The following is a 43,093-nucleotide window of genomic DNA, read 5'->3' on the forward strand; positions in this document are numbered from 1 at the left end:
TGAGGTCGGTAGTAGTTACGTGCCGAGGTCGGTAGAAGTGGCGGCGTCGTCCTCCCGGAGGTGAGTACGGTTCTCGGCAAGTTCACAATGCGGGTTCGCCTCCGGTGAAGGGGCTGACGGGAGGCCGGTGCAGGGGTCACCATTGGACTGAGCCCACATGACGTTCGTTTCCATGCTCCGGGAGGCACCCATGGCCATCGCCCACTCGCACCGTTTCACTGAAGGGGACCTGCCGGTCGAGGCCGGCCGCTATCGCCTTGTCGCCTCCGGGTCCTGCCCCTGGTGCCGTCGTGTACTCATCGCCCGTCGGCTGCTGGGACTGACGGAGGCGATCCCTGTCTCCTGGTGCTATGGGCGTGGGGCCGACGGCTTCTGGGAGCTGACCGGTCCCGACGGCGAGCCGGGGTCAGACCCCGCCCTGGGGGGCGCCACCTCTATCGCAGAGGTCTACGCCGACACCCCCGGATACACCCAGCCCCCCACTATTCCCGCGCTTGTGGACACCACTACCGGGCACGTCGTCGTCGACGACTCCGGAGACCTACTGTTCGATCTGGCGACCGCCTGGAAGCCGCTGCATCGCGCCGGCGCCCCCGACCTGTACCCCATGGACCGGCGCAACTCCACCGACGCCTGGGACAAGTGGATCGGCGAGCACATCAACCAGGGACATGGCACCGCCACTCACTCCAAGAAGGCCGAGGAGGCAGCGGCGGCCGCTAATGGCGTGTTGGTCGCCTTCGACGTCGTCGACACGCTGCTGGCCCGAGCCACCAAGATGGAGGCCTCCCGTGAGGCGGCCCTGACCGTGCAGGACGTGCCGCCGCTGTCCGCCGTGGTGTCCGTGGAGCAGTTCCTGTGTGGTGCCGCCCCCACCGGCAGCGATATCCGCCTGTTCACCACCGTGCAGGCATACGAGTACGGCTGCCGCGCCTACTACCCCGGCGGTGAGGCGCCGTCGATCGCCTTCTGGCCGGCGCTGGCCCGCTGGTTCCGCGCCCTGGAGGGACGCGTCGGCTGGGTCGGTACCGAGGAGCGCAGCGCGCTGGGGCTGTAAAACGGGCGTTCCTGTAGTCATCTGTGCCGAGGCTTGGGCTTCAGAGGGAAGAATTACTAATCGGCTCGCAGACCTGTGATGGCTTTCATGGATAGCAGCAACTGCATGTCATCAACCGGTGAGACTATGAAGTCGCCATTGGCCAGGTAGAAGGACTTGGCTGTCTTGTCCCGGCAATGGATGAGCAAGGCACGAACTCCCGCGATCTCGCTGACCTCGAGGGTTCTCAGCATGGCGTCCTTCAGAAGTGCGGCGCCGATGCCCAGGCCTTGCGCGCGTCGGTCGACGGCGAGTCGCGCGAGCAGGACGCAGGGAATCTCGTGCGGCGCATGCTTGGCGATGCTCACCGGAGCGGCTGTCTTTACGATGCAGGCCGTGGCAAGCGCGTAATATCCGAGCACGTGACCGTCCTGGACGGTCACGTACGTGACCGCGTTATCCGCCTTCTGGTTCTGCCATGCGAAACGATGCAGCCAGTCATCCAGCTCCTCGGCGCCGCTGCGGAAGCTGTTGCGAATGTCGCTGCGGGCCAGGCGCCGAGGAGCCTCCAGGATGCCAGTGTCCATCCCTATTCCGGATCCTCTGAAAGTACGATGCGGGTTCCGAAGGGAGACGGGCGGTTCCAGAGCCGTTCGAAGCGTGAGGTGTCGGTCAGCGGCGCGTCGAGCACCTGCATGACTCGCTCGAATGTGGCGTTATCAACGGTGAACCAACGACGGTTCGTCATGACTCGCTCGGCTTCCATGGTTGCGGACGAGAGTATGAACTCGCTGACGGTGCGGTCCGTTTGGGCCGCGGCTTGTTGGATCAGGGCCTCTTGGCGCGGCGTGGCGCGCAGATCGATCCGCCGGGTCTTGACGGGTGACATGGTGGTTCCTCCTCGTACGGATAATGTACGTACGACGTCGCCGGAACGCAAGTGCCGTGCCTCACCGCCCCAGCACCGGGTTGTACAGCAGCCGGTTCGGCGTCGTCGGGCACTCCTCGCCCACCGCCATGGGCGCGATCAGCCGGTCCGCCCGCAGATCCTCCAGGCGCGCCACCACCCGGTCGCGCAGCGTCCACGGGTCGATGGTGTTGAGGTAGATCTTGGTGCCGCCCTCAAAGCCCGCCAGGGTGGACACCCGCCACTTCAGGGTGATGTGCCAGGGCATCGGCTGATCGACGTCGAGCGGCTTGTGGTGCCACTCCTCATTGCTGGGCACATCCGCGCCCGTGGCCGCATGCAGGGCATGCACCAGGTCGGAGACGGCGTCCACCTCAACCCGACTCATCAGCCACGGCTCGCAGATGGCCGACGTCGAGTACACCTCCAGCGTGGGGTAGCGGTGCCCGAAGCCGGCGAAGGCGACCGCGTGCTCATTGGAGGCCACCAGCAGACCCCGGTAGGCGGCGTAGTCCACGCCCATCTCGTTGTACAGGTTCGGATTGGCGCGCACCCGCTGCAGCTCCAGCTCTGAGGACACGCCCCGCTCATCAATCCCCACCAGCTGCTTGTGCAGGTGGTCGAAGGAGGCTCCGGCTGGGCGCAACCAGTTCTGGAAGACCGCCACATAACGCACCCAGCGGTTGGCCTGATAGAGGTCATGCGCGGACTGCACCGCCAGGCGGATGTAGGCGCGGTGCTCGGCCGGAGTGAGCGTGCCCGAACCGGCCAGGCCGGAGGAGTCGACGGCGTCGTCGGTGTAATGCCGCCGCGCCACGATCACATCGTGACCGCCGGCGAAGAATGCGGCCAGGTAATCGCGGCGGGCGTCGGCGTCCCAAGCCTCCCATGCCTGCGGATTCTGGCCGGAGGCGCGCAGCTTGGTGCGAGCCACCCGGGCCACGTGGGCGGCGCCGGCCGGATCGGCCAGGTAGGCCTCCATGCGCTCCCGGGCGGCGTCGGGCACCTCATAGCCGTGGTTGGCGTGCCAGTAGTCGTAGGAGAGGATCTCGAACAGATTCGGGATGCGACGGAATTCGGCGACCGTATCGAACAGCTCGGCGGCGGGCAGGGCGTCGATCCGCTCGAAGCCGCCGTCGGACGTGGCCACTACCCGGGACTTCTCCGGCGGAGTCTCGGTGTAATGCGCCGGACAGAAGGTGCAGGCACGGATACGTTCGGCTGAGGTGAGTTCATGCACCTCGGCTACGGGGTGGGAGATGGGGCGGTTGCCGCGCCCGGGCACGGTCCACACCTCGGTGCCGGTGAAGGGACTGATCTGCTTGACGGTCCCGTCCGCCATGCGGGTCAGCGGCTCGGCGGAGGGGGAGTATGGCTGCAGCATGCCTTTAAGTATTGCGCCGACAGGGCCCGACCGGGCCGATATCGACCGCGCGGGCCGACGACGTGGGTTTCGTGATGGGCGGTCCGTGGGCGTGGGCCGGGGCCGCAGCGGCCGCCCGAACCGCTGTCCGGTGCGACCAGTACGGTCACTGTGCCCGGGTGATCGACGCCGGCAGGTCGGCCTGCCTGGCGAGGAGCACGACGTCGTAGTCGGTGTGCCCGATCACGTACAGGCCCGGCCAGGAGCCGACGGCCGTGTAGTACAGGACGAGCACCTTGCCGGGCTCGTACCAGCCGATGTCACCCGGCTGCGGGGCGGCGGCGGTCATGCCGGTGGTGTCCAGGTCTTGCGGCAGGGAGGCGGTCAGTTCCTGCCCGCCGTAGTCGGAGAAGCTGACATCCAGGGGCAGCTGAGCGAGTAGGGAGCGGGCGGCGGCGCTGTCGTCGAGTGTCGCCTCTATGACGGTGTCGTCGAAGGCGTTGCCGAGGCTGATGTGGATCGGGGTTGTTCCTGCTTGGGACACGGTGGCCTCCGGGGCGGGTTGGGGATTGCTGGTGGAGGTGCCCTGGGGCGACGCCGTCTCAAGGCTGGTTGGTGGCGACGACGCCGTTACTCCGGTCTGGGAGGTGCACGCCGCCAGAGCCAGACCGGTCAGGGCGACGGGCAGAGCTTGTAGCAGGCGGCGCCGGGACGCCTTGTGGGCGGACAATGCCACGGTGATCCTTCCTGTTGCGTGCGGGGCCAGACGGTGGAGGAAGCCTGGCCGGAGCGCTAAACCAGTATGAGTCCGACGGCGCCGCCTCTGGAAGGCACGGACAGTGCCACTCGGGGAGAGATGACGCGCGGGCGCTGCACCGTCGGAGCCCTGCCTCTTCATGTTTGGGAGTGTGGCGGCTGGCGTGTTGCGGAATTAGGGACGTGGTGAGCCGTGCCGGTTCGCCGTGCCGGAATTGTCTGCACTTGGCCGTCGGCAGCCCCGGTGCCTGGAAGCGGGACCCTCTACTACGCCACTTCGGGGTTAACAACGCCGGTTAACCGTCTGCCGAAGGCCCCCGAGGTATACAGCAGAACGTTAAGTGGCGTTGTTAACGCCCAACCGGCGCAGCAGACACCCCGACCCAGAGTCCTGACCGGCCTCATGCACACCCGAACGGCATTCCATTGCCCTGGCCCGTGAGCGCCACACCGCTCGAACCGAAAAGGGCAGTGCGGTCGGTCCGACCGCTCCGCTACTCGCAGGCAATTCCGTCATTGTCGCGGTCAAGTGCACTGCGGTATCCGGGTTCGCCCTCATATATGGGTGCGGCGCCCGCAGCTCGGGCCTCGCTGCAGTTCTTGTAGTACACCGACCTGTCCTGCTGAGGCATCAGCGGTACCGGTGCGGGGGCGGCCTGCTCTGCCTGTCTGGCGGCCTCCTCCTGTGCCGCCCGCTCCGCCTGCCGCGCGGCTTCTTCCTGTGCCGCTCGCTCGGCCGCTGCGGCGGCTTCTTCCTGTGCCGCCCGCTCGGCCGCTGCGGCAGCCGACGCCGATGCCGCGGCCGACGCGGATGCCTCGACTCGTGCCGCTGCCGCCGATGCGGAAGCAGCCGCGGAGGCGGCCGCGTCAGCCGCATCATGGTTGACCGTGAGGGTGATGACCCGGTCTGCCGGTGCCGTCGTCCCGGCGGCCGGATCCTGCCTCCTCACTGACCAGTTCGCGGGGATGATCACGGTCTCTTCACCGTCAATATCGGTGAAGGCGGGACGGGCGGTGAATCCGGCCTGCTCGATGGCCTCCGTCGCTGCTTCACCGTCCATTCCGACCAGATCCGGGACGGTCAGGGCGGCCGCCGTGGTCGGTGTCGACTGCACCTCGGAATCGGAGGAGACGCCGCACCCCACCAGTGCCTGACAGGCGATGTTCAAGACGGCAATGGCGGCGAAGAAAGCGGATCTGCTGTGCGGGCGAAGAGGGAGACGCGGGAAAAGGGTGGCTGGGGAGTGGGCGGACGCTGTCGACATAGAGACTTCCTGGAGATGGGATCCACGGGGAACTGAGGCGATCTCAGACAGTCGGCACCGTAACGCTCTGTGCGACGGCCGCTGCGGGAAGCTACGTAAACGCAATCACTCATCAACCCGACCTTGAGAATCGTGATCGATACGCAGTGTCGTGTGGTGGAGGCTGGTGCCGCTTGGGTGGTGCTTGGTAGTGCCACCACCATCCACAGGCATGGTTCGTGCACCCCTAATCCACAGAGCTCGAAGGGCCCGGATGCGCGGGCGAGGCGGTTGTCCGACGCTGGTGGTGCGGACACGGCGTTCGCGGGGTGCGGCCAAAGCCGGCCGCACCCAGACTCTTCAAGGAGGAGATCATGAAGCACACCTTGCTGACCTTGCACAATGCGTGGGCCCTCGCTCACGGAACCCCGCCCGTCCTGCGCGGGCCGGATGGCGTGCCCGACCGGGACGGAGAGGCCGGCATGGCCACCGCCGAGTACGCCATCGGTACGCTCGCGGCCGCGGCCTTCGCCGGCCTGCTGCTGGCCATCATGCGCTCGGGCAGTCTGAGCAACGCTCTGCGGGGCATCATCGAGTCCGCGCTGTCGGTGGGCTGAGGCGGTCATGTGGACACCACCAAACCGCCGGGAGGTCGCGCCCGCGAACCGCCGGGCCGATCCGACCGCCCCTGCCCCGCGGCCCCGGTCGTATCCGAACCGGAGTGGGAGGCAGGCCCCGGTGGACGGGGACACGCGATCATGCCTGCGTTGTGGCTTCGACGGCGGCGAATGCGGCATGGTGACGGCGGAACTCGCCGTCACCATGCCCGCCGTCGTCCTGGTTCTACTGCTGGTGCTGGCCACCATCAGTGCCGGTGTCACCCAGCTGCGGGTCACCGACGCCGCCCGCGTCGCCGCCCGCCAGGCCGCGATCGGTTCCAACGACGTCTCCGGCGCCGCCCAGCGCGCGGGCGGGCCGGTGACGGTAAGTGTCGAGACCGGCGACCTCACCTGCGTGACGGCCAGCCGTCGGGTCCCAGGACCGCTGGGCGGCCTGGGACTCACGGCCCGGTCCCGCGCCTGCGCTTACACCGAGCCCACCTGGGACGAGGCGGGTGCGCCGTGAGCCGGCCGCCAACCCCGCCGCCCCGGCCGGACGCGCCGGACCTAGGCGCCGGGGCGGGTGGCGCCGTCCATGAGGGCCCGCCGCCGGGCACCGAGCGCGGCTCCGGTACGGTCATGGTCCTGGGCATCATCGCCGTCGTCCTATCCCTGGCCCTCGGGGCTACCGGGCTGATCCAGGCCCAGGCCGCCGCCGGGCGGGCCCGCTCGGCCGCCGACCTGGCCGCGCTCGCCGGGGCGACGGCGTTGACCTCCGTATTCGCCCCGGCAGACCCGTGCGCCACCGCCCAGCAGGTGGCCCGGGCCAACGGCGCCGAGTTGGCGGACTGCACCGTCGACGGCGAGGACGTCACGGTGACGGTTGCGGTGCCCACCCGGATCCTCGGGATTCCGCGTCGGGCCGGCGCCGCCGCCCGCGCCGGACCGGTCAACCCGCTGTGACCGGCGGACCTGCCCCGCCTCACCGTCGCGTCGGTGGTGGCGTACCGCGGATGCCGCCACCGACGCGCCTGCGGCCTCGGGGCGAATGCCCCAGGTGATTGGGGCGCCGCAGGGCAGGGCCGGGGTGTCGCGATATGAGAAGGTGAGATCGTGAACGTGATAACCGTGTTCCTCGTGCTGGTGGTCTTGGCCGCAGCCGTCGGCGCCGTCGCCCTGGCCGCCGGTCCTGCCTCCGGTTTCGCCCGCGGCTACGTCGACCGCCTGGAACAGGCCACAAAAGAGGACCCCGGTGCGGCCGGGGCGACGGCTGCGACCACCGCCGTGCGAGTTCGCTCCCGGGGTCTGCTGGAACGCCGCCCCCAGGGGGTGCTGGCGGCGCTCCTGTGTGCGGCGACCTTGGCGTGGGGGCTGAGCCGGGGCGTGCCGGCGGACACGGTGATCGCGTTGCCGGTGGTGGCGCTGCTGGGTGTGGCGGGCAGCGTCGACGCCGTCTGTCACCGCCTGCCCGACCGCCTGCTCGGCTCCGCCGCCCTCTGGCTGATCGTGGCCCTGGCGGGCCGCAGCCTGGTGCGCCTGGTGACCATGGAATCGGCGCAGGCGGCATTGTGGCCCGCGGGCCGGGCCGTACTTTGCGCACTGGGCGCCGGGGCGGTGGTCTTCGTGATGTGGCTCATTCCCTTTTCCGGCATGGGGTTGGGAGACGTGAAACTGTGCGCCCTGCTGGGTCTGTGGCTGGGTTACACCGCGGTGGAGTACGTGGTCACCGGTCTGTTCCTGGGCTTCATGCTGGCCGGATTCGCGGCGATCGGATTGTTGATCACCCGTCGGGCCGGTCGCAAGGACATGATCGCCTTCGGCCCCTACCTGGCGGTGGGCGGCTGGTTGACCTGGCTGTTGGCTGTGGCCTGAGGCCGCACCGGGCGCGGGAACTGGCCGAGGCGGCCGCGCCGTCGTCCGCATTCGCAGGTGCGTCGTGCCCGGCGACGGAGGCGGGCCACCAGGCCGGGTCGCCATTGCAGCGGCCTGTCAGGCAGCAAGCGGTTACGCCACCGGCATCACCGAGTCGCAACGCCGTCGGGGATCGCATCCAGCAGCAGGCGCAGCACTGCGATCGCGCCCGCCTTGTCCAGCGGCTCGTTGTTGTTGCCGCACTTGGGCGACTGCACGCAGCTCGGGCAACCGGCGGCACACGCGCACTCGGAGACCACCGTGAGTGTCGCCGCCAGCCATTCCCGCCCGGCCCTGAAGCCGCGCTCGGCGAAGCCGGCGCCGCCGGCCTGAGCGTCGTGCACGAACACCGTGGGAGTCAGCGTCTGTGGGTGCAGCGCCGTCGACAATCCGCCGATGTCCCACCGGTCGCAGGTAGCCAGCAGCGGCAGCATTCCGATCAGGGCGTGCTCGGCCGCATGCAGGGCTCCCGGCAGCTGCGCGGCCTCCAGGCCCGCCCGGGCCGTTACCTCAATCGGCACCGTCCACCACACCGCGGCGGTCGGCAGCACATGCTCGGGCATGGACAGCGGATGCTGGGAGACAACCTCCATGCCCGGCATGGCGAGCCGGTGGTAGCCGACCACCTGGCTGGTGACCTCCACCGAGCCGAAGGCCCACACCACGCCGTCGGCCCACTGCTGCCGCTCCCGCTCGGCGACGACGCGCACCGAACTCTGCTCGCGTGCCCGCGTGCGGTAGCCGACCGCCGCCCTCCGGCTGACGACGGCCGCCTCCTGGGTCAGCTCCTCCACCAGGTAGGTCCGCCCCTGATGGATGTAGACCGCTCCCGGGTGGACGGTGGAATCCGCGGAGGCCCCGGACACGGTGCCGACGACGGCGCCCGTGGCCGTCTCAACCACCGGCACATCCGGTGGGCCATCCCCGCGCAGGGAGGTCAGATCCTGCGCCCGCCCCGGAAGACTGGTGTTCCAGAACCAGCCGGACGGGCGGCGACGCAGCGCCCCGCGGGAGACCAGCTGGGCCAGTAGGGACTCGTCCGGCAGGCCGAACAGCGGCAGGTCCTCCTGGCGCAGCGGCGACTCGGACGCGGCCGCGCACAGGTGCGGGGCCAGCACGTAGGGGTTGGCCGGGTCGAATACGGTGGCCTCCGGGGCGGCGAATACGGCCTCGGGGTGATGCACCAGGTAGGCGTCCAGTGGATTGTCGGAGGCGATCAGCACCGCCACTCCCCGCCCGCCCGCACGCCCGGCCCGACCCGCCTGCTGCCACAGGCTCACCCGGGTGCCCGGCCAGCCGGCGATGATGACGGCGTCCAGGCCGGTGACGTCGATGCCCAGTTCGAGGGCGTTGGTGGTGGCCAGTGCCCGCAGGCGGCCGCGGCGCAGTTCCCGCTCCAGGGTGCGCCGCTCCTCGGGCAGGTAGCCGCCCCGGTAGGCGGCTACCGTGTCGGCCAGTTCCGGCTGGGACATGCCGAGGGTGTGCCGGGCCCGTTCGGCCACGATCTCCGCACTGCGACGTGAGCGCACGAACACCAGGGCGTGGGCGCCCACGGAGATCAGGTCGACGAGCAGCTCGGCGGCCTCAACCACGGCGCTGCGGCGTGCCGCCGGATCCTCCGTCGGATCGGCCGTGTCCGGGACGGCCGGTTCCGGCCGGTTCAAATGCGGGTCGGCGGCGGGGAATTCGCGCGCCTGCGCCAGGGCCGCCACCGAGTTCTCCCATACCGCCCAGGGGTCCAGCAGGGCAGGCTGCCACAGGGCGAGCGTGTGCTCCCCGGTGGGGGCGGCATCGTCGGTGACGGCGGTGACGGCGTCGGGGGAGACCCCGATCAGGCGGGCTGCCGTGAGGGCCGGTTCGGCCGCCGTCGCCGACGCGCACAACACCACCGGTTCGGGGCCGTTCGGCCGCAGGCGACGCACCAGTCGCAGCAGGCGACGGATCACCAGGGCCACATGGGCGCCCAGGATGCCGCGGTAGGCGTGGCACTCGTCAACCACCACATAACGCAGCGAACGCAGAAAACGGGTCCAGCGCTCATGCCCGGGCAGGAGCGAGAAGTGCAGGAAGTCGGGGTTGGTCAGCACCACGTCGGCGTGGGCGCGGGCCCAGTCGCGCTCGGGCAGGGGCGTGTCGCCGTCGCAGGCGGCCGGGTGCACGGTGCGCAGTGATCCGCCCGGAATACCCGCCTCGCGTTGAACGGACTCCAGCTCGGCGACCAGCCGGTCCAGGGTGGCGGCCTGATCAGCGGTCAGGGCCTTGGTGGGGGACAGGTACAGGGCGGTGGGGCGGCGGCCATAGGCGGAGATACGGGTGTCGGTGCCGGTGCGCTGGGCAGCCAGTACCGCCGACAGGGCGGGAAGCCAGGCGGCCAGGGACTTGCCCGAGCCGGTGCCGGTGGCCAGCACCGTGTGACGGCCCGCATGGGCGGCCGCGGCCGCCGCGACCTGATGCGCCCAAGGCCGTCTCACTCCCAGGCGGCCGTAGGCGGCCACCAGGTCGGGGTCGGCCCAGGCGGGCCACTCGCCGTGCCGGGCCGGGCGCGCCGGGGTGCGGCGGAGGTGGATCAATCGGCCGTCGTGCGCACCGATGCCCTCAAGCACCTCGTTGAGGTCGCGGGTGGGCGCGTGCGGTCGGGTGGTCACGGGCCAAGTGTGCCGCAGGAGGATGGCGGGAACCGACAGCCGGGTGGAGGTGCGGTGAGGTGGACGGAGCCGGGCTTGGTGGAGATGCGGGGAGTTGAGCGAGACCGGGGCGCGACACGCTCGCCAACTTCCTCCATAAGGGGCGGACTCGGGGTATGGCGAGATTCTGGCCGACTAGCGTGTGCCGATCCTCCAGTATTGGTGGATGCTGGAGATGTTCGCTCCCCAACCGGTCCCCAAACTAACCGGGCGCTCGCAGCGCCCACCGAAACGTCAGGTCATCGAATGGCACCCCGGTGACCCGCTGCCCTGGCAGACGCTGCCCACACCGGCGCCGCGGTGCAGGTCGACGAGCACGGGAGACTGGTTCAGGGCTCGGCGGTCCTCTCCTCGGCGCTGTGGGCGGTTGCCCGGATCAGCGGCACTGGCGCCGCGCCGAGCGTGCAGTGGGCGGACAGCTTCGCCAGCGCCAACAAAGCCTTCGGCGAACAGGTGGACGTGGCCGAGGGGCTTCGTCGTGACAAGATCGGAGCGGATACGCCACTGCCTCAGGACGCCGAGTCCCTGCAGAGGTTGCTGGGAATCGCTTATGGCGCCGCAGAGATCAGTGGAGATAATCCGCTTTCCAGCAACCGAATCATGATTTCATCAACGCTTGCCCCTGAAGGACGTGAGGACGCCGCTGCGGATACCGACTTCCTCAACAGCTTCTTCCTCACGGAACTGGCGACGGTGCAGAGGGAAGTGGACGAGGACTACTGTCCCCTGACACTGGCCGTTTACCTGAAGTCGGACAAGTCGCTCCCGATTGCGGAACGGATCGACGTCATGCAGCAGGACAGGGTGGTTGACGCGGCCGTGGGCATCAATCGCTTGCTGCCGGGGCGTTGGCCCTCGGAGCCCGCGCATCCACTGTCTCTGCGCCAGCAGTTCGCAGTCAATCGGGCTCTGAACGATCTGGCGGCCAATGACGGCGTCATGGGGTTCAACGGCCCTCCCGGCACCGGGAAGACCACGATGCTGCGCGACATCCTGGCGGGGAACGTGGTTGAACGTGCGCGCCGACTGGCCTCACTGGAGCGGCCCAAGCAGGCATTCACCGACATCGTTCACCGTTGGAACTCCTCAGACGGGTATCCGCGCAGAGTCCGCCAACTGCGGTCGGAACTGACCGGGTTCGAGATGATCGTCGTCTCCGCCAACAATGCAGCCGTTGAGAACATCAGCGTTGAGATCCCCGCACGGGAGGCGATCGCGCCCAGATGGCGGGAAGAGGCCGATTACTTCGCGGACATCGCCACAGCGGTAATGGCTGACGGCGGCGAGGTGGATGCGCAGCGGCAGGAGGCCTGGGGGCTGGTGGCCGCACGGCTGGGGAACAAACGCAACCGGGCGGCCTTCCGCAGTGCCTTCTGGTTCGAGCAACAGGCCTGGATTCCGCCGGAGACCTCCGTGCAGACTCTTGTCGATCGGGCGGCGTGGTACGGCACCATGGTGGGGCGGGATGAGGGCCGGGTCTGGGTCAGTGCACCGCTCACGGTGCATAGGCGCTGCGATGATCCGATGTTCAGCCTGTGCAATCGCATCGCCTACGACGGCATCATGATCAGCGGGGTGCAGCGCCGTCTGGATGATCCCGAACATCAGGACCTGTTCGACGTCCCGGAAGGTCCGCGGATCGCCTCCAGTCGCTGGTTCGACGTGCCGGCCACGCAGCGGGGGACCCACTTGCAGGAACAGCAGATCGATTGCCTTGATGAACAGCTCGATGCGCTCATCGGCCGGGGCGTTGATCCGGCGCAGATCATTGCGCTCTCCCCGTTCCGTGAGGTCGCCGACCGGCTAAGCGAACTGGCGGTGCGGCGAGGACTCATGTCGGGCGGCACGATCCACACTGCGCAGGGGCGTGAGGCGGACGTGGTGTTCCTGGTTCTGGGCGGCGATCCGGGCTCACCCGGGGCCAAGGCGTGGGCGGCATCGTCCGTTAACCTCGTCAACGTCGCCACGAGCCGGGCTAAACGTCGCTTGTATGTGATAGGTGACCGTCAGGCGTGGATTCGGTACCCCTACTTCAGCGACCTCGGTGCCGCCCTCGAGTCCCAGCCGGGCGCGGGCCCAAACTCGTGAGCGCGCCGCCCACACCCCTGACACCGCGAACTCGGGGAAACCGCTCACTTGCTACGGTCGCCCGCTAATGCTGCACGCCTGCTTCACTCTTTACCACACGCCGATCAGGTTCCACCACAGCGGCCCAGCCACCAGCCAGATGAGCAGGTGGACCACGCCCACCACGAGCCCGGTGCGCCACCAGGCGCCCAGTTCCACGAAGCCGCTGCTCCCAGGTCAGCGCCCCGCTCAACAACAGCGCCCCCAGCCCCAGCAGCGCCACCGTCGTCGCACTCATGAAGGAGTCGCCGATCACCCACAGGACGATCATCCCGATGAACACCCCGAGCGTCACCCACTCGTGGCGGGTAACCGGCCCGAGCCGACGTAGCTCGCGCGCGGTCATCTCGGCGGCGTCCGGGGTGCGGCGGATCTCCGGCCGGTTGAGCGCGTAGATCACCAACGGCACCGCGATCACGCCGATCAGGCCGGGCACCACTGCCGCCGTGAACCAGCCCGGCCAGTTCACGGTAACGCCCGCGGACTCAGCCAGCCGGGAGGACATGGCGTTGGGCGCGGCGCCGGTGAAGAAGATCACCGAGACGGCCAGGTTCAGGTTGTAGGTGGTCAGCGCCAGGTAGGAGCCCAGCCGCCGGTGTGTGGTCTTGTCATCTGGATCCGATCCGAAGTCCCGCACCACACTCATCATCACCGGGTACACGTACCCAGACCGGGCCGTGTTGGAGGGAATGGCGGGTGAGGTCACCAGATCGGCCAGCCCCAGCCCATAGGTCAAACCCATTGTGGAGCGCCCGAAAACCCGCACGAACAGGTACGCCAGGCGCTCGCCCGGGCCCGGGGCGATCGCTGCGCGGGCGGCGGGCGGCCGACGTCGTCGGGGGCGCTCATTTGATGTACCGCACCTTCTGACAAAGCTCGGCCAAGGCCTGCTCCTTGCGGTCGTTGTAGGTGAGCTTCTGCTGCTCGAACAGGTTGTTGCCGTGGGCGTCTATGGAGACGATCAGCGGGCCGAAGTGCTTGACGCGGAAGGTCCACAGGGTCTCGGGCATACCCAGATCCCGCCATTGCGCGTCCTCGACCTCCTCCATGGAGGTGGCCGCAATGACCGCGTTGCCGGCGGGGAAGACGCAGTGCAGGGCCCCGTGCCTCCGGCAGCCCGCCTCGGTGCCCGGCCCCATGCAGCCCTTGCCGACGATCAGACGCACCCCGGTTCGCCTGATGAACTCCTCCTCGAACTTCTCCATGCGCATGGAGGTGGTGGGGCCGACGGAGACCACCTCGAACTCCTCGCGCTCCTCGTTGACGACTCGAATGATTGGACCGGCTTGAAGGATGGCGCCATCACGGATATCGAGCGGCAACTCGCGCCCGTACTCGATCAGGCGACGGTGCGCCACATCCCGGCAGGTGGTGATGTGGCCGTCGAGGAAGACGACATCGCCGACGCGAATGCCCTCAATGCCCACGCCCAAAAGCAGCGGCGGGCAGGCGTTGACGCCATATGAGGTCATCACGTCCAGAACGAACTTCATCGCCGCCTCGTAACCCTCGCCGGGCATCAGCGTCCTGCCCTGGCCGGGAAGCTAGCAGCCATCGCCTGCCAGGTAGACGTGCAGGGTCAAGTCATCGCGTCCCTCGGCGATCTGCCAGTAGATCCACGGCCACTGGCTGCCGACGTCCGTGCCGGTGTTGTACTCGTCGAAGGTCTCCACCGTGTTGTGGCACAGCGGGGTGATCCGGGTGGCCTTGGCGATGGCGGTCTTGAGCGTCTCGGACAGGCCGTCGACGTAGGGGAAGTGGCTGCCGACACTGGCGAAGATCTGCACCAGGCCCGTGTCCTGGCAGGAGGGGCGTTTGAGTTCCTCCGCCAGCGCCTGATTGCGCTCCATGGTCTGATAGATCATCGTCGCCATCGGGTTGGTCTCCTCCTGCGCCAGCCGTTTGAGTGCGGCCGTGACGTCATCGGGCAGGCGCCGGGAGACGACGGCGGTGAAGCGGGCGACGACGTCGGCCAGCTCGGCCAGACGATCCGCGCTCCCGCCGGGCGGGGTATCGGGTTCCGGTGGGGTGGTGGCGTCGGTATGAATGCCGACGATGTCAAGGGTGGTCACGGTGACTCCTTCGTCAGTCCGAGTTGGTGCCGTATACAAGGATTCGCCACGGGAAGCCGGCATTCCTTCCGATCCCTCAGGGATTCGACTAGGTCCCAAGTCCCGCGGCGGCTTGTGCCGGTGGCGCGGAGCGGGCCTATGGGCCTGAAGAAACACCCTGGCGCCTGAGCAGTCGAAATCGTTGTCACGGCGCGGGTTCGGGGAGTGGAGGCGGGTCGGGGAGCGCCGTGGTGGTGCCAGACGAACCTGAAGATTCACCCGACTCGGGTGGTGCGGGGCCTTAACTCACAGTGACCGATCGCGGGTGGCAGATCAGGGCGTGGCCCGCTCACCGCTCCGCGCCGTCGGCGAGCTGTTGGAGTCGTGCCGTCAAGGCGCGGCTGAGCTCGAGGGCCTCATCAACCGGGGATGAGCGCGCCAGCCGAGCCACCGTCTGGCAGGGGGCGTCGTCGTCGACGAGCTCCTGGGTGGATACCGACCAGCCGCGCAGCACCCGCATGACCGCCTCATTGGTGCGGGGCACGCAGGTCCTGTGGAAGACGGAGTCCGCCGCCGTGTCTGCGGTGAGCAGCTGTCGGTAGGCCGAGGGTGTGCGCTCGAAGGTGCGGCGGAAGGCGGTGTTGAAGGCCTTGACGTCGGGGAAGCCGACGTCGGCGGCCACGTGTGCGATCAGGTGCTCCGTTTCGCTGAGGTCGCGGACGGCCTGCCGCAGGCGCACCCAGGTCAGGTACTCGCTGAAGGTCATGCCCACCTGCTGGGGGAAGACCTGGGAAAGATATCCGGGGGAGTAACCGACGTGCCGTGCCAGCCGGGCCAGGGTGATGCGCTCGCGGAAGGAGCCGTCGATGTAGTCCACCGCCCGCTTGAGGGCATGGCGGTCCGTACTGGCGGGGTCGGGGGTGTTCGGTTCGCTGCGAGTGGGAGGGAAGTGGTTGAACAGGACTGCGATCACGTCCAGCAGGCGTGACTCCCAGGCCGCCTCGGCGCCCGGACCGGTTCTATGGGCGTCGAGCATCATGCGGGCCAGCAGGGTGCGTAGCCGGGCGAAGCCGGGCCGGTCGCGCGTGGCCGGGGTGGAGCGGCAGTCGAAGTGGGGTACGGCGCCGTCTGCGGTGAAGGAGGACAGATAGTCGGACTCCACGTGCAGACACAGGACCGTGGAATGCGGCTGCGTGGCGAGGGTGGCATGACCCGCGTTGACGTTGATGACTACGACATCTCCGGGCTCGTAGTTCTCCACGCCGCCCGCCACGCACACTTCTATGCGGCCGGTGACTACAACCAGTATCTGCAGGGCGGTGTGCCAGTTGTAGTGGTAGGAGCCGATGCTGTAGACGTACTGCTCGGCGCTCACGCCGTGGACGGGCGAGACGTGCTCGTGGCGCAGCTCGCCCCGCAGCCCGGGGGCGGGGTCGACGGTGACCATGACACCATCGTAGGTGGGGCGAAGAGTGTCCATCGGTGACCACATTGAGCGATGGCCTACGTGTCGCGCCGTGAGCAGATGGTGTCAGGACGGGGAAAACTCGATGCGGCCGAGCAGCTTCTGGGCGCTCGCTGGATGAAAGTGGTCACGGATGGACACTTTTGGGCTCGGTGGGTGACTTCGGCGCCGGTTCGGTTGGCGGCCAGGGCCTGATGGACGCGGTCGGCGAACTCAGGATCGCCGACCGCGAGGCCACCGCCACGGTGAGCGGCACCTTCCCCTATTCGGCTCGGCTGACTTGGCAGCAGGATGAGGATGCTGCTGGAGCTTGCCGATTACGACGGCGACGTCGAGCGGGCCTGGGCCGCCGCCGACCGCTGGGGCGTCGGCTACGCCTGGTGGCAACTCGCCGACGTCAGCCCGCAGCCGCGTCCGGACGACGCCATCGTCCTGTACCGCCAGGCCATTGAGGAGACGCTTATTCCGGTCGAGCGGAAGGCGGCCCGTGAGGCGGCGGTGCTCGCCACCGGCATGATGGCGCCGCCACACCGTCCGCGAGGAACTCGACCGGGTCGGGCTGTGAGGGTGGGGCGTTAAGACGCAGTGTGTGGGCGATCGTTAGCGGGTCGGGTCGCGTTCCTGGCAGCATCAGATCTTCTGATGCCTGCCGGGCGAGTTCGTCCTGCTTGTGTCCCGGAGAGCCAATCCCTGAGAGGAAGAACGTGCCACACATCGTCACGCAAGACGGAACTCGCCTCTACTACGAGGACTTGCCAGCTAAGGAATCAGATGCGGTGGAGGAGACACTCCTGGTGATCCACGGCCTGGGCTCCTCCCATTACGACCTGGCCGAGTTCATCGACGACCTGAATCGGGACTACCGCGTGGTCTTCTACGACCAGCGCGGGCACGCCGATTCCGATTGCGCCCGCATGCACTTGAACGTGCGTACCCTCGGGCAGGACCTGAATGACGTTGTCGAGCAGCTCGGTCTGGACGGTGTAACGGCGATCGGTCACTCAATGGGGGCGGCGGCCATATTCAGTTACGTGGGCCAGTACGGGACCCGCCGCCTGCGGCGCATCGTAACGGCAGACATGTCGCCGTACCTGCGCAACGACGGCTGGAGTGGCGGCATCGGCAAGGGGGAGTGGACCGATGAGGACTTCCATCGCGATCTGGACCGTCTGTTCGACGACGGCGGATACGGCTCTTGGTACATCGCCAAGATGCTCATGAACCCGAAGCTGCAGAACCTGCCGGCCGACCAGGAGGCTGCCGCCATCGAGGCAATGCGCGAGGCGGTCGACCCGCTGGCTTTTGCCGCCCTGTGGTACTCGCTGTTCCGCACCGATCAGCGCCCCGTGATGGACCGGATTGATGTGCCCTTCTTGTATCTGATGCCCGAGATTCCGCTGTACTCGACGGTGAACACCGACTACATACGTGCGCACGTCACTGGCGGCTTCACACTGGCTGATGACTTCCCCGACACCACGCACCTGATCCTGTCGGAGGCGCCTCACGAGGCGGCCGGTCGCGTGCGGGCCTTCGTGGCGGGCGACTAGCAGGCGCTACAGGGAAGGCCCCAGCCAGGCGGCTTGGAACGTTGCGTGCAGCTGGCCGCGCCGACGTTGCTCGGCCGAAGCGAGCTGGTAGACGTTCGCCTTGCCGGGACTATGCCGCGGTGGAGATGGTGATGCGACCGCCCAGGGCGCGTACCACTCTGACGACCGTTTGGAAGGACGGGTTGCCTGCGCCCGACAGGGATTTGTACAGGGACTCGCGTCCGACGCCGACCTGCTCCGCTATGCCGCTCATTCCTTTAGCGCGGGCGATATCGCCGAGGGCTACTTGAAGCAGCTTGGGATCGTCCTGCGCGGCGGCCTCGTTCAGGTAGGCGATGATCGCGGCGTCATCGTCCAGGTAGTCGGCCGCGTCCCAGCGTATGAGGCTCATGTCCAGCCTCTGGGAAACGGTCTGTCGTGTGGTCGCCTCCTTGCGATTCGCATCGCGGCCACAGTAGGCCTCGCCTCTGACATGAACTAGACCGGGATCGCCGTTGCGCTCGTGCCGAGCCGCCGGGAGGGCGCATTCGTCGGCGTGGCTCTGAGGGACCAGAGGCCTGGCTGGGCGATCGACGGCGATGGAAACGTTGGCGCCTGGTATTCAGGCCACTGACCAGAGGGACGCGCTAGTTATTTCGTTTTTTTCGAACTGCTGCCATGATTGCTGCATGGCTGCCACAGCTGCGCAGATGCAAACGACCCTGCCGCCCGAGGACCATGAGGCGATGCTGGATCTGTCCCGCTTTCTGGGGCAGGTTGCGGAGCCGGCTGCGCTCGTCGGGCCGGACGGCCAGACCGTGGGTCTCCCTGCGGAGGTACATCGAGTGCTTATGGACGTCGTGCGCGCCATGTCGCAGGGCAGGGCGATCACGGTGGCGCCGGTGGATCAGGTACTGACGACCCAGGAGGCTGCGGACTTCCTCGGTATCAGTCGCCCCACCTTGGTCAAGCTTCTGGAGTCCGGCCGGATCCCTTACGAGCGTCCCGCGGCGGGTAGGCACCGCCGGGTCCGGCTCGCAGACATCGTCGCGTACCAGCAGCAGTCCGCTCAGGAACGCAGCGGCACTCTGGATGCCATGACTCGTGAGGCCGTCGACCTCGGCCTGTACGAGGACACCGCCGCTGACTACACGGCTGCTCTGCGTCGCGCGCGCAAAGGATGAAGCTGCCGTGACGCCCGGAGGGCGTCCTCTCACCGGGACTGAAGTGTCCTGACATGGTGTACTCGGGGTGTTTCGGATGTTGAACGTGCGTGCTAGGTGACAGTCAAGTCCATCTGCCCGTACTTGCTTGGTGCCAGGAGTCCTCTGGCGGTAAGTGGGTTGTTTTCAAGGTGGGGCCAGATGTCTCCGCTCAGCCATGTGGCGGAGATTCCGGATGCGGTGAGAAGTTTATCCAGTATTACGAGAATGGTGAATATCGAGCGCGGCTCGAAATTGCCGTAGTTTTGCTTGGCCCTCCGCTTAATGTTCATGGGAAGCGGTGGCGCGTCGAGAACTGAGTGATTCCAGATGCGCGCGTGGTGCGCGATGCGGTTGCGCAGGTATACTAGAGAGCGTATTTGGCTTGCGAGTGGGGCTCGCGCAACTCCTAGGGAAGAGGCGATACTGCCAAGAATCGGTGTTCCGCTGCATGCCTGAATGCATCGCGAGAGCGTTCCGAATGATAGTGTTTCGGATATTGCCCACGCGGGCATGTGGTCGTATGCGTCCGCCAGGTACTCGCCTTGCGGGCCCTTCTTCGATTCGTCGCGGTAGTGAGATACGTAGGCTTCCTTACTTCGGTCAAGATCGCGAAGTACGTGCTCTTCGATCGGCTCCTCGTTTGGCCTGTGGGATTGGGTGAGTCCCTTGCCGTGAGTCAGGGCGCCCTGTGGTGAAGCGTGCTGGGCGTAGTGATGTGCGAATGTTGTTCGTAGCAGTATCTCAAGTCTTTGCAGAGCCTCGAAGGTGAGCGCGGCTATAGTCTGCTCGGTGTCGTAGACCTCGCGGATTGTGGAGAAGCTGGCGCCTTCTATGAATCGGTTATCGTCGCAATCGGGAGACCTCTGCCAGTAGCGGAAGTAGCCGGAGAAGCGGTAGTAGCTAACTTGCGATAAGAACCTGAGGCAAGCGTCGTCGTCATCAATGATGAGGCCGCGGCGGCGAAGCCGTGCCACCTGGTCTTCTAAGCTGAGCCAGGTCTTCGACATTGAACCTGCTCCGTCCAGAGTAGAAAAGGCCCCAGCCATTTGGGCGTGGCTGCGACGAGTCATAGGCCTGGCTGGGGGGCGATTGACTCTAGTGTAGGCACCAACGTGCCGGCGGCGCACGCGTTTGCGGGTGTGAGTTGTGTACCTTCACGCCCACGGTCTCGCCTGGCGCACGGTCGCCGAGCAGGTGGTTCCCGCTGGCGGCGCGAACCACCCGGAACCAGGATTCGCTCACGCCGCCCCGCGCACGCCTTCCAGCAGGGGGCTGGCCTGGCCGGACCAGGAGATGGCCAGTTGGTCGCGGGCGCGCGTGGCGGCCACGTACAGCAGCGAGCGCTCGCGCAGCAGGGCGTCGTCGTGATCGGCCTCGGAGTACTCCTGCTCCCGCAGGGACCGGGGGATCGCCTCCACGGACACGTCGAAGAGCAGTACCTTGCGGAACTCAAGCCCCTTGGCGCGGTGCATGGTCATGACCACCGGCCGGCCCCGGCCGACCGCCTCCCGTCCCACCGGGCGCACCTCCACGCCCCGGTGTGCCAGGCCGGTGACCACGTTGTCCCGCTGGTAGCGGTCGCGCACCAGGATGGCGATGGACTCGGGGGCGCCCGCCCCCGCGGCATGGTCCTCCTCAAGCCACAGGTTCAGCAGCTCCGCGGCGTCGTCGAGTTCGGCGGCGTGGTCCTTGGCGTGCAGCAGCAGCGGCTCGGGACCGGAGCGTGGAGACACGTAGTGGTGCTGTTCCGCCTGGCCCTCCAGGTCCTCGAAGGTGCCGCGCTCCAGGATCTCGAAGGCCAGGTTGAGGTTCTGCCGGGTGGTGCGGTAGTTGCGCGTCAGTCGCCGCGAACGCCCCCGCACCTGAATGCCGTAGTGGCTCAGCGTGATCTTCTTACCGTAGATCCGCTGGTGGGAGTCCTCCGCCAGGAACAGGTCGTCGGGCCCGGGCTCTACCAGTGCGCGCAGCAGTTGCAGGTGCGCGGGCGTGAGGTCCTGGGCCTCATCCACCAGCACATGCCGGTACGGCCGCGGCACTCCGTGCGCCGCCTGCGTATCCAGCCAGGCGGCGGCCAGCGCCAGCATCTCTGCGAAGGAGGCGACGCCGAGTTCGGCACTGCGGTCCCGGTACTTCTCGATCACGTTCCACACGGACGCCCGCTTGTGCCGGTCCAGCGCCACACCACGGCCCGGTCGCCGGATGCGCAGGTACTGCTGGAGCGTGGTCACGCGGTGCGGCAGCACCACCAGTTCGTACTCCGACTCCAGGAAGTCCGTGGAGCGCAGGTTCTCCGGCAGGTCATCACCGGTGAGGGTCAGGGCGTCGTCCCAGAGGTTCTTCCGGGTCACGGTCAGCACATTCGTGCGCCGCCTGCCGAGCACCTGCGCGGCGGTGTCGGCAATGGCGTCCCCTGCCCGCTGAAGAATCGCCCGGGCCACCTTGTCCAGGCCACTGACCATCAGGCCGGGCTGCCCGACCCGTTCGGTGAAGTTGAGTGACGGATCGAGTTCCGCCACCTGCCGGCGCAGGTCGTCGGCCAGGTTGCGCGTGTAGGTGGTCAGCAGGATGCGCGGCTCCTGCCCGGCTGCGGCGTCACGCCTGGCCAGCTCGACGGTACGGTGCACGGCGACGACGGTCTTGCCCGTCCCGGCACCGCCGGAGATACGCATCGGTCCGTTCGGGCGACTGTCCACCAGCGCCCGCTGCTGGGGGTGGAGGAACACCTGCCACTGGGCGAAGGTGAGGCCGTCGATGGCGCGGCGCAGGTCCTCATCGTTCTCGATCCAGGTGAAGGAGGAGCGGGCGGCGCGCGTGCGCAGTCCCTTAATGAGCTCCGAGTCGGAGGAGCCGGCGGCCACCTGCTCCGGGCGGCGCAACTGGAAGTCGTCGCGGACGTCCTCGATTGTGGAGCCCGTGGCCAGGGCGAGCATCGCCTCCCCCTGCCAGGGCACCTCCGCGGTGGTGGCCAGGTCCAGCAGCTGGGATTCGCGGGTGGCGGCCAGCGCCGCGGCGGCGAGTGTGACGTCGATGCCGAGCTCGTCACGCAGCACCTCGATGCTGAGGCCGTCCGGCCAGGTGGGGGCGGCATCTCGGCTGGCGACGACGACGGCGTCCGGCAGGGGCTTCGGTGCGACATCCGGGGCGAGCGCAGTGGTGCCCCCCGTTCCGGTGGCGGCCCCGGCCCCCGTTTCCTGACCGCCCTGCACCGCCCCCGCGGTCGGCTGCACTGGCGATCCCGACGTCGCGGCGGAAGCGGCTTCCTGACGCGCCTGCGCGTTGGCGGCCTGGAGGCGGGCGGCCTCACGCGCGATCTCGGCCGCCTCACGCTGAGCTGCATCCAGCTTGGCCTGGGCCTCCCGCCGGGCCTGCTCGACGGCGTCGGCGCCCTGTGCGATGGCGTCCTGAATCCGGGTCACCTCGGTGGTGCCATTGGCGGGGTTGATGCGGACGGTGACGGACTCGGCGATCTTGATCGCGTCGTCGTGCGGCCAGATGCCGTGGAATACGTATACGGGCTCGGCGTCCGCATTCAGCTCGAACAGCACCGCCCGGTAGAAGCCGGTCACCCGGGCGGTGCGTACGCGCTTGTCTCGGGCGTTCCGGATCGGCTCCACATGCAGCCCGGAACTGGTGGCGTCACTGGCGAGCTTGTTCAAGAACGAGCCGACCTTCGCCTGCAGGGACGGATCTTTCGCGGTCGCGTCCTTGACCTTGCTGCTGGGCCAGACGATTGCGGGCATATCAGTGTCCCTTCAGGAGCGCGGAGACCTCTGCGGCGGTGGCTGCGGAGTCATCCCTGGCGACGACGACCCTCCAGCCGGCCGCCTGCAATACTGCCACGTCGCCTTCGAGCGGCTGGTAGACGACGGCGACCCGCTGCGCCTTCCATGACAGCTCGGTCATGACGCCGTCGGCGGCCTCCTGTCCCTCGCCGTCGCGGGCAATGCCGGCCCGGGCCAGGTGGGGTACCAGGGCCAGGACCTCCTCGGGCATGAGCGTGGTGTCGACGGCGTCCCAGCCGAGCTCATGCATGGCTTCGGCGGAGACGCCGCTGCCGCTGACGGCGGCCTCGGCGGCGGCCCGCTCCTGCAGTTCGGTCAGGGCCAAGGAGGTGGTGGTGATGGTGACGGGTGCCTGCGCCAGGGCGAGCACATTGCTCAGTCGCAGCCAGGTGCGCCAGGAGTCGGCGTGCGCGGGGGAGGCCAGCGCGTCGGCGGAGTCGTCGAGGACGAGCGCCATGCCGGTGGTGGCGGTGCCGGTGAGCTGTATTGCCAGGGACAGGTGATCGGCCACGAACACCGAGCAGGAGGTCTGGGCGGAGGTGGTGGTCGGCTCGGGGAGCCTGCTGCCGGGGCGCAGCCCCCGCAGCGCCTCCCACAGGGGGTCGTTGGTCGGACTGGTGGCGGGCGCGTACCGCATGGCGGCGCTCCCGGCCAGGGGCAGGCGCCGGGTGGCGCCGAGGATGAGCGGGCTCCAGATGGAGTCGGCCAGGGCGCTGAGGGCCGTGCCGGTGGGGCCCTGGCCGTCGGCGTCGTCCAGCAGCATGGTCACCAGCAGCTCCATGGGGCCGCCCCGCCAGGCGGTCAGGGCCTGCTCGGTGACAGCGCCCGCGCGGGCGGGGCGATGCTTCCCGGTGCGCAACTGGGCGACGGCGGGATCGTCGAGCCAGGCGGGCTCCCACGTGCCCGTCAGGTCCTCAAAGCCCAGGGAGATGACCCGGTAGCCGTGTGCGCGCAGACGGGCTCGCTTGGCGGCGTCGTCGGCGAGCCGGTTGTGGGACAGGCTGGCGTGGTAGCCGCGGCCGTCGGTGTAGACGGCGATGGGGGAGCGGCGATTCGGACGCCGGCAGGTGAAGTCGGGGCGGGTGCCGCCGGCGTTGAGCTGCGGGATGATCTCCCACCTGCCGCCGTCCAGGTCGAGCGCGGGCGCGCCGGAGGGGCTGGGCACGGTGGTCACATTCATGGTCTTGCTCAGGCGCCGCGCCAACACCGTGCGGAAGCTGGCCTCCAGGGGGCTCTCGCCGACGCCGGCGTGTACGGCCTCATCGGTGACCTTCCAGGTGGGCACGTGCGGGTCGAGGTCGGCGAACAGTTCCTCCTCATCCATGCCCAGCAGCTGCCGCAGCGCGTGCAGTGCGGCCACGCGAGTCACCCCGGCGGATGTCGCGTGGGGCTGCAGGCAGCGGTGGCACATGGCGGTTTCCTCACCGCGGCACGGGCAGTCCTCCAGGTGCCGGCCGGTGGTGACGATCAGCTCCCACAGTCGTTCGGGGCTGTCGAAGTCGGTCAGGTAGCCGGTGCCGCCGGGAACCGCGTCGTGCAGGAGCAGGGCGGGCCGGGTCTCCCCGGCCTCGCCGTCGGCCACGGGGTAGGGGACGGCGGTGATCTCCAGGTGGTCGGGGGCGCCGCCGGTCAGCAGTTCCAGGCCGAGCAGGATCGCGGAGGCCAGGGAGCCCAGGCCCTCCTGGTAGCCGACCAGCCCCACGGGGAGCACTAGGGCGATGGCCTCGGTGGTCAGTTCCCGCATCAGGTCCACCTGGATCACGTGCTCTTTGGGGTCGGTGCGGTGCTCGCACCAGGGCCGGTGCTCGGAGGGGCTGGAGGCGCCGGTGTCCGTGTCGAGTTTGCCGCAGGCCTCGCACAGGCGGAAGTCACGGGAGGAGACCGGCAGGGAGGCGACCTGGTCCACCGCCTGCCCCGCCAAGGCCCGCCCGGTGTTGAGCCAGCGCAGGGCCAGGCCGCGGTAGCGGACCAGCCCGAAGCCGGAGGCGCTTACGCTCCACTCCCGCTCGACCCGCTCCGGGTTGAAGTCGGCCAGGGGCAGCACCTCGAAACCGGTGCGGATGCGGTCCTCGCTGCCGTCCCCGATGCGGGCGTCGTCCTTGGAGACGTCGGCGAAGACCCGGTTCAGGCGCAGCACGCGGCGGGCGCGCCCCACGTCGGCGATGGTGGTGTCATGGCAGCGAGGGCACTGCGTGGGGGCGGTGGGCGCCTCCTCCTGCGGGGGCCGGACGTCCACGTAACCGCAGGCCTGGCAGCACAGCCACCACTGCGCCTGCCCACTCAGCTCGGAGCCGTCAATGCCCTGAATGCCCATCTCCATGCCGTGGGTGTAGAAGGTGGCGCCGGGCGCGAACTCGCTTAGGGCGTGGACGGAGGGCCGGTCGATGTCGTAGGGCTCGGAGTGGAACTCGTCGGTCTCCGGATTGCGCCAGGACACCCGGGCAGACAGGCGCACCATGTCATCGATCAGGGCGTAGTTGGGCAGTACCCCATGCCGTTCCAGGGCGGAGACCCAGTGCTCCTGCTCCAGTTCTCCCAGGCGGGTTCCGATGGCGGTTAGGGTGCCTTTGGCGGCGCGCAGGGCCCGCTGGTCCTCCTCGGTGGGGTTGGGACGCTGCGTGGCGGCCTGCAACTCGCGCAGGGCGTCATTGACCTGCTTGTACTGGCGCCGCAGCTGCTCGGCCTCGGTCCGGTGCTCGGCCACGGCCCGCTGCAGCATCTGCTTTGGCCCGGCGCCGTCGTCGTGCCGGATCCAGGTCTCCAAGCGGGTCAGTGCCGGGGTGGGGTCGGCGAAGGTGGCGGTGAAGGTACGCGCCAGAATCGCCCCGTCGCGGGTGATCCTGGCGCATACGGTGTTGATGAAGGAGTCGTCGTTGGCGCTCAGGGCGGCGCGGGCGTCGCCGCTGTGCCCGGCGGAGGGCACAGCGGGGTGATTCTCCCGGGTGAGCACGTCGATCACGTAGGCGATGAACTGGCGGCGCAGGATCTCCTCCGCCCCCAGGTAGGTGGAGGGCGGCCTGACCGAGCCGTCCAGCAGGTTGGCGGGGTCCTTGAGCAGGGGCAGTTGCTCGCGCCTGCCGGGCACGTACGCCAGCGCCAGGGCGGAGCCGTTGCGCCTGCCCGCACGCCCGACCCGCTGCACGTAGGAGGCGACCGTGTCCGGCAGGGAGCCGAGTATGACGGTGGACAGGTCCCCGATGTCGATACCCATCTCCAGGGTGGGGGTGGCCACCAGCACGTTGGGGTCGCCGGGCCGTTGCACGGGGCGTTTGAAGCCGGCCTCCACGGCGGCGCGCTCCTCGGCGTTCAGCAGGGAGGTGTGCTCGTGGGCGTCCACGCGCCGCACATGCGCCCCGGCGTACATGTCCCGGTAGAAGCTCTCCGCCTGGTGCGCTCGGGCCGCAAGGGTGCCGGGGCAGTCGGCGGTCAGGCAGTGTGCGCCGTCGAGCTGGTCCACGGTGGCGACGGCCGCCGGCAGCTGGCTGCGGCAGGTGTCGCACACCAGGAGCAGCTCCTCCCCGGTGGCGTCGTGCAGCGGGGAGACGATGACGCGCTGGGCGGGGATGCCGTAGACGGTGCCGCCGGTGTCGGTTGCGGTGGCAGAAATGATCTCCGCCTTCGCCAGGTCGGCCAGCAGGGCGCGGGCGAGCCGGGCGGCGTGCGTGGGGGTGACGTGCAGGCATTTGCGGGTCCAGGTGGCGTACCAGGAGCGTGGGGAGCCGACCGGCACGAAGGCGGAGCGGCGCGTGTCCAGGCTGCCGCCGACCTGGGGGAAGGCGGGCGCGGTGCGGCCGGCGGGGAAGGCGGGCTGCCCCTGGCGCCGGTTGCGCTTGTACCAGATCCACAGGCGCTTGCCGTCGTCGCGCTTGTAGCGGGTCAGCCATTCGTGGTCGATGGCGCCGTCGCGACGCATGTGCTCCAGCGTGCCACGCACCCAGGCGAGCAGGTCCCTATCGGAGACGTCGTCGAATCCGGGCAGGGCCGACTGCTCGCCACCCTCACCGAGGGCCGCGCGGGCCAGACGGGTCAGGGCGCCGGCGCGTCCGGCGGACACGTGCACGGTGACGGAGCCGGTGGCCTCCAGGGTGCGCCCGTAGGTGGACTGGAGGCCGACCTCCAGGGCGATGTCGAACAGAAGCCGACGCCGCACATAGTCCTGGGCGGTGCGCCGCCTGCGGGCGGTGGCCTCCGGGTCCCAGTAGGGCTTGAAGCGCTCATGCTCGACCAGGGCGGAAGGGACCAGCCGGTAGCGGTCGAAGGCGCTGGCTCCGGCGGCGTCGAGGGCGGCGTCCGCCCAGGCGTCGATCGGCATGTCCGCGGTGAGTGCGCCGCGCAGGGCGGAGCGCAGGCTCATGGTGTGGGAGCGCTGGTCCACGAATCCGGCCCGGTGGGCGGCGTCCTGCACGGAGTCGGTGAAGATCAGGGCACGCTTCTCGGCGTCGTCGAGGGCGTCGTCGCCGAACAGCGTGGTCAGGGAGACGGACAGGAGGGTGGCGACGGCGGAGCCGAGGAAGCGGATGGAGTCGGTGGCGCCGCAGGAGGGGCACATGTCGCGGATGGAGCCGTCGGCGACGGCGCGCTCGTCCCCGGTGAGGGTGAGTACGGGCAGGAAGCGGCCCTCCCGGGTTTCCAGGTCGGCCTCCTGCGGCGGGCGGGTGAGTAGCTCGCGGCCGTCCACGGAGTACCAGCGCAGCCCGGGGTGGCGGGCCTCGGGGCTGGGGTCGCCGGCGTCGAGCCGGGCGCGGTAGTCGGCCTCCTCACCGGGGGCGTGCAGGAGGGCGCGGAAGCGCGGGTCCCCCAGCAGGTGGTCGCGGCGGACGGTGGACTGGTCGTGCTTCTCGCCCTGCCCGGTGGGGGCCAGGACAATGCCCCAGCCGGAGCGGCCGCAGGAACGGCAGTACACGGCGGGGCGGGCATCCGGGCGGTAGTCCTCCTCGGTGGGGGCGGGGGCGTCGTCGGACCACCTGAAGGCGGGGCGGGTGTCCAGGGCCCGGTCGATGCGGGTGACCTCCCGAATCCACATGGTGACTTCGACGCCGACGGCGCCGCGGTCCGGGTTGCCGTCCAGGCCGGCGCGGATGGTGGACAGCGCCGCGAGGATGGTGGCCAGGGCCAGGCGGGTGGTCTCCGGATCGGGGGCGGGGCCGAACAGACGGTAGGCGAGGTCGCTCAGGGCGGTGGCGTGCTCGGCGGCGCGGATCAGTTCCACCACGTCCGGGTGGGAGTGCACGGCGGCCGCGAGGACCGGAGCGTCGGGCAGCGCCTCGGTTGGATCGGTCGGGTCAGCCGGATCGGCAGCGGCGATCAGGGGTGAGCCGGGGGCCGCCAGGGCGGCGTCGTCGGGGGTGCCGACGGCGTCGGGACGCCGATACAGGGCGGCGACGACGTGGGCGAGCAGGCCGGCGGGGTCGGGGGAGCCGGCATGGGCGAGGCCGGCGAGGGCCTGGAGGGCAGGCGCGGTGAGGTTGCGCAGGTGGATCGGGTCGCCGAGCGCACCGGCGGGAACAGCGGCGCGGCGGGAGGCGGCCCACTGCTCCAGGTCGGCGCGGGTCTCCAGGACGACGGCGTCGGCGGGCATGTCCACCCCGAACACGTCGCGGGCGAAGGCGAGCATGCGGGAGGGGTCGCCGCCGTCGCCGAGGGTGGCGGAGGTGGCCACGGGGCAGACGGGCCCGAGCGGGGAGGTGTCGAAGGCCTGGCGGCGCGGGTCGTCGTCGGGCAGGAGGTCGCGCAGGGCCAGGCCGAGGCGCCGCAGCAGCATGGCCACGTCGGTGCCCTGGGCGCCGTCGTAGGTGTGGAACTCGTCCAGCACCAGGTAGGTGAGGGAGGCGGCGGAGGCCCGCCACAGTTCGCGGTCCTCGGGGCGCAGCAGGAGCTGGTCGAGCATCTTGTAGTTGGTCAGCAGAATGTCCGGCGGGGACTTGCGCAACTGCTGGCGGTCGGTGATGAGGGAGTCGGCGGTGACGCGGCTGTGGTCCTGGGCGGTGTCACCGGTGTAGAGGCCGGCGGTGACGCCTGCCAGGGCCGGGTCGGAGGCGAGCAGGCGGGCGAGGCGGGCGGCCTGATCGGCGGCCAGGGCGTTCATCGGGTAGAGGATGAGGGCCTTGATACCGGTGATGCCCTGGGCGCGGGCGCGCAGCACGTGGTCGAGGACGGGGTGGAGGAAGGCCTCGGTCTTGCCGGAGCCGGTGCCGGTGGTGACGATGGTCGGCTCGGGGCGGTGGCCGCCCTTGGTGGTCAGGCGGCGGTAGGCGTCTTCCTGGTGCCGGTAGGGGGCGAGGCCGGGGTCCCAGTCGAGGGCGTCGGAGCGGGCGCTCGCGGGCAGGTAGGGCAGGCGCAGCCGCACGTAGGGGCCCACGAAGATGCCCTGCTCGGGGTCCTGGAGGAAGTCGGCGAGGGCCCGCCGCGGCTCCGCGTCCGTGAGTGCGAAGTTGGTAGAGAGGTAGTCGACGATGGAGCGGCGGATGCGTTCGGCCTGGAGGCTGGGCAGCAGGAGAGACATGGGTCAGCCTCGCGGGCCGTAAGGGCGGGGGAGGGGACGAAGGGGACTGAGCCCGGCGGTGGGGGTGAGGGTGAGCTTGGCGGTGGGGGTGAGGCGGCGCGCGCCGGGCGGGATGTTAGGACGCGGACGACGGGCCCGGCGGGAGATGCGGCTCACAGGGGCGAGGGTACCGCAGGGGTGGGGCGGCTCGAGGGAGCTGGCAGGGGCGGGGACCAGCGTTGACGAGCAAGATGTACATTTTGAGCGTTATTGCGCATACTGGGCATCATGACCGAGATCAGTGTCTCCGCCGCGCGCAGCAGGCTCGCCGACGTCATTGATGACGCCCGCGTGCACCATGCACCCGTCTTCCTTACTCGCCGGGGCCGTCGCGTTGCGGCGGTCATCGATGCGGAGGACCTTGAGCGCCTGACCGAGGCGGCGGAGGACCTCGAAGACATCAAGGCGGCCGAAGCGGCTCGTGCGGAGGTCGCCGAGCACGGCACCATTCCCTGGGATGAGGTCAAGGCGGACCTCGGGCTGGCATGACGTACCGGATCGAGTTCAGCCCCGCCGCCGCGCGCCAGCTGCGCAAGCTGGACGGCCGAGCCCGGCTCCGGGTTCAGGCGGTGGTTGAGCTGCTGGCGCAAGAGCCCCGCCCCTCTGGCGCGAAGAAGCTGGTCGGAGGGCGGGGCGAGTGGCGCGTACGCACCGGTGACTACCGCATCGTCTACGAGGTCCACGATGGTGTGCTGCTGGTGCTGGTCCTCGCCGTCGGGCACCGCCGCGAGGTGTACCGGCGCAGGTAGCAGGGGAGGGCCCGTATGAAGAACTTGGGCTCGCAGTGCCAGCTCTCCGGGTCTGGGACTGTGGTGGGTGTCGGCGTGTCCGTTGGTGAACGGTGTGTGCAGGGCCGCGTGGCCCGCAAGCGTGGTTGGGCCGCTAGGTGAGGTCGACGGCGCGTTTGGGCTGGGCGCCGGGATCGTCTACTACGCCGGTTGGGGCTCTGCTACGCCGGTTCGGTGTTTGTTGAAGGGCTCTGGACCCTTCAGCAGAGGTCTAACTGGCGTAGTAGACGCTGAAGAGGCGTACCCAACGGTCGACCGGCGTAGTAGACCGCGCGGTCGCGGGGACCAGGAACCGACGCCCACACCGCAAACGGCTACACCTCAAACGCGAGAAGCCGGTTTCCGCGGCCCAGCGGCACGACATGCAGGGTCCATTTGATAACATCCCGTTGCCGACGACGGATGTTGTGACACCGGCGTGAGACGATCCAGCGGGCGACGGCTCGGGCGGTAGGGCGGTGCGACGATGAGGACGCTCACGGGGAGCCCCTTCCCTGCCTCGGCCATCGTTGACGAAACATGCGCTGCCGGGCGGCACCGCGTGTTCCTACCCGCTACAGACCTACCTAACCGCACCACTACAACGATCCTCGGACCAGTACTCCCCAACCTTGGTGAGAAAGTCTCAGGAAACTGGGTATACTCATAATGAATCCTGGTTGCCGATCAAAATCGGCAACGACGCTCCGGACACTAAGGACATGCCATGGCTAGCGAAGCGACCATAAGAGTTGCAGAGTCAAGAATAAGTGACGAATCGGCGCCCGCTGGCTGCGGCGATCCCCGCGCGTTACTAGCAGAATGGGCGAATGACAACCAAGAATGGTTGCGTTCACTGGTAGCCGAAGTTATCGCTCGTGGACGCCCAGTTGAGGGGGCAACTATCGACAATGCATACCAGCTATTTCGTCAAGAAAACGGACTTGATGTGCGGCTACTTCCTGCTGTAGACAAAATCAACGTCACAGATCAACGAGACGAGTCGTTGCCATCCTTATATTTGACGCGCATTTCAGAAGTGCATGGCGTCAACGCTCTTGCTCCCGGTGCGGTTATTGAACCGCACGAAGGACTTACTATCTTGTACGGCGAAAATGGCACAGGTAAGACAGGATACTCACGTATCTTCAAGGCATTAGCGAATAGCCGGACGGCCGAGGAAAAGATTCTTGGGAACGTCGAAACTGAATCTTTGGAAGAGCAGTCCGCGAAGTTGGAATATAAACTCGGCGACGAAGTCAGAGAATTGATCTGGAGAGGCGAATACGGCGTGTGGCCATTCACACGTATGTCGGTCTTCGACAGTCCCTCAGTAACGACCCATATCGATTCGGATCTTGACTACGTTTACACGCCCGCATCATTGGCGCTCTTCGAACACGTTACCGCAGCAATACAGGCGGTCGAACGCCGCATCAACGACGCCATCCACGCAGAAAGTATAGACAACACCAGTCTCCTTACAAGGTTCCATAAGAACTCGACGATATACCCGTTGATCGAGACGCTGGGGCCGAACACTGACCTCGAGAATCTCAAAGCTCGGGCTGCCACGGGCGCCGACACCGATGCCAACCTTGAGAGACTCGACCGCGAAGTCAGCGAGCTACGCGCAAATGTCATTGACACTAAGATTACTACGCTCAAGATCGAAAAGGGCGCTCTAACCCAGGCTATTGCCGCTGCCGACATGCTTGTTTCGTTTGATGCAAATGAGTACAACGCGAGCCTCGCCAGGCTTAATCAACTCGAGTCAGAATATGCTGCATTCCGAGATGAGCTCTTTGCAGCTGCTGATCTCCCCGCGGAGCCAGATGGTACCTGGAGCCAGTTTGTTCAGTCTGGTGAGGCATATCGGCAGCACTTAGTCGAACTCGAGGTTCACGAACCGGAACGCTGTCTCTACTGCCGTCAGCCTCTGCAGAGCGAGGCTCGCGACTTGCTTTCGAAATACTCGAAGTATCTAAAAGACAAGATCTCAACAGATATTCGATCTGTTAAAGAGGCGCTAGAGGAGTTGAGGAACCAGGTTCGTACTGTTCAAAACAATGAAGTCGCGACGTTCTTGAATGATGGCAACGACAGCGGTGGTCGACCGCAATACCTTGCTGTGGTAGGAATGATCGAAAGCAAGAGGAGTTCACTTGCTGAAGCGGTGGATTCCGGGCGTAAGGCTGACACCGGTCTTCGGAAACTGTTGCGCGACCCTAGGGCGGAAGCCGCCAAGGCACTGCGCACAATTGACTCGGAGCTTTCAAATCTGGAGAAGCGACAGCATAATCGTGAACAGGCCCTCTCGGAAAAACAAGTCGAGTATGTCGAATATAGGGATGCTGTGGAGCTTGGGAGGTCTTGGGAGCTCGTCAAGTTGCAGGTCGAGAACGCGAAGGGAATCGACCGTCTGTATGCGGAACAACGGCGTCTTCCCCAATTGCGTAGGGCGGTGACAGAGCTCACCAAGAAGGCCAGTGAACAACTGACCAACCAGAGCTTCGATCAGCTGTTTCGCGAGGAGTGCGAAGCGTTGCGTGCCCCAGAGATTAAGCTGAAGTTCACTGGAAGCAAAGGAAAGGCTCTACGCCGGAAAATTGTGAGTGGTAAACACAGGCCTTCGCGGGTGCTGTCTGAAGGGGAGCAGAAGGTGTTGGCGCTGGCGGACTTCTTGGCAGAAGCGAGAATGTCTAGAATCGCGGCACCGATCGTCTTCGACGACCCGGTTTCTAGCCTTGATCACCGACGCGTTAAGGAAGTTGCGCAACGCATTGCGCAACTTACAAGCGGCACTCAAGTTATCGTTTTTTCACATGATATTCTGTTTGTGGCCACATTGCTGAGCATGTTTGAGAAGTCGAAGAGGTGCACTTACTTTCATGTTACGGACGATGATGGCAAGAAAGGAAAAGTGACTCGCGCAACCGGTCCACGATGGGACACTCTTGGTTTCATCAAGGGAAAGATTAACGGCGCGATCCAGAATGCTAGTAATAGTCAGGGTGATAGGCGTGATCAATCGGTTCGTGAGGGATATGATTGGCTTCGTTCTTGGTGTGAGGTATTCGTTGAGATGGAACTTCTTCGCGGAGTGACACAACGATACCAGCCGAACGTCGCGATGACACGCTTGGCGCGTATTGACACGTCTAAGTTGAACGAAATCATCCCGAAGGTCATGGAGATATTCGAGGAGGCCTGCCGGTACATTGACGCTCACTCGCAACCGCTCGTTACCCTGAGCGTGGCGCCAACGCTAGAAGGATTGGTGCAGCGCTGGGAAGAACTGCAAGCACTTAAGAGGTTGAATGACGGCAAGTAGTACTGAAATCGTGCATGTCTCAGAAACGCCGATTTCGCGCGAGAGTGGTCGTGGTCTCGCCTAGTGAGCCTTTCTCATCAGGTGAGGACGTGGTTGAAATTGAGTATGACTAGGGCGGTGGCGGTGATTTTTGGTGATGGTGGTTGAGTCAAGGGTGACTCGTTTGAGTGCCTTGAAGCCCTTGAGAAGGGCGTTGGCTCTATCGGCGGGGACTCGCAGGTGTGCCTGGACCTGGCTGTAAGAGCGTACGCTGGGGTCGGGCTTGGGGCCTTTGATGGGCGTACTGATGCCGATTCCGGCGCCTACGTAGCCCTTGCCCGCCAAAGTCATCATGCCACCGGCCTCAGCCGGATACAGGGCCACCAGGGCATGGGCTCTGGCGGCGGGGGCGGCTGTCCAACGGTACGCGGTGCGGGTAGTAGCCACGGGGACGTCGAGGGGGCGCGTGGAAGAGCCGTGCGGAGCCTGCTTTCCAGGTTTGGTTTTGAGCAACAAACATGATTCCGGAAGGTTCCGCGTGCGCCCACCCACGACACCCCCACCTTCCCGCACCACCCCAACGATCCCCAACCCCCGCATCCTCACCTCCGGTGAGAATGGCTCAGTGGATCGTCGCACGCACAGAGCGTCCTAGCACTCACCCACCGCGTGCGTGTCGCCAATACCGCGCACCCCTATGAACAACCCTCGTTGTGTCGAATAGATTGTTTGCGGCGCAGGAGTTGCGCTGCGGCAAGCCGGGATGTCATAGGTGATCGTGCAAGGCGGCTTGCTTCTGCAGCAGCGAGACGCTGTACGAGTAACTGTCCCGGGTGTTGAAAACCTCAATCGTCAAGCCTCTGCATCGTTCGCTGGACTGCATTCCTAAGCCGGAGAATTTGCCTATTGAAAGGTAGTCCAGATGTGCTGGAGAAGCTAGTCGGTCAAAAAGGGGTGGAGGCGCAGTACAATTAAGCTAATTATATCGATCGTCCTGGCGGTTCTCGCGTACCTGCATTTATCGCCAAGTGGGTTCCTGGACAACTGTGCGGTAGGCCTCTTTGGGATTGTGAGGCTAACCGTCTGCATTGTCCGCAGCTTTAACCGCGTTGGCGGCTTCGGGTTGCGTCCACTGCACTCGTAGGCCGCAATATACAGAGAAAGTAACGACATGTCGGGTGAAGCGCGGAAGAATGGTGTATCAGCGTCAATCGTAGAATTGACGCGCTGACTAGTGCGTATCAATTGGAATTGGGATTAGTTCATGAGTGCATTGTGGATGCGGCGGAAGTCGGATTCGCGGTCGCGGGTGCGGAAGGGGAGCTCGTAGACGTAGGTTACGCCGGAGCCGGGGTGGGTGTGGGTGCGCTCGTCCAGCGGCATGTCGGCGTCCGACTCGGGGCGCTTGCGCCTGTCCCAGGCCTGACGCACCGGCGTGGGCACCTGACGCCCATTGGCGTCATAAACGTAGGCGCCCGTGCCTCGGCCATGGTCATAGTCGTAGAGCACCGCGAACTGGGTGCGGTAGATCGTGCACAGGTCCTCGATCGGGACCCCAAGCATCATCGCCACCATCACGTCTACCTCCGCCTGCGCGTTGCGCCTGTCCTCCGCGCGACGGAGGGGGACGTCGGGCGTCCAGACCGGCCCGAGCGGGCGTTCGTCGTAGCGTTCCAGAATCGGCCCGTCCTCAAGGAACGCCTCGTCCCAGCACGCGGCCCACAAGTCTGTATAGGCCTCGGTCAGACAGTTGAGGCGGAGGGCGCGGAGAACGACCTGTGATGAAAGGGGGGAGTTGAGGGGAGGCATAGGGAGTGAGCTGACTGCGCCGCCGCGGATATGGGAGAACCCACGCGAACGCGCATAAAAGTCCGCGAGGATCGAACTGAGCGTTCCGGACACGTGCATGAGTTCACTTGCGTGGGCCGCGGGCAGGCTTGCGGAGAACAGGCCATCCACGTGCGCGGATAAAGGCGGGATTAGCGCAGGAGCCAAGGTACGTTCGCCGGTCAGAGGGACCTGGGTACGCCAGGCGATGCGGTAGTGGTCGCGGGCGGAGGTGGTGCCCCAGTGTGTGTAGAGGCGATCGTAGGTGGCGCGGTCGCCGGCGGGCTTGTACTGGGTGACCGGCTGCGCATCCGCAGGCAGGGCCTCGAAGTCGGTCGAGGTCCAGTCCTGGTTGTGTTTCATGGTCTCGTTCGGCTGCTTGTACAGCGGCGTTGAGACATGCAAGTGCGGGCCCTGCAGGATGGCGTCCTCCCAGGAGGCTGGGCCCCACTCCTTGACGAAGCGGCCCTTCTTGAAGTCCGCTGTCTCGTGCCAGCCGGAGGAGAAGTCAAGACCGAGCGACCCTATGCGCTGGTTATGGGACAGCGCCTCCAGGGTGCGAGCGGCCGCCGAGTTGACCGTAGAGACCATGGGAGTGGATCGCCAGTCGTCTGCCTGGGTCGCAGCTTGCCAGTTCCGAAGCGTGGAGTTGTCGACCTGCTGGATGCGGGAGGCATGCGGGCGCAGATCCCAGGTGCCTGTGTGCGGGTCTTTGAAACCGGGTTCCTCACCCGAGCCATCATGCTTGAGAGAACGGGTAACCGTGTCAGGGTGGTAGAGCGAGGCAGCATTGAGAAAGTTGGGCGCGTGCTCCTCGCCGTAAACGTGGACGCCATAGGCATTGTGGTGATCGATGTCGAATAGCTGGAGCTCATTGATGAACTGCCAGTGGCGTCGCAGATGCCGATATGCGGCTGTGCGGAGGTTCGGGGTCTTGGCATCCGTGAAGTGAGTCTCCATGTGGATGAGGCCCGAGGTGCCGCTCGGCTTCTGGTGCTCCCACACCTGGCACATGAAGGCGCGATACAGATCAGGTTGGCCGCTCAACAGCGGGTACACGGTCGAGTCGCTTAGCAACTCGGACTGCACGATCTGCTCGGCGGTGCCGTCGATTACCAGGTTGCGCATGCCCGGGCGCGCCAGAGCGCTCGGGCGGCGAGCCTGCTTGGCCGCTTCAGAGGGCTTCTTCGTCAGCGACCACCACGGGTCGCCCTCCGCTAGGAGCGCGTTCACGTCGGCGGTGGGCCGCACCCACGGCGGGTTCCCCACCTGCAGGTCGAAGCCGCCGCGCGCGAACACGGTGGCGAATTCCAGCTCCCAGTGGAAGAAGCCCTGCTCGTCCGCGACCTGCTTGGCCACGCGCAGCCACGGCTGCTGTTCAAGCACCGCCTCCACTTTCCGCGCACCGGCGAACTGAAGGTCCCAGGCCTCCGTCTCCTCCAGGCCCTCCCAGGTGGTGGCCTCGGCCAGTGGCACCGCGTTGGCGGGGGCGGCGTCACCCGCGTAGCCGAGCGTGTGCTCCAGCGTCTCCAACCACTCCTCCAGGCTCGGCGGCTTAACGTCGGTGGTCAGCGGCCAGTACCACAGTGCGCACCACGCATCCATCACCAGCCGCAGACGCCGGTAGGCCGAATCCGGGTCGGCCAGGTAGGCCTCGATCTGTTCCCGCGTCACCGTTGAACCCGCGCCCGCCTGGGGCTCGCGGCCCCACAGGTCGATGCGGCGGGAGGCCTCCGCCTCCGCCACTCGCAGGCGCCGCAGCGTCAGCTCCCACAGCACCTCCACGCGTCGTGCCAGCGCCGTCAGCCGCTTGACCTGCTTATTCGGCCTGTCCTTCGGCGCCTTGGTGATGTCCTTGCGCCACTCCTTCAGAGCCTTCAAGCGCCCGGCGTCCACCAGGTCGCGCACCTGCTTGGGCACCTGCGTGGCCGAGCCCCAGCCGCTGGCGGGCAGCAGGAAGTGATGCACCCGGCCGGTCACGTCCAGGGCCTGCCCCAGGCGGTGCCCGGAGGCGGACGCGGCAGGCTCACCCCGGCCTGCGGGCAGGCCTCCCGGGCCGACCGGGCTCGACGGGCCATCCGGGCCGACGCCGTCGGCACCCGCCGCACCATCAATGGCCTCGGCCACCTGCCGCAGCGGCTCGGCCACCGGCGTGGTGCTCAACCACTTCCGCTTGCTACCCAGGGCACTGACCGGATACAGGGCCCGCCTGGCCCCAACCAGTGAATTGCCGCGCCGCAGCCGCAGGCCGAACCACGGCGCCGCCAGGCCCTCCACCACCGTGTCCAGCCACAGGGAGATCTCCGCCAACTCCACCGCCGTGGCGTTCAAGTCCACGCCGTAGACCTGATGCAGCGCCAGGTAGGCCTTCACCCTGGCCAACTCGCGCGGACGCTCCTCCGGGTCCACGCGCCGCCCCAGCTCCCGCTCCCGGCGGGACAGGTACTGCTCGGCCAATTGGCGCACCGCCTCAATCGCGAAGGCGCCCGACCCCAGCGCCGGCTCACACACCGTCAGGTGCAGCACCTCCTCCGCCGTCGTCGTGCGGCCATCCTGATCCAGCAACTCCTCCAGGGCCTGCTGCACCGTGAAACGCGTCAGCACCTCCGGGGTGTAGAAGGACGCCGACCGCTGCCGATCCCGGCCCGAGAGTCGGAACACGAACTCGCCCGGCTCATAGGTGACGTTGCGGCGCTCACCCGTCACCTCATCCTCCACCGTCACGAAGTCCTTCTCATCCAGGCCCTCCATGACATCCTCGGGCACCACCCACGAGCCCTTGGAGGCGTCCCCGCCCGGCGCCACCTCCCACAGGCGCTGAGTGGCGAAGGAACCCGTGTAACTCATCAGCCCCTCATAGACGGCGCCCAACTGGTTGATGCCCAACTCCACATAGGAGATGAAGCCCCGGCCCGTCCGGCCGTTCTCCTTAGTCAGCAGCAGGTGCCGCAGCACCCGCAGCAGGGCCGCATTACCCAGCCCCACCTCGTCAATCAGCGCCGTCGCCTCCGGGCGGAACAGGTCCGCCCGCATCGGCTGGAACACCAGGCCGTCGAAGGCCTCCTCCTGCTCCGGCGTAACCCCCGTGTTCAAACCCGAATCCACCAGGCGGAACAGCAGCCCCAGGGACTGGTAGATGTGCGTGCCCGCCTGCGCCGTCTCCTCATGCAGCTCCCGCAGCGTGAGTTCCCGCAGCCGCTCCAGGCCATAGCCGGCGTCGTACTCGGCCGCCCCCACCGGCAGCACGCCCAACTCCGGGCTCGCCTCCGCATACAGCAGGAAGATGATCCGGTAGATGTACCTAAGCGACTGCAAAGCCAGCGGCTGCGCCTGCTCCTGGCCCAGCGGCGGCATACCCCGGGCGACACGACGCAGCACCACCTCATTGGCGATGATCTCAATGGAGGAGCGCACCCCCTCACGCAGATCCCTCGACACCCCCACCGTGTGAGCCGTCGAATCCGCGAGCGTGCCCGACCACCAGGTCTCACCCTCCGGAGTCGGCAGCAGGGAGCGGGCGTCCAGGCAGGTCAGTGCCCGCTCCACCTCACCGCCCCGCTTGGCGTCATTGCGCTCCACCACCAGCTGCACATTCACCGCCAGCCAGCGGCCCTCCGGCCACCGCTCCTTCTCCGCCACCAGCGCCCAACGACCCGCCAGCACCAGGGCGAAGGCCGGGCCGTGCTCATCGGTCATCAGCGTGGACAGCGCCCGCGCCACCGAAACCACCGGCTCGGCGCCCTCCAGGGCGGGGGCATCCGGGTCCTCCAAATCCACCGGCTCCCACGGCTCGGCGAGCGTGGCCGCATCCTTGTCCAGCAGGTCCTCCACCGTGGCCGCTGGGCGGGCCCGCAGCAGCGCCAAGGGCGCCGGGCCCTCATCACCGACCGGCCGCACCAGCGTCACCGGGCCGCGCTCAACCAGCCGGAACTCGGCGGAGGTGAAACCCAGAATCTCCCGCAGCGCCGCATCCAGCTCCCCGGCGGCCCGTAGGGCGGCGGCGGTGGGTGTGGCGTCGTCGTCGGGCAGGGCCGCCAACAACTCCTCCAGGTGCGGGCGCGCCGAACGGAAACGACTGCGCGGCGTGGACACCGGGGCGGCGCCGTCGGAGGGCTTCTCCAGCTCCTCCCACTCCTTGCGGCGCTCCACCACGCGAGCCAGGAAGGACTCCTTCGTGGCGTCGGTGGTGAAGTAGTGCTCACTGATCCAGTCCTCGCCCACCACGAGCGCATCCGACGCCGCCATCAGCGGTCCCCTTCCTTCCCGAAACCACCACTAAAACCACTGCCGAGGCCAGTCCCCGCGCCACCGCCGAGGCCGGTACTCGCGCCGCTGTCGAAACCATGGGGCACCACCACCAGCAGCGGCCGCACCAGCGTGTGCGCCGGAAGCTGCTGCTCCATCAGCGTATGCTCCGCCGCCACCGTCTGCCGCTGGGAACGCAGCTGCCGGTTCTGGATGAGCCGGCCCGCGTCGTCGTCCCAGGAATCCGCCCGCCGCGCCCAGGCCTCCACCCGGGTGCGCGCCTGCTCCCGGGCCGCCTGCACCGTCAACGTCATCTGTTTCTCGGCCGCATCCACCGCCGGGGCCAGCAGCGCCTCCAACAGTGCCGTATCCGGGGCGCCGCCGGCATTGGTCAGTTCCCGCTCCACACCGACCGCCTTGAACATCTCCGCCGGGGAGGCGTGCACCCGCCCGATCGGCACCGCCTCCGGGTCCCGGCCCGCCTGCAGCTGCGCGCGGGCGGCGGCCAAGTCCAGGAACGGGAAGGCGACCGAGACGCTCACCAGGGAGATCGTGCGGCCCGCCAGATTCGTGAGCGTGCCCAGCAGCAGCACCGTGGGTGATTCCACCGCCCCGTGCACCGCGAACACGGAGGAGCGGCCCAGCCGGGCCAGCACCCGGTCGCCCGCCCACTCCAGCACCGGGTGCAGCGGCCCCAGGTAGTGGGCTTCCGGCCAGGAGGAGTCCGAGGAGTCCCGCAGCGCCTGTGTCAGCAGCGCTCTGCCCTTGCGCTGGCTGGTGGCCAGCAGTAGGTGCTCCTGCACGTGCCGGTCTTTCAGGTACGACTGCGGCAGCACCGCCAGGCGGGCGCGCAGGCCTGCGGGCGGCACCAGCTCCACCACATGGTCCTCATGCTCCCGCCAGGAGACGCCACCGCCGCCGGTCTGCCCGTGCTCGGCCTCCTCCGGGCGCTCATACAGCTCGGTCAGGGCCTGGCGCAGGTAATCCAGCTGGGAGTCGTACAGGGTGGAGGACGGCAGCGGGGCCGTGGCGCGGGCCGACGGCGAGCGCCGGGCGGCCGGGGCGGCGTCGTTCGGGGCGGCATCGGCAGCGGCTGGTGCGGCAGCGGCCGGGGCGCCGTCGTCGGAGCTGTCCGGGGCGGCGTCGTCGTCGGAGCCGGCCTGGGCGGTGCCCGTCAGGGAGGCGAACAGGGCCGCCATCGGATCCAGCTCCAGGGCCGCATCCACATCCGGCACCACCGCGTCAATGTCTGCGCCCTGCTGCAACGCCTCACGGATCGCCTGCTCCTCCTTCTCCCCGGAGTACAGGCCCATCAGGGAGGCGGCGTCGCCCAGCGCTCGGTGCGCCTGATCCTCCTTCTCCATCAGGCGGGTCAGCACGCGCACATCACCGGAGAAGCGGGCGTCGGAGGGGTCCAGCAGCAGGGTGGTGATCTGCGGGCTGGTCTCCTGCCCATAGCGGTCGATGCGGCCATTGCGCTGCTCGATCCGGATCAGCGACCAGGGGATGTCATAGTGGATCAGCTCATGGCACTGGGCGTGCAGGTTCACGCCCTCCGAGGCGACGTCGCCGGTCACCAGCACGCGCAGCGGCGTATGCGCCTGCCGGAACTCCTCAACGATCTCCTGCTGCTCCACATCCGACAGGCCGCCGTGCATCACCCGCACCGCGCCGTCGCGCAGGTGCAGGTCGCGCCGGAGATTCTCGGCCAGCCAGTTCAGGGTGGCCACACGCTCGGCGAATACCACCGCCCGCGCCGTCGAACGGGGGCCGACGCCGATGCGGCGCAGTTCCTTCAGCAGCGCCTGGTACTTGCCGGACTCGGTGTTATTGGCCGCCTCGGCCAGCTGCCGCAGGCGGGCCAGAGCCCGGGACTGCTCGGAGGCCAGCGCCTCCTCACTTCCGGCTCGGGCGCGACGCCGCGCCATGCGCTCGTCGATCGTCTGAATCAGCGCCGCCGGGGAGGACAAGAAGGCCTTCGCCAGTGTCCAGGAGAACAGGGCGCTGCCGCCATTGCTCGCGGTGCCCGGGCCGGCAGAGCCCGGGGCGGAGGCGCCGTCGGGCCGGTGCAGCCAAGAGCGGGACAACTCCCCGGCCACAGCATCCTCCGCCGGAGAGGGCGCCACCAGCCGGTTCACCGGAGTCAGCCGCTCCTTCCAGCAGTCGCCCACTACGTCGCGCACCTCCTCGGAGTGACGGTGGCGGCGGATCACCAGCCGACGCACCGCCTCTTGATCCAGCGAGCCGTCCGCGTGGACCGCCGTCGGCTCCAGCAGGCGAATCAGCTCCGCGAAGGACTTCGGGTCCCCGTTGTGAGGCGTGGCGGAGGCCAGGATCAGGGCGTCCGTCTGGCGGGCCAGGATGTCCGCCAGACGGTTGTTGAGCGTGCCCTTGTTAGTGACGTTGTGCGACTCGTCGATGACCACCGCATCCCAGCGCTGCTTGCGCAGGTGGTTGAGGTAGCGGTCGGACTTGAGGGTGTCGATGGAGATGATCGCCCGGTGGTAGACGGAGAACGGGTTGCGGGTGGCCGGGATGGTGCGCCGCACCCGCTGAATGCCCACCGAGTCCAGGCGCACGAAGGGCAGGGCGAAGCGCGACCACATCTCATGCTGCATCTGCTCCAGCACGTGACGGGGCGTGACGATCAGAATCCGGTCCCCACGGCCGCGGCGCACCAGCTCTGCCAGGATCATGCCGATCTCCAGGGTCTTGCCCAGGCCCACCGTGTCCGCCAGCAGAATGCGCGGGCGCAGGTTGGCCGGGTCCAGCGCCTGCCGGACGGCCGTGAGCTGGTAGGGGAGCGGGTCGGCCAGCATGTCGCCCACCACCGACAGCTCCGTGGAGCCGGCCGGCAGCGCAGTCTTGCGCAGCGTCGCCTCCAGCCACAGGCGCGAGAGCCGATGCCGGGTGGAGGTGTCCGCCACCACTCGGGTGCGGCGCGGGTCCACGGGCTCGATGCGGTCGATCCCGGCGGAGAACTGGGCGGTGACGTCCTGCACCAGCTCCGACAGCCCCTGCACCGTGACCAGGGTGCCGTCGGAGTTCGTGGAGACCTGGGTGACCAGCCAGTCCTCGTCGCGCACCCGCACCACCGAGCCCGGGGCGACGTCGAGCGACGGCGGGGGAGTAGAGGCGGGCGGGGCGGGAGTGGGGGAGGCGGTTGCCGCGGAAGGCGCGGGAGCGGGGGCTGCGCTCGCTGCGGCTGGGTCGGAGGGGGTGGCCGTGGTCACGGGGATGATCCTAAGAAGCGCCGTCGGCCAGGAGGCCAGGACGGACAACTGTGTTCGAGGTGTGACTCGCCCTTGCCCGCCGGGCCGTACGGCGGGCACAATAGTGGGGAGCCACCCGGTTGGGCCCGGATGACTCCCCGACGCGGTCGGTCCTAGAACCAGCCGCGGAGGGAATCCATCAGGACACTAACGGCCCGGATCAGATGAGCGATAGCGTTAATGAACTCGCTCGTCTTCCGGGCCGTTTCCTGGTCTTGACGAACCTTGCGACGTCCGTCTTTCGACTTGGCACACCCCCTCACCTCCTCCCTGACCTCCTTCTTCCCCGGCCATCAGGACGATGCGTGATCCGGGAGAGGGTGCCGGAGAAGGCTCCCTCAGAGTAACGGTTTGTTATCCGGCTTGGGAGGGTGTGGATGGAGCCGGGAGTTGGTTCGCTCGCGTGGTTAATGTTGACGTCGTCTACTACGCCGGTTTGGGGTTTACTACGCCGGTTAGGTGTTTGTTG

General features: G+C 67.7%; 27 protein-coding genes and 2 pseudogenes. 12 read left to right on the forward strand and 17 right to left on the reverse strand.

Annotation, left to right across the window (positions count from 1 at the left end; genetic code table 11):
* The first annotated feature begins 190 nt into the window (after window positions 1-190).
* Window positions 191-1,057, forward strand: a complete 867-nt coding sequence (locus Q4A20_RS07850; protein ID WP_303122163.1) for a glutathione transferase — start codon at window positions 191-193, stop codon at window positions 1,055-1,057.
* A 56-nt stretch (window positions 1,058-1,113) separates the two neighbouring features.
* Here the strand turns inward: Q4A20_RS07850 and Q4A20_RS07855 are convergent, their stop codons facing one another.
* The 5 genes from Q4A20_RS07855 to Q4A20_RS07875 all read right to left on the reverse strand — a co-directional run bounded on the left by Q4A20_RS07855 (window position 1,114) and on the right by Q4A20_RS07875 (window position 5,327).
* Window positions 1,114-1,623 (reverse strand): GNAT family N-acetyltransferase, encoded by a 510-nt coding sequence (locus tag Q4A20_RS07855; protein ID WP_303122112.1) that lies wholly within the window; start codon window positions 1,621-1,623, stop codon window positions 1,114-1,116.
* A gap of 2 nt (window positions 1,624-1,625) precedes the next feature.
* Window positions 1,626-1,925 (reverse strand): DUF1778 domain-containing protein, encoded by a 300-nt coding sequence (locus Q4A20_RS07860; RefSeq protein ID WP_303122114.1) that lies wholly within the window; start codon window positions 1,923-1,925, stop codon window positions 1,626-1,628.
* Between the two features lie 61 nt (window positions 1,926-1,986).
* The gene (locus tag Q4A20_RS07865) at window positions 1,987-3,327 is read right to left on the reverse strand and encodes a DUF4921 family protein (protein WP_303122116.1); all 1,341 of its coding nucleotides are present in this window, start codon (window positions 3,325-3,327) and stop codon (window positions 1,987-1,989) included.
* Window positions 3,328-3,472: 145 nt separating this feature from the next.
* Complete coding sequence (locus Q4A20_RS07870) at window positions 3,473-4,042, reverse strand: cyclophilin-like fold protein (protein WP_303122118.1); 570 nt, start codon at window positions 4,040-4,042, stop codon at window positions 3,473-3,475.
* Window positions 4,043-4,556: 514 nt separating this feature from the next.
* A complete protein-coding gene (locus Q4A20_RS07875) occupies window positions 4,557-5,327 on the reverse strand; it encodes an excalibur calcium-binding domain-containing protein (RefSeq protein ID WP_303122121.1) in 771 nt (256 codons plus the stop codon).
* A gap of 353 nt (window positions 5,328-5,680) precedes the next feature.
* On the opposite strand from Q4A20_RS07875, the gene Q4A20_RS07880 reads away from it, so the two are divergent.
* The 4 genes from Q4A20_RS07880 to Q4A20_RS07895 all read left to right on the forward strand — a co-directional run bounded on the left by Q4A20_RS07880 (window position 5,681) and on the right by Q4A20_RS07895 (window position 7,777).
* A complete protein-coding gene (locus Q4A20_RS07880) occupies window positions 5,681-5,923 on the forward strand; it encodes a DUF4244 domain-containing protein (protein ID WP_303122123.1) in 243 nt (80 codons plus the stop codon).
* Between the two features lie 178 nt (window positions 5,924-6,101).
* Entirely contained in the window at window positions 6,102-6,431 is a 330-nt protein-coding gene (locus Q4A20_RS07885) for a TadE family type IV pilus minor pilin (RefSeq protein ID WP_303122165.1), read from the forward strand.
* Entirely contained in the window at window positions 6,428-6,868 is a 441-nt protein-coding gene (locus Q4A20_RS07890) for an Rv3654c family TadE-like protein (protein ID WP_303122125.1), read from the forward strand. The genes Q4A20_RS07885 and Q4A20_RS07890 overlap by 4 nt, the downstream gene beginning before the upstream one ends.
* A gap of 150 nt (window positions 6,869-7,018) precedes the next feature.
* Window positions 7,019-7,777, forward strand: a complete 759-nt coding sequence (locus Q4A20_RS07895; protein WP_303122127.1) for an A24 family peptidase — start codon at window positions 7,019-7,021, stop codon at window positions 7,775-7,777.
* Window positions 7,778-7,923: 146 nt separating this feature from the next.
* Here the strand turns inward: Q4A20_RS07895 and Q4A20_RS07900 are convergent, their stop codons facing one another.
* The gene (locus tag Q4A20_RS07900; protein WP_303122129.1) at window positions 7,924-10,461 is read right to left on the reverse strand and encodes a DEAD/DEAH box helicase; all 2,538 of its coding nucleotides are present in this window, start codon (window positions 10,459-10,461) and stop codon (window positions 7,924-7,926) included.
* Between the two features lie 339 nt (window positions 10,462-10,800).
* Between Q4A20_RS07900 and Q4A20_RS07905 the strand changes: the two genes are divergently transcribed.
* On the forward strand, window positions 10,801-12,588 hold the full coding sequence (locus Q4A20_RS07905) for an AAA domain-containing protein (protein ID WP_303122131.1): 1,788 nt from the start codon (window positions 10,801-10,803) through the stop codon (window positions 12,586-12,588).
* 90 nt (window positions 12,589-12,678) lie between these two features.
* Here Q4A20_RS07905 and Q4A20_RS15110 read toward each other — a convergent pair whose 3' ends face one another.
* From Q4A20_RS15110 to Q4A20_RS07925, 5 genes and pseudogenes are all read right to left on the reverse strand, one after another.
* Entirely contained in the window at window positions 12,679-12,786 is a 108-nt protein-coding gene (locus tag Q4A20_RS15110; RefSeq protein WP_368502459.1) for a hypothetical protein, read from the reverse strand.
* Between the two features lie 67 nt (window positions 12,787-12,853).
* Window positions 12,854-13,393: pseudogene (locus Q4A20_RS07910) on the reverse strand (anion permease); the annotation flags it as partial.
* 79 nt (window positions 13,394-13,472) lie between these two features.
* Window positions 13,473-14,054, reverse strand: coding sequence for a L(+)-tartrate dehydratase subunit beta (gene ttdB, locus Q4A20_RS07915; protein WP_303122167.1), 582 nt, complete (start codon window positions 14,052-14,054; stop codon window positions 13,473-13,475).
* Window positions 14,052-14,762: pseudogene (locus Q4A20_RS07920) on the reverse strand (fumarate hydratase); the annotation flags it as partial. The pseudogene Q4A20_RS07920 and the gene ttdB, both read right to left, overlap by 3 nt.
* A gap of 265 nt (window positions 14,763-15,027) precedes the next feature.
* Entirely contained in the window at window positions 15,028-16,158 is a 1,131-nt protein-coding gene (locus tag Q4A20_RS07925; protein ID WP_303122134.1) for an AraC family transcriptional regulator, read from the reverse strand.
* A 282-nt stretch (window positions 16,159-16,440) separates the two neighbouring features.
* Between Q4A20_RS07925 and Q4A20_RS07930 the strand changes: the two genes are divergently transcribed.
* Both Q4A20_RS07930 and Q4A20_RS07935 read left to right on the forward strand, forming a co-directional pair.
* A complete protein-coding gene (locus tag Q4A20_RS07930; RefSeq protein WP_303122136.1) occupies window positions 16,441-16,722 on the forward strand; it encodes a hypothetical protein in 282 nt (93 codons plus the stop codon).
* Between the two features lie 125 nt (window positions 16,723-16,847).
* Window positions 16,848-17,693, forward strand: coding sequence for an alpha/beta fold hydrolase (locus tag Q4A20_RS07935; RefSeq protein ID WP_303122138.1), 846 nt, complete (start codon window positions 16,848-16,850; stop codon window positions 17,691-17,693).
* A gap of 109 nt (window positions 17,694-17,802) precedes the next feature.
* Here the strand turns inward: Q4A20_RS07935 and Q4A20_RS07940 are convergent, their stop codons facing one another.
* On the reverse strand, window positions 17,803-18,084 hold the full coding sequence (locus Q4A20_RS07940) for an addiction module antidote protein (protein ID WP_303122139.1): 282 nt from the start codon (window positions 18,082-18,084) through the stop codon (window positions 17,803-17,805).
* Between the two features lie 277 nt (window positions 18,085-18,361).
* Between Q4A20_RS07940 and Q4A20_RS07945 the strand changes: the two genes are divergently transcribed.
* Entirely contained in the window at window positions 18,362-18,856 is a 495-nt protein-coding gene (locus tag Q4A20_RS07945; RefSeq protein ID WP_303122141.1) for a helix-turn-helix domain-containing protein, read from the forward strand.
* Window positions 18,857-18,948: 92 nt separating this feature from the next.
* Here the strand turns inward: Q4A20_RS07945 and Q4A20_RS07950 are convergent, their stop codons facing one another.
* The 3 genes from Q4A20_RS07950 to Q4A20_RS07960 all read right to left on the reverse strand — a co-directional run bounded on the left by Q4A20_RS07950 (window position 18,949) and on the right by Q4A20_RS07960 (window position 29,161).
* Entirely contained in the window at window positions 18,949-19,884 is a 936-nt protein-coding gene (locus Q4A20_RS07950) for an Abi family protein (protein WP_303122144.1), read from the reverse strand.
* A 231-nt stretch (window positions 19,885-20,115) separates the two neighbouring features.
* Window positions 20,116-22,617 carry a UvrD-helicase domain-containing protein gene (locus Q4A20_RS07955; protein ID WP_303122147.1) on the reverse strand — a complete coding sequence of 834 codons (2,502 nt, stop codon included), beginning with the start codon at window positions 22,615-22,617 and terminating at the stop codon, window positions 20,116-20,118.
* 1 nt (window position 22,618) lies between these two features.
* Entirely contained in the window at window positions 22,619-29,161 is a 6,543-nt protein-coding gene (locus Q4A20_RS07960) for a DEAD/DEAH box helicase (protein ID WP_303122149.1), read from the reverse strand.
* Window positions 29,162-29,428: 267 nt separating this feature from the next.
* On the opposite strand from Q4A20_RS07960, the gene Q4A20_RS07965 reads away from it, so the two are divergent.
* The 3 genes from Q4A20_RS07965 to Q4A20_RS07975 all read left to right on the forward strand — a co-directional run bounded on the left by Q4A20_RS07965 (window position 29,429) and on the right by Q4A20_RS07975 (window position 33,301).
* Entirely contained in the window at window positions 29,429-29,689 is a 261-nt protein-coding gene (locus Q4A20_RS07965; RefSeq protein WP_174721926.1) for a type II toxin-antitoxin system Phd/YefM family antitoxin, read from the forward strand.
* A complete protein-coding gene (locus tag Q4A20_RS07970; protein WP_303122153.1) occupies window positions 29,686-29,949 on the forward strand; it encodes a type II toxin-antitoxin system RelE/ParE family toxin in 264 nt (87 codons plus the stop codon). The genes Q4A20_RS07965 and Q4A20_RS07970 overlap by 4 nt, the downstream gene beginning before the upstream one ends.
* Before the next feature lie 745 nt (window positions 29,950-30,694).
* A complete protein-coding gene (locus Q4A20_RS07975; protein WP_303122156.1) occupies window positions 30,695-33,301 on the forward strand; it encodes an AAA family ATPase in 2,607 nt (868 codons plus the stop codon).
* Between the two features lie 1,236 nt (window positions 33,302-34,537).
* On the opposite strand, the gene Q4A20_RS07980 is transcribed toward Q4A20_RS07975, so the two are convergent.
* Both Q4A20_RS07980 and Q4A20_RS07985 read right to left on the reverse strand, forming a co-directional pair.
* Window positions 34,538-39,352 (reverse strand): class I SAM-dependent DNA methyltransferase, encoded by a 4,815-nt coding sequence (locus tag Q4A20_RS07980; protein WP_303122159.1) that lies wholly within the window; start codon window positions 39,350-39,352, stop codon window positions 34,538-34,540.
* Window positions 39,352-42,585 carry a helicase-related protein gene (locus tag Q4A20_RS07985; RefSeq protein ID WP_303122162.1) on the reverse strand — a complete coding sequence of 1,078 codons (3,234 nt, stop codon included), beginning with the start codon at window positions 42,583-42,585 and terminating at the stop codon, window positions 39,352-39,354. The genes Q4A20_RS07980 and Q4A20_RS07985 overlap by 1 nt, the downstream gene beginning before the upstream one ends.
* Window positions 42,586-43,093 lie beyond the last annotated feature (508 nt).

Source organism: Actinomyces sp. (genome assembly GCF_030530635.1).
In the GTDB taxonomy this organism is placed as follows: domain Bacteria; phylum Actinomycetota; class Actinomycetes; order Actinomycetales; family Actinomycetaceae; genus Actinomyces.

Coding starts and splice junctions, on each gene's coding strand:
- Q4A20_RS07970 (WP_303122153.1), top strand. CDS start 29,686: ATGACGTACCGGATCGAGTTCAGCCCCGCCGCCGCGCGCCAGCTGCGC.
- Q4A20_RS07865 (WP_303122116.1), bottom strand. CDS start 3,327: ATGCTGCAGCCATACTCCCCCTCCGCCGAGCCGCTGACCCGCATGGCG.
- Q4A20_RS07960 (WP_303122149.1), bottom strand. CDS start 29,161: ATGTCTCTCCTGCTGCCCAGCCTCCAGGCCGAACGCATCCGCCGCTCC.
- Q4A20_RS07850 (WP_303122163.1), top strand. CDS start 191: ATGGCCATCGCCCACTCGCACCGTTTCACTGAAGGGGACCTGCCGGTC.
- Q4A20_RS07945 (WP_303122141.1), top strand. CDS start 18,362: ATGGCTGCCACAGCTGCGCAGATGCAAACGACCCTGCCGCCCGAGGAC.
- Q4A20_RS07955 (WP_303122147.1), bottom strand. CDS start 22,617: ATGCCCGCAATCGTCTGGCCCAGCAGCAAGGTCAAGGACGCGACCGCG.
- Q4A20_RS07880 (WP_303122123.1), top strand. CDS start 5,681: ATGAAGCACACCTTGCTGACCTTGCACAATGCGTGGGCCCTCGCTCAC.
- Q4A20_RS07950 (WP_303122144.1), bottom strand. CDS start 19,884: ATGTCGAAGACCTGGCTCAGCTTAGAAGACCAGGTGGCACGGCTTCGC.
- Q4A20_RS07875 (WP_303122121.1), bottom strand. CDS start 5,327: ATGTCGACAGCGTCCGCCCACTCCCCAGCCACCCTTTTCCCGCGTCTC.
- Q4A20_RS07860 (WP_303122114.1), bottom strand. CDS start 1,925: ATGTCACCCGTCAAGACCCGGCGGATCGATCTGCGCGCCACGCCGCGC.
- Q4A20_RS07940 (WP_303122139.1), bottom strand. CDS start 18,084: ATGAGCCTCATACGCTGGGACGCGGCCGACTACCTGGACGATGACGCC.
- Q4A20_RS07980 (WP_303122159.1), bottom strand. CDS start 39,352: ATGGCGGCGTCGGATGCGCTCGTGGTGGGCGAGGACTGGATCAGTGAG.
- Q4A20_RS07930 (WP_303122136.1), top strand. CDS start 16,441: ATGCTGCTGGAGCTTGCCGATTACGACGGCGACGTCGAGCGGGCCTGG.
- Q4A20_RS07975 (WP_303122156.1), top strand. CDS start 30,695: ATGGCTAGCGAAGCGACCATAAGAGTTGCAGAGTCAAGAATAAGTGAC.
- Q4A20_RS07925 (WP_303122134.1), bottom strand. CDS start 16,158: ATGGACACTCTTCGCCCCACCTACGATGGTGTCATGGTCACCGTCGAC.
- Q4A20_RS07965 (WP_174721926.1), top strand. CDS start 29,429: ATGACCGAGATCAGTGTCTCCGCCGCGCGCAGCAGGCTCGCCGACGTC.
- Q4A20_RS07885 (WP_303122165.1), top strand. CDS start 6,102: ATGGTGACGGCGGAACTCGCCGTCACCATGCCCGCCGTCGTCCTGGTT.
- Q4A20_RS07855 (WP_303122112.1), bottom strand. CDS start 1,623: ATGGACACTGGCATCCTGGAGGCTCCTCGGCGCCTGGCCCGCAGCGAC.